The following is a 57,671-nucleotide window of genomic DNA, read 5'->3' as shown; positions in this document are numbered from 1 at the left end:
ATCCTCAGGCCAACCTGGCATTTTGTTTCTGCCGACGATATCTATTGGATGCTGAATGTTTCAGGACCACAAGTCAAACGCATGATTCTTGCCGAAACCAAAAAGCATGGTTATGATGAAAAGGAGTTCGACAAGATTAATTCGGCTATCGAAAAACTTTTGGCCAGAAACAATCCTTTAACACGGGAAGAAATCATGCAGGGACTTAATCTCAAAAAGGTTTCCGGTGCCTATTTTTTAAGTCCCGTACTTATTATGATGTATGCAGAATTAGAAGGTTTGGTCTGCAACGGAAAAATGAAAGAAAAACAAATGACTTATGCTTTACTCGAAGAAAAGGTCTCAAAACCTAGAACTAAACTGACTAAGGAAGAAGGTCTGGCGAAATTAGCCAAACGTTATTTTGAAAGTCACGGTCCTGCAACGCTGCTTGATTTTTCATGGTGGTCTGGTTTTTCGCAGACAACCTGTAAGTTGATACTTAATTCTATTGCATCAGAATTGAACTCGGTTGAAATTGATCATCAGAAGTATTGGTTCGGTGCTAATCTTTCCCTTAAAAGCAACTTCAGCGAAAGTGTACACTTTCTACCCGCTTTTGATGAAATCCTGATTTCCTATAAAACCCGTGAAGCCTCCATTTTACCAGAACATCAGTCGAAAGCTTTTACTAATAATGGAATTTTCAAACCGGTTATCCTTGAAAACAGTAAAGCTATAGGAACCTGGAAAAGAACGCTTAAAAAAGACCATGCAAAAATAGAAACACAGTTTTTTAACGAAACCAAAAATCATAAAAAAGCCATTTTATTTGAAGGCCTTAAATCTTTCGAAAAATATCTGGAAACCAAAATTGTTATTGAATAAATCGAATTTTTATTAAAAGATTATAGTTTCTAAGAAATACTTCGCGTTTCAGCACTAAAATCTTTGTACATATTATGGCTAAATAATTACATTTACAAAAAAATATAATTATGGTATTAAGTAGATTTTGGTTAGCTATATTTATTTCGTCGATTGCCTTTATTGTAATCAGTTTGTTTACCGCCAATACGTATACTATTGATTATGTTTTGAATGGTAAAAAAGACGATCCCATTCTGATTTCAGAGAAATACGCTGAACAGCTTCCTGCTTTTATCAAAGACAGCATTAAAAAAGCGAAGGATCAAACCATAATCATCAACCGTGATACCCTCAATAGCGACACCACTTATGTTTATAAAAACAAAACGGTGAAAATCTACAGTGGTGTTCAAAAATCGGATGGTTTATTACCCACCTGTAAAAGTACTTTACTCGATTTAATTCTGCCGCTTATTGCCTATCTGGCCTTTTTCTGCGGGTTAATGGAACTTTTAATCATTTCGGGAGCGTCCGGAAAACTGGCTAAAGCTTTGAGTCCGGTGTTTGTAAAAGTATTCCCGAGCATCCCTAAAAATCACCCGTCTATCTCATATATGACTTTAAACTTTGCCGCTAATTTCTTAGGATTAGATTCAGCTGCCACGCCATTTGGTTTGAAAGCAATGGAAAGTTTACAGGAAATAAATCCAGACAAAGACCGAGCCAGTGACGCGCAGATTATGTTTATGTGTCTACACGCTTCAGGTCTTACTTTAATTGCGACTTCAATTATCGGTTATCGTGCTGCCGCCAACGCTAGCAATCCCGCAGATGTAATGCTTCCGTGTATTATTACTTCGTTTATCGGCACCATTGCAGCTTTCTTAATTGTTGGAATCAAGCAGAAAATCAATTTCAAAAGTGCTTCCCTGGTTATTGCCTTAATGGTCTTAATTGCTGCTATTGTGGGCTTATTGATGTACGTGAATCATTTGGATTTAATTGGAAAAAACTATTTTACTTCTAATCTTTCCGGTCTGATCTTATTCGGAATCATCGCTTTTACACTGATTTTTTCATGGCGTCATGAAAAGAAATTTACCGAGGCCGGCACTACTGTTTTTGATGCTTTTGTGGTAGGTGCCAATAACGGAGTAAAAACCGGAGTTACTATTTTCCCTTATGTATTGGGAATGCTGGTTGCCATTTCATTGTTCAGAAACAGCGGTTTATTTGAAATTATCAGTGATGGAATTGCCTTTGTATTCTCGAATATGGGAGTCAACAAACAAATTACGGATGCCTTGCCGGTAGCCATGCTTCGTCCTTTTAGTTCTGCAGGATCCAGAGGATTTTTAATTGACTCTATGAATACATTTGGAGCCGATTCCCTAACGGGAAGATTAAGCAGTATTTTTCAATGTAGCGCCGAAAGTACTTTTTATGTGATCGCCGTTTACTTTGGTTCCGTAAATATCAAAAATACCCGTTACGCGCTGGGCACGATGCTTCTGGTAGATGTAATTTGTGTGATTACTGCCATTTTTGTCGCCAGCTGGTTTTTCTAAACATTATATTCTGATATAGTACAACCCTTTAAAACAATATAATCCAAAATGAAATATTCTTTATTTGCTCTAATTCTTACCCTTTTTGTTTCGTGTGTCAGTCATGAAATTGACAATGAAAACTTTGTTCCGGTTGATTACACCGAAAAAAATGAAGCCGAAATTTTAAAGTATCTGGCCGACAATAATCTGACTGCTCAAAAAACAGCTACCGGTTTGTATTATATCATTACGGAACCCGGAACGGGCAAGCAACCAAAAGCAACTTCAAGCGTGACCGTTGCTTACAAAGGCTATTATACAACAAAAATAGGTTTTGATCAGAGTCCTGATGCCGGAACTACATTTGGCCTGCAACAAGTAATACAAGGATGGACAGAAGGAATTCCTTTATTTAAGGAAGGCGGAAGCGGTGTTCTTATTGTACCGGCCCGTTTAGGATACGGCAGTTTTGCTTACAGAGGCATTCCAGGTGGCTCCGTACTTGTTTTTGACATTAAGTTGATTTCTGTTAATTAGTCATGAAAGTTAAATATTTATTTGTTTTAGCTTTACTGGCAGGTTGCCAAAAAGAAAAAACAGTAACCGCAGCAGCTGCTGTTCCGGAAAAGAAAACAGAAATTACTCTGGTTGCAGAAGAGAAATTCTTAAAAACAGATACTATTCCAATTTCAGAAGGAGAAGAAGTATCAAAGAACAATTACATTCTTGCACATCTTGCAGATCAAAAAGCAGATAAAGACAGTATTGTAACACAACATTATCAACTTGATTTTTACCAGGACAAAACCAAAACAGTTTCTTCTAAAATTACTATTGAGGGATATCAAAAAGGATCAGAGTGGGGAGCGTCATACGGACTGTCTTCAAGTGCACCCAAAAAATCTTCTTTTATTCAGGTTAGTTTCGGATATCCTGCCTGTGGTTATACACAGAACAATTACTTATATTACCTAAAAAACCAGACGTTACAACTTGTGTATGAATGGGATACAATGTCTGATAGTGGCTGGGGAAGCTGGGTTGAATTTACCAATCCAACCGGGAAACCGGAGACTGAATCTTTCTATTGCAAAAGAGTTGCATTTGAGCCGGACGACAATAATGAGGATATGGGAACCGCTGCACACTCTGATTCTATTGTTTTTCAATTAAAAAACAAACACTGGATTAAGCAATTTTTATCTGCAGAAGGCAAAACGTACTTTGAGAAAAAAATGTCTTTTAATGACTTTCACAAAATAAAATAACGGGTAGAGAGTCTTATTCAAATCCTTTCTAAAATAAATAATTTTTAACTTTGTAGAAAAACATAGCAATGATTGATTTTATATATCAGGATCCTTATCCAATTTTAAAGGATGACACCCAATACCGCAAAATCACTTCCGATTTTGTAAAAGTAGAACAATTTGGAGAACGCGAAATTCTCACTGTCGATCCAAAAGGTTTAGAGTTATTAGCCGAAGAAGCGTTAACTGACGTTTCGTTTATGCTGAGAACAACACATTTACAAAAACTGCGTAAAATTTTAGACGATCCCGAAGCAACCGACAACGATCGTTTTGTGGCTTACAACTTACTGCAAAATGCTTCTGTTGCTGCCGAAGGTCAGCTGCCAAGCTGCCAGGATACCGGAACTGCAATCGTAATGGCCAAAAAAGGCGAAAGTATCTTTACCGGTGTTGACGATGCGGAATGGCTGAGTAAAGGAATTTTTAATACGTACCAAAAACGTAATTTACGCTATTCTCAGATTGTTCCGATTTCGATGTTTGAAGAAAAGAATTCCGGATCGAATCTTCCCGCGCAAATTGATATTTATGCTAAAAAAGGAACTTCCTATGAGTTCTTATTTATGGCAAAAGGTGGCGGATCTGCGAACAAAACCTTTTTATACCAAAAAACAAAATCGCTTTTAAACTATAAAGCAATGGATGAGTTCATCCGTGAAAAAATAAAGGATTTAGGCACTTCTGCCTGTCCTCCTTACCATTTGGCTTTGGTCATTGGCGGAACTTCGGCAGAAGCCAATCTGGGAGCCGTTAAAAAAGCCTCTGCGGGTTACTATGATCACTTACCAACTTCTGGAAACATGTCAGGCCAGGCCTTCCGTGATTTAGAGTGGGAAGAGCGTGTTCAGAAAATCTGTCAGGAAAGCGCTATTGGTGCTCAGTTTGGAGGAAAATATTTTACGCATGATGTTCGCGTCATTCGTCTTCCGCGTCACGCCGCATCCTGTCCGGTTGGATTGGGGGTTTCCTGTTCTGCTGACCGAAATATAAAAGGAAAGATCACAAAGGACGGCATTTTCGTAGAGCAGTTAGAAGTAAATCCAAAACAGTTTTTACCGGAAACCGCACCACATTTAGAAGCGCCGGTTGAAATCGACCTGAATATGCCAATGGCAGATATTTTAGCCAAACTAACGCAGTATCCAATCAAAACCCGTTTAAAATTGAACGGAACTGTAATTGTAGCGCGTGATATTGCCCATGCCAAAATCATGGAATTGTTAGAATCCGGTCAGCCAATGCCCGAATATTTCAAAAATCACCCGGTTTACTATGCAGGTCCTGCCAAAACTCCGGAAGGAATGGCTTCAGGAAGTTTTGGCCCAACTACAGCGGGCCGTATGGACGTTTATGTGGATGAATTTCAAAAACATGGCGGAAGTATGATTATGCTGGCAAAAGGAAACCGATCCAAACAGGTTACGACTGCCTGCAATACCTATGGTGGATTCTATCTGGGTTCTATCGGAGGTCCGGCTGCTATTTTAGCGCAGGATAACATCCTGAAAGTAGAAGTGGTTGATTTTGAAGAATTAGGAATGGAAGCCGTTCGTAAAATCACGGTAAAAGATTTCCCTGCTTTTATCATTACGGATGATAAGGGGAATGATTTCTTTGAGAATTTATAGCGGGTTTTTAACCGCAAGGCTCGCGAAGTTTTACGCAAGGTTCGCAAAGTTTTTATATAATAAAACCGCCCAAAAAGGCGGTTTTATTGTTTTAATCTTTCAAAAATATTGGTTTTCCCTTCACGTTTTACTCATAACTTAAAACTCATAACTTTTCTCCTCACGCGCTTAAAACTTCTTTTTCGAAAGCTATAAAATGGGTTAGTTTACCTTTTAAGTTGAAGACTGGAGAACCGTAAATTCTGCAGGTATACATCTTTCCATTCTTCTTGTAATTTGTGATTGTTTTTTCAAATGGAATTAGCAGTTCTATTGCTTTTCTTATTTGTTTTAAATCCGTTTTGGAAGTTGCCAGGCCCTGAAACATTTTTGGCGTTTTTCCCAGTACTTCACTTTCAGCATATCCTGTCATTTTTTTTATTCCGTTTGAGGCGAAAACAATTTTCATGTCAACGTCAGTAACCAGAACGACTTCTTCTTTGATGCGTTCACTTATATTCAGGTTCTCTTCATCCCACGCAAAATGGGTGGAGATTTCTTTTACCTTTTTTAAATCGGTAAAAGCAACTTTCAATTCATTCAGGTATTCATAATGAAAATCCCACGCCATGATGGGAACTGAATTATGATTGGAGATCTCTTCTAATTTGGCCTTTTTCATCTTCATTAATTTAATAGCAAACTACACTTTTTTAAAGGTAGAAAGAAAATTCATCATAAAACATAAAATTAAAACATTTAACGGTCTTCAAAAGTATTAAAATTCAAATTTTAACTGCACAACAACGGCCTTTTTTTCTTCAGTATTCAGGTTGTTCATTGATATTCCGAGCAATCGGACGGAATCCTTCATTCGTTCCTGATACAATAGTTCCTCCACTATTTCCATAATCAGACTTTTGTCTGCAATAAAATAAGGCAGAGTTTTACTGCGTGTTTGTTGTGTAAAATCGCTGTATTTGATTTTAAGGGTTACTGTTTTCCCGGAAATCTTATGTTTTTTTAAACGTTTCTCTAACGAAACAGCGATCCGTTCGAGTTGTTCTAGCATAAAAATTTCCGATGATAGATTCACATCAAAAGTATGCTCGGCTGCTACCGATTTGGTTATCCGGGACGGTTTTACTTCGCTGTTATGAATACCGCGAACCACTTTATAATAAAAGGTTCCGGATTTCCCGAAGTGTTTTTCTAAAAACTCCTGCGATTTACTTTTGAGATCGGTACCGGTAAAAATACCCAATTGATACATTTTTTCGGTCGTTACTTTTCCAACTCCATAAAACTTCCGAATCGGTAATTCTTCCAAAAAAGCCGGAATCTCATCCGGATTTACTGTTTTCTGTCCGTTTGGTTTGTTAATATCGCTGGCAATTTTAGCTACAAATTTATTGACCGAAATTCCCGCCGAAGCGGTAAGCCCCACTTCATTCAAAATTCGTAATCTGATTTCCTGAGCCAGTAAACTCGCGCTGGGATTTCCTTTTTTGTTTTGGGTGACATCCAGATAGGCCTCGTCAAGCGAAAGCGGCTCGACCAAATCGGTATATTCATAAAAAATCTTATGAATTTTACCGGAAATCTCCTTGTATCGGTCAAAACGGGGCCGGACAAAGATTATTTCGGGACAATATCTTTTGGCGAGAACGCCGCTTATGGCACTGCGAACTCCAAACTTCCGGGCTTCATAACTTGCTGCCGAGACTACTCCTCTGTTCTCTGATCCGCCAACCGCAACAGGTTTCCCCCGTAAAGCAGGATTATCCATTTGCTCTACCGAAGCATAAAAAGCATCCATATCAATATGGATAATTTTTCTATATACAGGCGTTTCAGACATGGTACAAATTTACGCAGTTTTATAAACTTTAGGCACAAAAAAAGCCTCGCAATTGCGAGGCCCTTAGTATTTTAAAAAGCTGTACTTATTTTTTTATAAACTTCTTAGTAACTCTTTTTTGAGCACCATTGAATTCAATAAAATAAATTCCGGTATTTAATTTGCTTACGTCAATTGGGCTCTCAGATAAATGACCTGAACTCACTCGCTGACCTAAAGCATTTATGATTGTAAAGTCTGATCCGGTTTTATCTGATATTGAAATATTCAATTCATTTTCAACAGGATTTGGATACAAAGTAATTTCAGAACTTAATTTATCGGTTACTGCGATTTCATTCACTTCCACAACTCCCGATGCTGTTATGTTTACGGAATAATCTTCCACCTGTCCATAAGAAAAACTCTCACAAGCTGTTGGAATACCGTTGTATTTCATGGAAACTCTCAACCTTGTTGTTCCAAGAGTTGCCGATGCAGGGATTGTAACAGATCCTGAAACCGGTGTTGTTGTGGAAGCACTTTTTGTCCAAACCGTTTCTCCGCTGTCAGAGAAATCTCCATCCTGGTTGTAATCAATAAATACAGCATAACCTTCACTGTACACAGAAGAAGTCCATGATGGTGTAATGGTAATGGTATAAGCAGTTCCTCTGCCCACATTTGTAGAAATTGCGGTCAAATTCTCGTAACCTGTTGTTCCCGTAGAAGTATTGTTAATTGTACCAAATACTACTTTACCAATTCTTTCATCGGAAGCACTGTTTCCTTTTGATGCACAATAGGTCACCGAACCGGCAAGTGTTGTAACATTTACAGTATTACTGGCTGCCGAAACATTTCCTGCGGCATCTTTTGCTTTTACAGAAAAAGTATAAGCTGTTGAGGCTGTAAGTCCTGTTACGGTATAACTAGTTGTTGTAACAGTTCCTTTTAGCGTACTTCCCTGATAAACATCATATCCTGTAACAGCAACATTATCTGTAGACGCTGTCCATGCTAAATTGGTCGTAATTCCTGTAGTTCCTGAAGCCGCTAAAGAAGAAGGTGCTGATGGCGGAGTTGTATCTCCTGATCCTCCGGAATAGGCTGCTCCAACACCAACTGCGTAAAATGCATTGGTTGTGGCGATAACCTCAGCTGAACCTGCTCCGTATAAATCAATCGCAGACTGAATTCCGTAAGTTCTGGCAGTAGCATAAGTGGAGTTGGCAGATAAATAGTTACTTTCTAGACGATATGCAATTTTTGCTGCTTTATCGATTGTGATTCCTGTAACGTTATATGCATTTCCAATATCATTTGTTCCTGATTTACCTACTGAAAGAATATAAAACCAGTGATTTAATACTCCTGAATTGGTATGCACACCACATTGGTCATTATTGTTTGTTGGCGTACAATTTACATTTACCCAATACGTTCCTCCGTAAGTGTCCGGCTGACCTTCAGAATTTGGATCACTCATAGAGCGCAAAGCCAAATGTCCTGATCTTCTTTCTATATCTTCACCAACCAGCCAAGTTGATTTTGTAGGGGCAGCACGGTATTCGATACAAGCTCCCCAAATATCAGAGAAACCTTCATTCATTGCACCCGATTCTTTTTGATAGGCCAGATTAGCTGTATACGTACAAACTGCATGACCTATTTCGTGACCCGCAACGTCCATAGCCGTTAAGATATCAAATCCGCCTGTTCCTGTTCCGTCACCATACGTCATAACGCTTCCGTTCCAGAATGCATTATTGTTATTCGGATAACCTGCAGCCACTAAGTTGTAATGCACATAACTTTTAATTTTTGCACCGTTACCATCATAACTGTTTCTTCCATGAACAGCTGACCAGTAATCGTAAGTCATTTCGGCTCCCCAATGCGCATCAAGTGCACCATTGTCTTTATTGGTGTTATTATATTCGATCCAGTTATTATCCGCATCGGTAAAATTGGTTGTCGGATACGTTGCTGTTCTCGCAGAGTTGTACGTCTGGATTCCATTTCCGCGGGTTCCGTCCAATAAAATATAAGAAGATCCGCTTAGTGTTGTCTCGATAGTTTGTGTTCCGCTGTAACGTGTTGCCGCATTGGCAGCCACAATCGCCATTTTTGAATTTAAACTATTTTCTTTTGCAGCAGATGATTTTGATTTTCCATGAACGTTTTCACCAAGGTGTTTGATCGTTGCATTATAAAACAGGGCTTGTCCCGTTACAGCATCGATATACAAATCCCCACGACTTAATGGATTGGTGGCATAAATGTCAAATTTATACGCTAAACGAACTTTATCACTAGTTCGTTCTTTCCCCTGATTTTCCATATCCGGTAAGAAAACCAATTCTCCTTTCGGCTTTTCATAATTCATTGCGGCAGCGTCCTGTGGTGAATCCCATAGGTAACGTTTAGCTCCGGTAAGGGCCACTGCCCTGTTGAAAGCTTCCTGTGCAGAAAGTGCCGGTTTTACTTTTGCGTTTACAATTTTGTAAAACTCGCCATTCATCGACTGCAGTTTTCCGTTTTTTGAATGCAAAGTATAATTGGCAAATTCTACTTTAATTCCCTGTTCGTACAGCTGAAATTTTTCGTGGGTAAAACCCTCGCGATCTGATTCGCTTTTAATCTTTGAGAAAGACTGGTTGTCTTTCAGAGCCAATTGTTCTTTAAATACTTTTTCGGAATCAGAGCCTTTATAGGTTGATTTGTCACTGAAAGTAATTAAACTGGGCTCACCATTTTCAGATAAACTTTTCTGACTAATTCTTTTATCTGTCTCCTGAGCTAGTGCAGATAATGAAAATGCAAATGCAGCAACCGTTGTTGTTACAATTCTGGGTAATGTACTTTTCATAAGCAATTTTGAATTTTGGTTAGTTAAAAAGGGGTTAAAAATCAACAAATAAAATATGTAAGTAAATACCTTATTTGTTTGATAAAAATATATAAATTTTGTTAATTAAACGGATAAATTTACCTTTTATCGATAAAATACAACATTTAGACAGGTAAAAACACTTAAAAATAACAAGAAATCTCAGGTTTCACAATGCCTTACAGAACAAACAACTACAACACTGAAAACTAACATTTTATAAAAAAAAACAACTTTTTTGACCTTTTTTTAGTGTACGAAAAGGAAAATTGACCCATTTTAAATCGAAATTTTAAACAAAAAAAGCGGGAATTATCTTCAAGGCTGTATTTTTTGTAAAGCAAAACTTAGAATAAACTTCGAAAAAGGATTTTTTCTGACATTTATAAAGATTCTTAACTTAATAGGTACAAACAAATCATTTTCTTTATTTTTGCCTAACGAAATAATACAAAATGCGAACATTTGTTATAGGTGACATACATGGAGGATTACTGGCGCTTGAACAAGTGTTGGAGAAAGCCAATGTTACCGAAAAAGATACTCTTATATTTTTAGGCGATTATGTTGACGGCTGGAGTCATTCGACGCAGGTAATCGATTTTTTAATTGACCTTAAAAGCAAACAAAACTGCATTTGCATCAGAGGAAATCATGATCAGCTGGCCCTGGACTGGCTGGAAAACAGACATGAGGATTTTGATGAGGAAATGTGGTATAAGCATGGCGGAAAAGCGACTGTTGAAGGATATTCCATACTTTCCGAAGAAAAAAAGAAAGAGCATATCGCTTTTTTGGAATCGCTTCAGGATTTCTATCTTGACAATCAAAATCGTTTATTTGTTCATGCCGGATTTACAAATCTTAGTGGGGTAACCTACGAATTTTTTTCGAAATTATTCTACTGGGACAGAACACTTTGGGAATCTGCACTTGCATTGGATCCGAATTTAAAACCGGACGATTTGTATTATCCGAAGCGTTTCACGGTTTACAAAGAAGTTTATATTGGCCACACACCCGTAACCCGAATTGGAAAAACTGTACCGGTACAAAAAGCCTGTGTCTGGAATGTTGATACCGGGGCAGCCTTCAAAGGCCCGTTGACCATTATGAATGTTGATACGAAGGAATTCTGGCAAAGTGAACCTTTAAATGAATTGTATTCTAACGAAAGAGGTAGGAATTGATATCTAAAAACCTATTTTTGCACTTTAGAAATAATTAAAAATTTAAAAATTTTATGAAAAAGGTAATTACACTTTTGTTTTTAGTAACATTTGGAATCACACAAGCGCAAAAGGCTTTTACAGGGAAAGGTGATGTCAAAGTTAATGTTGGTGCTAATCTGCAAGATGGTGGTTCTGGAATTCAGGGTTCTGTAGATTTTGGATTAGGCGAAAATTTCTCATTCGGTTTTGTTGCTAATTACTTATTGGGAGTAGACAACTTTTCCGGTTTTTACCGTGGTAATACAGCTGTATACAATGATACTAAACCTGAATTTAAAGATCGTTTTGATGCGAAAGCAAGAATTAATGCCAATTTATCGAGTGTTATTGGCGTTGAGCAATTAGATGTATACCCTGGATTAAGTTTAGGTTTACACAATTTCGGAGGTCATGTTGGAGGCCGTTACTTCTTTACTGACGGATTCGGAGTTTTCACAGAGGTTGGATTTCCAATTGCAAAATACGGAAACAATGACGATCCTTTTTACAACTTAAATAATCAGGCTACTTTTAGTTTAGGAGCTTCTTTTAATTTGTAAAATTAAACCAGAAGGTTTGCGAAGATTTGTTTCCGGCAAAAATGGGAAGTCACAAAGCTTTATAAATAACAAAAAAACCGCCTATATGAGGCGGTTTTTCTATTTATTCTAAAAAAATTATTTTTCAACTTCCGCTTTTAATCGGATATTTAATTAATCATCATTTCCGGAATTTCTCCTTCAATTATTAAATTCGCTTCGGTTGAAGCAATGATATGCTCTACAGAAACTCCTGGCGCTCGTTCTAAGAGCTTAAAACCCTTTTCGGTCACTTCTAGAACCGCCAGCTCGGTTACCACCTTTTTAACGCATCCTACGCCCGTTAATGGCAAAGTACATTTTTTCAGGATTTTTGATTCTCCGGCTTTGTTTACATGCATCATAGCCACAATGATATTTTCGGCGGAAGCCACCAAATCCATAGCGCCACCCATTCCTTTTACCATTTTACCCGGAATTTTCCAGTTGGCGATATCCCCGTTTTCGGAAACTTCCATGGCTCCTAAAATAGTTAAATCTACTTTCTGGCTTCGAATCATCCCGAAACTAAAAGCAGAATCAAAGAAACTCGCTCCCGGAAGGGTTGTTATGGTTTGTTTTCCTGCATTGATGACATCCGCATCTTCTTCTCCTTCAAAAGGAAAAGGGCCCATACCCAGAACACCATTTTCACTTTGAAATTCAACTGCAATATCATTTCTCACATAATTGGCAACCAGAGTTGGAATCCCAATACCAAGATTGACAAAATACCTGTCTTTTACTTCTTTAGCAATTCGTTTTGCTATATCTTCTTTTGTTAACATATGTATAATTTGTTAATTAGAAAATTTGACAATTAGATAATGCTTATCATTATCTAATTCCCTCATTATCTTTATTATCTAATTTTTATTTATAAAGTAACCCCAGGTTGCTCTTGTTATATCGGCAATTATTTTTTCAGTATCTTCCTGCGTTTCTGTAATGTTCTTTAAATAAACAGCAAGTATAAAATGTTTCCCGTTAGGAAGTTTCACAATTCCTATATCATTCATCGCAACTCGCAGATTATTGTCGTTTGTTCCGGACATTCCGGTTCTGTGCGCCAATTCTGTGTTTTCAGGAAGTCCGGCTTTCATCCAGGTAATTCCTCTTGACGTTTCTGTCATTATTTGATATAAATATTTTGTGGTGTTTTCTTTCAGAATTTCTCCTTTAAAAAACTTTTCAAGCAGTTCGGTTGTTGCCAATGGAGTTGTCGTGTTTATATAAAGATTTTTCCAGGTTTTCATTTGTTCCTCGTTCACTTTAATCACGAAGTCCTTAATTCCCTGTTTATTAATAAACCGCTGCACCTCTTTCGTGCCACCCACTAAATCAATAAGAATATCACAACCATTATTATCACTGTGCGAAATGGTGTATCGCAATAGTTTGTCTAATGTAAGATACAGATCTCCATTCGGGTACTCTTCCCTCATCGGACTCCAGGTATCTTCATGCAGATCCTTCTTTTTAATAAAAATCTCCTGTGTTAATGAAAGTTTGCCTTCATCGACTTTATTCAGCACAGCCAAAGCAATATGAAATTTAAAAACACTCATTAAAGGCGCTTTTAAGTTTCCGTTGATGCTCAAAGTATCTTTATCTTCTATACTCTTAATAGAAATTCCAACTGTGGCATTTTTACCGGCAATGAGCTGCTGCAATTGTTGTCGAAGCTCATTTGTTGTTTGCGCAAATGAATGAAACGAAAAAACAGAAAATAAAGTGATGTAAAAAAGTCTTGCCATATTTTTAAGGTGCCAATTAGGGAATTTGATAATTAGATAATTTTAAAAACATTATCTAATTGACTCATTATCTACATTATCTAATTTCTGGTTCTAACCGTTCTTTGCTCGATACGTTTCTCAAATTTTTCGCCCTGAAAGATACGTTGTACCATAATTCCGGGAATATGAATCTGATTTGGATCTAATGTTCCCACAGGAACCAATTCTTCAACCTCAGCAATGGTTATTTTTCCGGCTCCGGCCATACAGGCATTAAAGTTTCTGGCAGTTCCTTTAAAAATCAGATTTCCGGCTTCATCGCCTTTCCATGCTTTTACAATGGCAAAATCGGCTTTGAAAGCTTCTTCCATAATGTGCATTTTCCCGTTGAATTCACGTGCTTCTTTTCCCTCAGCTACTTCAGTGCCGTAACCTGCAGGTGTAAAGAAAGCCGGAATTCCGGCCTGAGCTGCGCGACAACGCTCCGCTAAAGTTCCTTGTGGGGTAAGTTCTACATCCAATTCACCGGAAAGCATCTGACGTTCAAACTCAGCGTTCTCGCCTACGTAAGAGGAAATCATTTTTTTGACCTGCTTCTTTTGCAAAAGCAGTCCTAGTCCAAAATCATCTACTCCTGCGTTATTGGAGATGCAGGTTAAATCTGAAATTGTTGTATTTACTAAGGCGGCTATTGTATTCTCCGGAATCCCACAAAGTCCAAAACCACCAAACATGATAGTCATTCCGCTTTCGATTCCTTCGATAGCATCCTTAACATTATTTACTTTTTTTGTAATCATAACAAATGGTCTTTATTGTTGTATATTTTTGATAAAAATAAGATTTTTAGATTAAAATATAACGATTTCGTAAAAAATAAAACAGGCTAATATATTCATTAGAAAGTAAATTTTGAAAGGCTGATTTAAGCACATAAAAAACTCTCGCAGATTTAGCAGATTCGGCAGATTTTTTTGGTTCACGCAAAGGCGCAGAGTCGAAAAGTTATATTGCTTTGCGGCTCTGCGCCTTTGTGTGACTATATTTTTCGTACAGATTTCGTATGATCATATTAAAGTACTTACCGAACATTTTATAATATACTACAAAAAAAAATCCTTTTGTGCTCTTCCGGATTCAGAAGTTACAAAAGGATTTTTTATTGGAGAAACGAAATTAAACTAGAGTTCGAATTCGTCTGTATTTTGTTCTGTTTGTGTCGTATCTTTTACAACTGCCGGTCTTGAGTAACAATCGACTTTTATGGAAAGATTAGCCGGACGCTCAAATTCAGCTTTAGAGACCTGAAGTCCCGGATCGGCATAACAAAGTTTCATAAAATAAGCCCAAACCGGCAATGCAGCCGTTGCTCCCTGACCATAAGTCAAACTTTTGAAACGTGCTGAACGGTCTTCACAACCTACCCAGACTCCGGTTACCAAATTTGGAACCATTCCCATAAACCAACCATCTGACTGGTTTTGTGTTGTTCCTGTTTTACCGGCAATCGGGTTCGTGAACATGTACGGATATCCTGTCCAGCGATTATCTCCACTTCCACCGCCCTGCGTACGCAAACGTGCACCGGAACCTGTTTCCGTTACACCCTGAAGCAATTTGATTACTGCGAAAGCAATGTCTTTATTCAGAACGTCATGCGATTCCGGAATCGGCTCGTAAATAACCTCTCCGCTTTTGTTTTCGATACGGCTTAAAAATTGTGGTTTTACATAAACTCCCTGGTTGGCAAATGTGCTGTAAGCAGCAACCATGTCTTCAACCGTAATATCAACAGCACCTAATGCAATTGACGGTTGTACCGGGATTTCTGTTTTTACTCCTAATTTCTTTGTTAATTCAACAACAGCCTCAGGACCCGTTCTGTCAATTAATTTTGCAGAAACCGTATTGATAGAATTCGCTAAACCTTGTTTTAAAGTAACCATTCCGCGGTATCTGTTGTCTGAGTTTCTTGGTTCCCAGTCTTCCGTTACGTGGTGACGGCCTTTATGGATCATAAATGGTCCGTCAAGTATAGAATCGCAAGGTGACATATTTAATTGTTCGATTGCCGTTGCATAAACAAATGGTTTAAAAGTAGAACCTACCTGTCTTGCTCCCTGTCCTACGTGATCGTACTGGAAATATTTATAATTGATTCCGCCTACCCAGGCTTTTATATTTCCGGTTTGAGGCTCCATCGCCATTAAACCTGATTGTAAAAAATGCTTGTAATAACGAATAGAATCCAGTGGAGTCATAGTAGTATCACGCTCTCCTTTCCAGGTAAATATGCGCATTTTTGTTTTTACTTTGAATGAATTTATGATATCATCCTCACTTTTGTCCATATCTTTCATGATAGACCAACGCGTGGAATTCTTCATGGCCTGCATCATAATACGATCCGTTTCAGCTTTGGTAATATTGACAAAAGGAGCATTTTTATTGTTCTTCATTTCAATAAAAAACTGCTGTTGCAGGTTTTTCATGTGTGCCGAAACTGCTTCTTCAGCATATTGCTGCATTCTGGAATCGATAGTGGTGTAAATTTTCAAACCATCTTTGTAGATGTCATAATCAGAACCATCCGGTTTTTTATTTTCGGAAACCCATTTCTTCATGTAATCACGAAGATATTCCCTGAAATAGGTAGCCGTTCCTTCACGATGGCTTTCCAGTTTAAATTTTAAGGCAATTGGCAAAGCCTGTAATCTTAATTTTTCAGCAGAAGAAATCATTTTTGCTTTTTCCATTTGAGAAAGCACGACATTACGTCTGTTTTTTACTCCTTCCGGATTTCTAACAGGATTGTATAATCCTGAGTTTTTGAACATTCCGACCAAAATAGCCGATTCGTCCATCGTTAAATCTTTCGGGTCTTTCGAAAAGTAGGTTTGTGCGGCAGAACTAACTCCAACTGAATAATTTCCAAAATCATAAACGTTGCAGTACATCGCCAAAATTTCATTCTTGGTATATTGTCTTTCCAGACGAATGGCAATAATCCATTCTTTTATTTTTTGTACGATTCTGAAAGGCAGAAATTTAGATCCTTCTCCATGAAACAATTGTTTTGCTAATTGTTGTGTTAAGGTACTTGCTCCTCCATTTGTTCCTAACGTAAAAACGGCTCTTAAAGTTCCGCGTCCGTCAATTCCTGAATGCTCATAAAAACGGGCATCTTCGGTTGCAACCAAAGCTTCCACCAGGCTTTTTGGTAAATCTGAATATTTAAGTTGTGATCTGTTGGTTTTGAAATATTTACCGATAACTACTCCATCAGAAGAAATAATCTCGGTAGCTAAATTAGAATCCGGATTTTCCAGATCTTCAAAAGAAGGCATGGAGCCGAATAATCCCCATGAAGCAAATAAAAAGAAAGCTAAAACACCTAATAACGTATAGGCAAAAATTCTCCAGAATTTATTTTTATAGTAGTTAATGTCTTTAATACTATTGGTTTGATTGTTTTTTTTAGTAGCCATAAATATATTCGTCTAATCTTTTTGTTCTATTCTAAAACCTACGTCCGTAATACCTTCCAAAGCCTGAACACCCGGAATTTTTCCTGATTCCCTAACGGCTTGTTTGATGTATACTTTATATTTTCCTCTAAACTTTACGTCTTCTTTGTAATACAATTTACTTTCTTTTATATCTGTAAAACCATTTCCTAACAGCGTTCCATCCGGATTTGCCATTTGGTATTCTAAGGTATCTACTTTGGTAAATCCGCTTGGTGTTTCAATAGCAACAATTAAAAACAAATTATTGAATGGATAATTGTCATTGTCTCTCAAATTTACAAACAAATTGTATTTCTTCGTAGAATCCAAAACAGGCAGGTCGAAGGTAACAACACTGTCTTTGTGCCAGGCACTGCCAACAGATTTGTATTCATCAAACACTCTTTTTTTATCACAGGAAAAAAGAAGTATCGCTGCCAAAATAAGAATCCCGCTAATTTTTATTCTCATTTTTAGTAATAATTATAGGTTTTCTAGGTTCTGCCGGTTTGTTGTCATTCGAATTGTTGGGTTTATTCGAATTATTGGGTTTGTTGTTCGGCTTGTTTTGTTTGTTCGGATTTCCTCCTGCAGGTTTATTGTTGTTGTTATTTCCCTGCGGTTTTGCCGGAGCCACATTGGCAACAACTGCATTTTCAGCATTTGGTTTGCGTTTGCGGTTTGTTTTTTTCTTTCTTTTTGGCTGATCAAAACGGGTAAGACTTTCCTGGCCCATTGCGTTATTAAAATCTTTTTCAGGTTCTAAAGTTACCTCAATAGCAAAATCTTCCAGCGAAGAAACTTTATTTTTCTGCTTGTTTTCAGCGATAATTTCTTTTACCTGATCAATTTTTAAAACATGCCAGTTTGCAAAATTATTCGTGTAGGCGAACCACATCAGACCTTTAAAAATATCCTGTTTCTGGCAGATTGCATCTCCTTTTTCGGTTACCAATTTAGTATCGTAATCCGGAAAATCTTTCAGGGCATCCATGTAGGTATCAAGCTCATAATTCAGACAACACTTTAGTTTTCCGCATTGTCCGGCTAATTTCTGAGGATTAAGTGAAAGTTGCTGGTAACGTGCTGCTGATGTATTGACACTTCTAAAATCTGTTAACCAGGTCGAACAGCAAAGTTCTCTTCCGCAAGAACCAATTCCGCCAAGACGTGCCGCTTCCTGACGGAAACCAACTTGTTTCATCTCGACTCTCGTACTGAATTCTTTTGCAAAATCTTTAATCAAAAGCCTGAAATCGACTCTGTCGTTTGCCGTGTAGTAAAAGGTTGCTTTTGATCCGTCTCCCTGAAATTCAATATCGGAAATTTTCATTTCCAGTTTATGCTGAATTGCCAATTCACGGGCACGAACCTTCATTGGCTCTTCACGTTCACGCGCAACAGACCAGATATCAATATCTTTTTGGGAGGCTTTTCTATAGATTTTCGGCACTTCATTACTTTCGTGATTAACGCCTTTTTTCTTCATTTGAATTTTTACCAATTCTCCTGTCAGAGTAACGATTCCAATATCATGTCCCGGTGATGCAACAGTTGCTACAATATCACCAATACTTAACGTTAATTTCTCTGTATTTCTGAAAAATTCTTTTCGTCCGTTCTTGAAACGTACCTCAACACAATCAAAAATTGCCTCTCCATTAGACGGACTCATGTTCGCAAGCCAGTCAAAAACAGTCAATTTATTGCAGCTATCGGTGCCGCAAGTCCCATTATTTTTACAACCTTTTGGTGAGCCACCATCTGAAGTTGAACAACTTGTACATGCCATAATTCTATATGTAGTGTCGCAAAAACGCGACTTAAGTTCATAAACGTTTGATCGGTAAAGATAGTATTTTTTTTAGTTTGCTTTTTATGGATTAAAACTAAAGGGGTGTTAAAAAGAAAAACCTATTCGGTTTCACGCAAAATAGGTTTTCGAAAATGTTTTTAAAGCTGTTATTTTAGTTTTTTTCATTGAATTTTGTTTCAATATTTTCAACACTTCCGCAACAACAATTCCTCTTATCTGAGAGACACGATCAATTTACGACAACCGCATATAACAGCAATATTCTGTTTATTAATTGATGTATACCAATTATTACAAACACAATAGAATAATCCTTTTCTTTTTCAAAATTTGCCTCGAAAATCTTGAAAGATTTTCAATACTACTGCAATCGGGCTACGATTTTTTCAATCAACACCTTTGATAGTGCGAACCTCGTATGACAAGAATCACAAACAACATAAAATTATTATACAATTAAAATTCAGGAACCCATGACAGCAAAAGATCTAATTAATGAAGCAGTAAGTATCCAAAAGATTGACTATAAAAATCCTAGTGTGATACCGATCTACGAAAAAGCCATTGAACTCTCCACAACAAAAGACGATGAATATGATAAACTTTATTCCTATTATTCGATTATGTTTGTCTGCAGCCATTTACTAAACGACTATCTTCCAAAAGGCATTGAGGCGGCAAATACCTGTTTAGAGCTGTTAAAGCCCTATATTGCTGCAGGTAACATTTGGCATTATACAGAATGGGGGAAATTTCAGAAAGAAGTAATACGTTATGCCAACAACTTCATAGCATGGCAAAGGTATGAAAACACTGATGATGAAAAACTACTCCATGAAGCATTAAAAATGACAGAAACAGCATGTCACTATATTGAAGATGGCAACAAGGATCAATTATATCTTTATGATACACGTGCGCGCCTTTTGCTAAAATTAAACCGTAAAGAAGAAGCGTATGAAATAATACGAACCACCTTAATAAAAGATAAAAATAACCCTTATTTTGAAGAGCTTCTCAATGATCCAGATTACAAAATATGGTTAAAAAACAGAAATGAAGAAATATTACAAACCTTATCTGATGACGATTATAATTTTTTAGAAAGAGCAAACGCTATCACAAAAAAAATAAAGGCAAGAATTACCGAAGACGAAAAAAAACCTGCAGTACTTATCGAAAACAACCTTAAAGTAGAGATTATTGACGGCTATGAAGCAATGGATAAATATGGTTTCCTTGACTCTGACATTCCTGACGTTGGCGAAATATTAATGATTACCGGCGATGTCTTTCTTAATCATAGATTAGATTCTGAGTGGCTGCTGGCGCAAACAGAATCATTAGATGTTGACGAAATCGAAATGGCCTTCCTCATCGTTGGCAATGTAACCTTAGAAGGTGCTGATTTGTGGGATGACGATTATATGACTTTACTTATAACGGGAGATGTAAAATGCGATATTCTTTATTCTGAAAACGCCTGGATTGTTATATCCGGAGATGTCGATGCCAAATATGGAATAATAGGCGAATATAATGATGGAGTCCTCCAAATTGACGGAAAAACAAAAGCCCCTTATATTTTCAATGATGATGAACACGATATGCGTCTAGATATGAAAGGGAAACATATGGAAATCCTCGGGTATTCAGACCATTTTCTCATAGATGGCTATGGTGATCGCCACCGCCGTGAGCACTTACTACGTCCTGAAGTTTGGGATGAAGAAGATGGTGATGAATTTGTTAGAAACTTTTTTGAAATAGTGAAAAAAGGAGAAAGCCCATTCATAACCATTAAAAAAGAATAGCAACACCAGACGAATCGTTGTGTTTTTAACTTCAAAAAGTACTACGGGGCAAGTTCTTCACTTGCCTAAGTTTATTTTAGATCTTTTGTTGCTTTATCAAAATCAGAAATTTTTTGGGTTTTATTGAACACTTCATAAACTGCAACTGCTTTTTTATCAGCTTGCAGTTTTTGCTGTTATGGCAAAATGAAATTTATTTTGCAGTTTGGCATCACGCAGTATGTTCCAAAATGGAACTTACTGAATTTTACCATATCTGTCTGCGTTAACCGGGAAACACATCCAATCCTAATTTAAAAAACCTGTTCTGTTGCTTTTACCACTTAAACTGTCATTTTTAATTTTTATCCTGAAATATATTTACGAATTTTATGTTTTGTCTTACAGCATCGTTTGTGAAGTCAATAATTACAAAGCAAACTATTATCATCATTTTTAAATATCAAATGCAAATGCAAACACAAAACCAGATTGAAAATTTCCTTTTTCAGGGAAAATTTGACGAGGCCAGAGAATCCCTGAATAACGGCGAAAATTTTAACGGACAATATCTTCAAAATAATTTTTCTCAAATCACAGCCAAAATTATTGAAGCCAAAGAAATGGATTTCATTGACAGATTGATAAAAGCGGGTTTTATCGAGACTGATATTTACGAACTGGACAGTTTTGACAAATCAATATTCAACTCTCTTTCGCGAAATATAAAAAATGATGCAGAATCTATTTCCTTTTTCAAAGAAATAATGTCGAAAGTTGACAATAGTAACGATGAAATCAGCGATCAGACTTTACTGGGATATTGTATCGAAAAAGAAGCCGTTCCGGAAGTAATTAAAAGCTTAATAGAAGATTTTGGCTGCAATGCCCAATATAAAAACAACGCACAGGAGAATTTCATTCATAAAATCGTAAACAACTATTCCCTAAATGCCGAAAAAGGACAGGAATATATTAAAATACTGCTGGAAAACGGTGTTGACATTAATGAAAAAAATGTAGTAGGCACGACACCACTGATGTATGCCGTTAAAAGAAACAAAAAGGAATATATTCCATTGCTGTTAGAAAATGGAGCTGACCCTAACGAAACAGATAATCAGCAAAACAGTTCCTTTTATTATGCGGTTGGCGAACAGTTTTCTATTCCCATGTATGAACTTTTGGCAGCATCTTCATCAGCCAATTTCAATACTATCAATAAAGACGGAAGAACCTTGCTGACCGAATTTATCCGAATGATGTCTGATTCAGAGCATGATCTGAATTCACTTCAGAGATTATTTTCAGATGGTGCCGACTTAAATCACTGTGCGCAATATTACGGAAATCCAAAATCAGGCCTGGATTATATTGCGGAGAAAAAATCAGGTATTCTAAAATCGGTATTGGACAGCGGATTTATTAACGTTAACGAACAGGACAATCAGGGAAATACCATTTTGCATAAAGTCTGCGCGTACAATGTAAATTACGATGCCGAAGCCGCAAAAGAAATCTACAGAAAGGTAAAATTACTTCTGGAAATTGGGGCAGATAAAGATATCACCAATGATAAAGATGAAAATGCTCTTACACTCGCTTCTACAGATAATTTGAAAATTAAGACTGTCGAACTTTTAATGAAAGCCTAAACTTATATAAAATCAAGATTCTATGTCAATGTCATTTATAATTGCCTGCGAAAACGGCAACCGAAAAATAGCCGAACTACTACTTCAAAATAAAGAAGTCGATGTAAAATATACAGATGAAAAAGGGAGAACTGCATTGCATTATGCCGCCCATAGAGGATACCTGGATATTGTAAAGATATTAACTGACGACGGTGCCGATATTAACTACGAAGACCATCAGGGAGAAACCCCTTTGTACTTTGCCTGTCTGCAAAAACAAAAACAAACTGCATTGCACTTATTGGAAAATGGTGCAGAAATTACCAAAAATGATAAATACGGAAATAGTCTTTTACATTTGGTTGTTCAAACTGCTCAAATTGAAATTGCAACAAAGTTGCTTCAAGCGGATATTGATGTTAATCTTTTGAATAACAATGGAGAAACTCCGCTATTATTGGCTTCAGCGAAATTAAACCGGGAAATTATTCAATTGCTTTTAGATAAAGGAGCAGATATTAATGTAACCGATAAACAAGGAAACACACCTTTGCTTTACGCCTGCTACACAAAATCGATCCCAATGGTGACCCTGCTTTTGGATAATGGTGCCGACATCAACCATGCAAATCACGCTGGCGAAAATGCTCTTTTGATTGCCTGCTACGAAACCAATCGAATGCTGGCCAAACTTTTGGTTGAAAGAGGTGCAGCTGTGTTTACATCCAACAACAATGGCTATTCTCCAATTTGGTACGCCTGCGCGAATAATCAAAAGGAAATTGTGGCTTTGTTTTTAGAAAACGGCGTCGATGTAAATTACAGTAAGCCAGTGGCCGGCGATACCTCATCTATGAATGATTATCTGGATTGGGTGTTAAGTGCCTCCAACATTTCTAACGAATCCAGTTTTACACTGAATAGCAGTTATACTTATGGTGGCGAAAGCCTTTTGCATGTGGCTACTAAAAAAGGTAATTTAAGCATGGTAAAACTGCTTATCGAATCTGGTGCCAATATCAACATACAAGACGAATCCGGGAATACGCCTTTGCATTACAGCGCGGCAAACGGAAAAAAAGATGTTGTTAAATATTTACTCGAAAATAAAGCAGACGCTTCCATTGTAAACGTAAAAGAGCAAAAAGCAATTGATTATTCGAATGTAAAAGGTTTTAATGAGATTACAGAGCTGATTCTGAAATTTGCGCCTTCAGGAACAGTTGTGAGTCCAATACATACAACCTCACAAACAGACGCACCAAAAGCCGATACTTCAAATTCAATGGAGGCAAAGAAAAAAGCCTTACTGGATCTTAAAGAGTTATTAGATGCCGGAATTTTGACAACAGAAGAATTTGATGCTGAGAAAAGTAAAATCTTAAAAGGATAAATAAATAACAAACTTAAAAATGAAAAAAATCTTAAATACCATTACGCTGTTTTTAATAGTAATCGCCACAAGTATAGTTTCTAGTTCTTGTACAACCCATACGCCAGAAAAAACTTTTGATATAGCTGCTTTAAATTCTAATTTATTATCGCGCTTTGGCAGTAAGGACATCAATTTTAAGCTGGATTCTGAACCTCAGATATATGATGAGAGCAAAAAAAATATGGTTGCTTCTTCTTATTATGATTACTTTAAATTTGATATCACCAATTTAGAAACTCAATTGAACAAAATTAAAGAAATAGAGGAAAATGATGACAATAGAGCGCTTCTTCAGGCATCGAAGGATCTATTCAATTATGCAATTGCCAAAGAAAAAGAAGGTTATTTGCCAATTGCCAAAATGAAAGACGAAAAGGCCTCACCTGAACAAATACAAAAAGAGATAGCAGATTTTGATGCCTCAACTCAAAACGATATTGATGCCAAGTTTACAAAATTGATGAATGTTGCAAAAGCTTATGCCGAAAAGCATAGCATTGATGCCAAATTTGGTATTTAATAATTAAACAAAGTTTTAGGAAAAAAGAAAAACCCTGTTTTGTAATGATACGAAATAGGGTTTCTTTTTTTATTGCTAAGTTTCTTTGACCCTAATAATCTTCACCGGACATGGCTTTGCGGCCAATTCAAAACTTTAGACACTAATATGATTGGGAGATTTTAATGTATAAAAACCTTTTGCATTTTGCGAATGAATCAAAACCGATTTTCCATCTTTTCTGGACATTTGAAAATGCACCCGATCCATTTTGACACAATAATTATAGCCGACACTTGTCCTCCTGCGGTTTAAACCGCAGGCAATGCTTTCTCTAGCAATGTTAAAATATAGCCCGTGGTTTCAACCACGGGAAACGTGTTAAATGAGCAATCATTTATTTCCCAAACCATGCAATTTTACAAAATCATCAAATTCATCTTGACCGTTTTTCTTTAGATGATGTTGTTTTTGATTTTTAATATAATAGTAAACAGCATCTACCTGAGACTCGCTAACAGAAAAAGCCGCATAGCCAGTTTGCCAGGCAAATTTTTCAAGGATAAGGTCTTCTCTATTTATAAAATGAGAAGAACTTCCTTTTATTTGCTTCACAATATCTGAGATAGTTTTTTGTGGATTTTGTAAAAACAAAACATGCACATGATCTGGCATTCCATTTATGATTCTAACTGGACATCCGAGTTCGGTTAACTCCTGCCAAATAAAATCATACATCCTCTTCTCAATTGAAAAATCAATTAATTCTTGACGATGTTTCGTTGCCCAAATTGCATGAATCCATAATTTGGTAAAGGACTGTGACATAAATAAATTAGCAAAATTTCTGCTAATTTACAATTTTATACAACTTATCTGACAAACGAATACGAAAAGGAACTTCAAAAGTTACTTTGTCACCAATATTTGCTGTGGTAGTTTCAACACCATTCACGATCATTTTGTCTAAAACCAATTCCTGCTCACCTGTTGTTGGTCCGGAAATTAAGATTTTATCGCCAATTTGCAACGTCTGGTTTTCAACTGTAAATTGCCCAACTTTTGCTTTTACATAATAATGTTCCGCTTTTCCAAGCAATGCTTTCTTTACTTTTATTTTCTGACGGATATCAGCTGGTTTAGCTTCGCTCTTTTCGGCTGCAGCCAAAACTGTATCCGCTAATTCCCCGGAATGTTTGAATTTTAGATTTTCAGATTTTCCTTTTCTGAATACCTTGTTCCCTACTTGTTTTCCGGTTCTCAGACGAACCTGATCCACCAAAGGCAGGTGAATAATATCCAAACATTCTGTAGAGCAGCAGTTTTCCATTGTTGCTTTACATTCATCACATTGAATAAACAACAAATGGCATCCGTCATTTTCGCAATTGGTATGGTTGTCACAAGGTTTTCCGCATTGGTGACATTGTGAAATGATATCTTCGGTAATTCTTTCGCCAAGACGATTATCAAATACAAAGTTTTTCCCGATGAATTTGCTTTCCAGACCTTCTTCTTTTAGTTGTTTGGCGTAATTAATAATTCCGCCTTCTAACTGATAAACATTCTTAAAACCCTGATGTTTGAAATAAGCACTTGCTTTCTCGCAACGAATTCCACCCGTGCAATACATCACCAGGTTTTTGTCTTCTTTATGATTTTGAAGCTGTTCGTTGATAATGGGCAAACTCTCTCTGAATGTTTCTACATCCGGAGTGATAGCGTTTTTAAAGTGTCCAACTTCACTTTCGTAATGATTTCTAAAATCAACAACAATGGTGTTTGGATCGTCAAGTATTTGGTTGAATTCCTTGGCTTTCAGGTGAACGCCTATGTCGGTTACATCAAAAGTTTCGTCGTTTAAACCGTCAGCAACGATTTTATCACGAACTTTAATAGTGAGTTTTAAAAACGAATGATCATCATGTTCTACCGCTTCATTCAGTCGTATGCCTTTCATGAAATCATAAACTTCAAGAGTTTCCCTAAAAGCCTCCAAATTTTCTTCCGGAATACTCATCTGGGCATTTATTCCTTCATTGGCAACGTAAATTCGGCCTAAAGCATCGAGCTTATTCCAGGCTACAAATAAATCATCACGAAATTTTTTGGGATCTTGAATTTTGGCATACGCATAGAAAGACAACGTTAGTCGTTGTTTACCGGCATCATCGATCATGATGGCTCTTTCTTCTGCGCTTAAAGTGTTGTACAGTTGCATGCTATAAACAGTTTTTAAGTTTAGAAATTATTTTTTTTGCAAAAGTAAGGAAAAAGGTTCTAAGTTGCAAAGGCTCATAGTTACAAAGGTTCCGAGGCACAGAGAAGCAAAGGTTCAAAGATTTTAAACATGAATATTAAAAAACAAAAAAGCACTAAATTAATAGTGCTTTTAAAATCTTTGTTCCTCTGTAACTTTGCCTCTTTGAACCTAAAAAATAAAAATCTTAGAACCTCAAAAATTAACAATACTCATTAAAAGCATCCTGCAAGTTCTCAGCGATCAATTCAGCAGGGCGACCTTCGATGTGGTGACGCTCTAACATGTGAACTAATTCTCCGTTTTTGAACAAAGCCATAGATGGCGATGATGGAGGAAAAGGGAACATATGTTGTCTTGCAGCATCAACCGCTTCTTTGTCAACACCAGCAAAAACTGTAATTAAGTGATCTGGTTTTTTAGCACCTTCTAAACTCATTTTTGCTCCCGGACGTGCATTTCTTGCAGCACAACCACAAACAGAGTTTACAACAACCAAAGTGGTACCTTCAGCTTTGATAGCGTTATCTACCGCGTCAGCACTATGTAAATCTTGAAAACCTGCAGCAGTCAATTCAGCTTGCATTGGTTTTACCATTTCTTCTGGATACATATTTCTTTATTTTTAAATTTTACTTTTGAACTGCAAAGTTACAAAGTTTACTCGCAACTACTTAATTTGAAGTATAAAGTTTTGTTATAGTATGATTGATAATACAATTGTCGAAAATTTCGGACTCAAATTTGATAGATTGCGCCGTTTTTTTGACTCAGATTCTGATAAATTATAATTCGCTTAATCCTGCAAATCTGCGCGAAATAAATTTTTTATTGGAATAATACCCGAAACAATGCCTTAACAAAAGGTATCTTGGGACATTTTAAAATCACCTCAAAATCTTCCAATATATTCGTTTCTTCATCCAAAAATTTAAAAATCAAAGCCGGGTTGCCTTTTTTGAATAAAGATGAAAAAATGCGGCTACCTATTTCATTATGACCGTACAGAATATCCAAAAGCAACAAATCATAAAACCAAAACCTGCTTTTTTTATGAAATGAAGCCATTTTTGGAGCAGGATTGTGTTGTAGGAACTCTACTAATTCAGATGATTTTCTATCTGAATTTTTAAACGTATAACCCGTACTTGCTTTGGTCCAGCCACCAGCCGTGCCAATATTTAAAACGCGTTTGGTGTTTTTTTTCCAGAAAGGATAACAGGTCATGGGAATACTGCCCTGCTCCTTTTCGGTAATTTCGTACTGATCAGCTCCGAGGTTTCTCAAATAGATCTGAATCTCATTTTCGTATTCTGCTGTAGGAAGCAGATTTCCAGAAAACAGTGTGTACTCCACTAAAGCTTCGGTTTTAGAAGTGGGCAAAACGTACATGAAACGTGTATTCCCTCTTTGTTCTACCGAAAAGTCCATAAAAGTGGCTTGTTCCGGATGGAAGATTTCAGATTCACTTTTTACAAACCAACCCACAAAATGCTGCTGCAAAACAGGGTATTTCGTCTGGCTCAAAGCAAAAGATCTGGTATAAATACTATTGAATAGATAATCACAAGTATATCGGTTGGCTTCTGTTCCCACAAAAACATGGGTTTCGAGTTCATTGATATCCGTTACTTTTTCCGTTAAAAAAGTAATATTGGATTGCTTTGAAACAGTTTGAAAAACAAAATTATAAAAGTCTAATCCACGAATTTGATTGTATTGGTAGGGCTTCAGATCTAAATCTCGTTTGAAATCTTCGTTGGCAAACAAAGCCGAGTCCCATTTTTTGGAAATTATCGAATCCCAAAGAGATTCTTCTTTATCCCAAAAACACCAGGTTCTGTCGTTGGTCTTTTTCGCGTCTTCATCCAGTAATAAAATTGATTTATCAGAAAATTTTCCGGACAACACCATTTTATAAACCGTCATCAATGCCGATAAACCTGTTCCGGTAAAAATATAATTGAAATGTTTGATTTGTGAAGATTGCATTCTCAAAAATAAGGAATTTTATTCTTTCAATTTTTCTAAAAGAAGATTAAAATCTTTAGGCCCGAGATAATTATTGTACTGTAAAATGATCTCGTTTTTCTCATTCAAAACGCATAACACCGGATACACGATCTGACTGTTCACCGTTCCCAATTGCAAAGCCAATTCGTGAACGCCAACGTTATTACCTGATGGCTGATATTTAAAAACCTGATTATTAAATGTGATAGCTCGTTTTTCACCGGCATTAAAATCCACATAGTAAAAATCTGAATTCAGTTTTTGAATTATTTCCTGATTTTTGAAAGTGGTCCTTTTCATTCTATGGCAAAACTGACACCAATCGGTATGGATAAAAACGATTATTTTTCGCTTTTGAATGTGCTGTAAGCTATCGACTTCCTCAAAAGAGCTGCTTTTAAGCTGGCAGAATCCTGTTGAAGTAGTTCCAAAAAAGAAAATAATTAACGTTAGCTTTTTCATTTTTTTTGTTTTTTTTCGCCACTAATTGCACAGATAAACGGATTTTTTTTCTTGTTTTTTGATAATCCTTGTTAGGCTGAGCGAAGTCGAAGCCTTCTGCTTAAAAGTATTAGACTTAGCTAAGGATGACAATAAGTTTTAGAATCATTTTAATCTGTGTGAATCTGTGGCAAAAAGCATTTATCGCAAAGTATACCGCAGTCCGAAAAACCCGCGAATCGTTTGATTTTGCCCGTAGACATAAGTCGTGTCAAAAGTTAAACCGTAGGGATTATCGGGAGTATCTACTATTTGGCCTTTTGGAACTACGTTACCTCTCATGCCAATAGCCGTACCATCAGAAGTTTGCACGTTTTTGTCAAACGGGTCATTGGTTCTCGAAATCAAAAATGGATTGTTTTGCTTAGGTGTAAAGTTCAGTAAGTTCTTGATTCCGCCGTAAAGTTCAAAATTCTTCCATCCAAAGTACGTAAACTGAATATTCTGAATACTGTACCAGGGCGACTTCGGGCTTCTTGGATCTAAATCACTCAACAAGGGCAACTTCATCGGACTGTAGACATTTCCGGTATAATCCAATAGTAAATTCATCGAATCTATTTTGTACGAAACACTCCAGGTTGCCGTAAATTTCTCGGTTAAAAAAGGCGTCTGGGAAACTCCGTTTTCCACATTTTTGTTATCCAGAACAGTCGCTCCGACAATAAACTTTAATCCTGACGGAAAATTTAGATCTACATTCGTGCTGATTCCCTGACTCAACGCATAGCCATTAATGTTGTCATAAATGATTTTATTCGGATCCGTTTCATAATCGGATATGATTTTATTACTGAATCGCGTATAAAAAGCTGTAGTTTCAATTCCGATAAAAGTTCCGTTGGTAAAGTTTATTTTCTGAATATAATTCAGATTTACATTCACCGATTGTTCGGGTTTTAAATCACTTTTAATGACCACATCCCTGGAACCCGTAAGTGCTGCGTGATCTTCGGTAAATAAATTCACTACACGAAATCCGGTTCCGGCGTTCAGACGGAAAATCGTATTTTCATTCTTTTTCCACCGGTATGCCACTCGTGGTGTATAAATAGAACCGTGAATCGAGTTGTAATCGTAACGCATTCCCAGCAACACCTGACTTTTGGGAGAAAGCGTAATTTCATCCTGAACAAAAATTCCGGGCAGCCAGGTACTTTCGGCTTCTTTTGTCGCTGTAGTATTATCATCATAATAGGAATATCGATTGGCAATTCCGGCAAGAAAATCATTTCGGCCAATTTTCTTATCCCAGGTCAGTTGCAGAAAACCAATTTTTTGATTGGCAATATAAGATGTAGTTCCATAACGGCTGTCCTGATAATGTACGTTACCGGAGAACGAAAGCATCAATTTTTCTTCAAAAGGCAATTGATAACTTCCAATCAATTCCCCTCTTTTGGTATAAATACTTTCGCCGTAAATTTCATCTCCACCGCGGTACTTTTTCTCCCAACGAACGTCTCCGCCCCAGCGATCTTCGTACATTCCGCGTGCTGCGATGGTAAACAAACGATTATCATCGCGTAAAAAACTCCATTTATTAAAAACCGAAATCCTTTCAGAAAGCGTTACATCCGTAAAATTGTCTTTATCCTTATCAATAACCTGATTGTAATTGAAGTAATTGATTCCCAAAAGTGTCGTTGCTTTTTTGGTTGGATTGAATTTCATTCCCAAATCAACATTGGTTTCTAAGTAAGTGGTCGAAAAAACATCCGCAGAAAACAGCGGCGCGTTGGTTGGGTTTTTGGTAATAATGTTAATCAAACCGCCCACCGCTTCACTTCCGTATAAAGAAGAGGCCGGGCCTTTTACGATTTCAATTCTTTCTACCAGAGAATTCGGAATTCCGGACAAACCATAAACCGTTGAAAGACTGCTCACAATTGGCATTCCGTCAATTAAAACCAACGTATAGGGGCCTTCGAGTCCGTTAATGTGAATATCTCCCGTATTACACACGCCACAATTGAGCTGTGGCCTGACACCATTGATGTTTTGAAGAGCTTCATAAATACTTGGCGTTGGGTTTTTCTTAAAGAAAACCGGTGAATAAACCTCAACCGGAACAGCGCTTTCTAATCTTCTTACTGCTTTCAAAGTTCCGGAAACGACCACTTCATTCAGCTGATTCTCATTATCGGTCAATTCGAAATCGTACGATTGAATGGAATCCTTGACTACTTCTATTTTCTTTTTCAAAGTCTGAAATCCCATTTGAGAGACCTGAATGGTGTAATTTCCAGCAGCAACGTTTTCTAATTTATAATACCCTAAACTGTCGGTAACCGTTTTATGTTTTGTTCCTGCTAAATGAATGTTTACCAACTGCAATTTATGGCCTTCCGCTGAGACAAATCCACAGATAACAGAAGTTCCTTGTGCATAAGAATAGTTTAAACCAAACAAAAGCAATATCAAAAATAGTTTTTTCATTCTTGTAAAATTAAATTTAGGCAAAACTAAAAATTAAATTTGACAAATACAGTTTTAAATATAAAAATATTTAAATGTTTTCTAATTCAATGGATTGTGGTTATTATTGCCACAGATTTCACGGATTAAAAAGATTAATCATTTCAATCCGTGAAATCTGTGGCAAAAAAAAGATGGCTATACAAACGATTCGTCAATAAGCTCTTTATTGATCATGGCTCCGGCTAAAGAACCTGAAGAAACCGCCATAGCCACAGATCTTGCCTGAATATGGCAATCACCGCTGGCAAAAACTCCTGGAATCGTAGTTTTCTGAAAAGGATCTACCCGCAACAAGCCTTGTTCGGTTAATTCGCAACCTAAAGATTCCGGTAAAGGACAATGCTGTTCAAAAGGAGCCTTAAAGTAAATAGCTTTTACGCCTATTTTTGATTGGTTTTTAAAGATGATTTGGTGAACATTCCTATTTTCATGGTCTATGGCGACGATTTCTTCTTCAATAATTTCAACTTTATGTTTCTTCAGGATTTGAGTTTGTTCTAAACTTAAAGTTGATTTTCCATTTGTGATCAGTCGCAGGTCTTTGGACCAGTTCGAAATCATTTTGGCATATTCAAAACCCATATCACCATTTGCAATAATTGCTGTTTTCTCTTTTTTTACTTCATAGCCATGGCAATATGGGCAATGTATAATGGAAATACCCCAGCATTCCGCAAAACCGGCAATTTCCGGTAACAAATCTTTTACACCGGTTGCGAACAACACTTTTTTGGAAAGGAACACTTTTCCGGATTCCGTTGTGATTTCAAATCCGTTTTTCGTCTTAATGGCACTTATTGCTAATCCGTTGTAAAACTGAACGGTGTCGTAAAAATCGACCTGCACTTTGGCTTTCGCCGAAATAACGGCAGGTTTCTCGCCATCTTGTGTAATAAAATTATGCGAATGTGGTGTTTGTCGGTTACAAGGCAAACCGCTGTCAATCACCAAAACGTTTCGTAAAGAACGTCCTAAACTCATTGCGGCTGAGAGTCCGCTGTAACTTCCGCCGATAATAATAACTTCAAAGTTTGTGTCTTGTATCATGATTTTATTTTTTATGAGATTTATAATTTAGAAAATGTCCAATGATCATTCCGATGCCGCCAATAAAGATCAGATTCAGATGAATGTCCAGAAAAAATTCGCTCCAAACACTAATCCAGATCAAAGACATTGAAATAATAAGAATACTTGCTACCAATAAGCTGGATTTTTTAATAATTTTGAGAATTGCAAATAATCCTACGGTGGCAAAAGTCAAATCGACAAAAGGATTATGACTCAACCCCAAAGGCAGAATTGTAAGCAGCGGAAAAACCAAACAATGCACCAGACAAATGGTCGCACTTGAAATTCCTAAAATATCGTAAAAGTATGTTGAAACTTTCTTCATTTCTTGTATATTTGCTTAATGCAATTTTGTTGCAAATATACACTAAATTTTAAATAGCAACATAGTTGCGTTAATATATTTTAATTCTTAACGAATGAAAACAACACGTAATACCACAGCAAAGACGGCCGTTTTAGAGATTTTTGGTAAATCTAAAACGGCACTGTCCCATACCGAAATTTATAAATTAACCGCTGATTTATGCGATCGCGTTACGGTTTACAGAATATTGGATCGCTTGGTCAATGATGATATTGTGCATAAAATTGTAGGTCTTGACGGTACGGTTAAGTATGCGAAATGCCATCATGCGCATCCGGTTACGATACACAATCATGCTCATTTCAGCTGTGAAAACTGTCTTGAGATCACTTGTCTTGAAAGTGTAAAACCGAGTTATATCATTCCGCATAATTACAAAGTCAATGACATCAATTTTACCTTATCGGGATTGTGTCCGAATTGTTTAAATTCTAACATTTAGATTTTAGACTTGCCTAAAAATATTGTTGCGCAAATGTAATTTATACCTATATTTGTTCAAACAACATTTCTACAATGACCAAATCTTTAGAAGAAGTACACCAATCGGTTGCAACAGAGCATAAAAAAACAGGATTCAGAAAAATATTAGCCTTTTTAGGTCCGGCCTATTTAGTAAGCGTAGGCTATATGGATCCCGGAAACTGGGCAACAGACATTGCCGGAGGAAGCCAATTTGGTTACTCTTTACTTTGGGTTTTATTAATGAGTAACTTAATGGCTTTGTTGCTTCAAAGTTTAAGTGCCCGTCTTGGAATTGTAACACAACGGGATTTAGCACAGGCTTCCCGGGAAACGTACTCGAAGTTTATCAATTACATTTTATACTTTCTGTCCGAAATTGCGATTGCGGCCTGTGATTTGGCAGAAGTTTTAGGAATGGCGATCGGAATAAACCTTCTTTTTGATATTCCATTGATCGAAGGTGTTTTGATTACGGTTTTAGATACTTTTTTATTACTCTTCCTAATCAATAAAGGAATCCGTAAAATGGAAGCGTTTATAATTGTTCTGGTCGCGATTATCGGATTTTCATTCATTTTCGAAATGATATTTGCCGAACCGGAGCTGGACAAAGTACTGTACGGACTTATTCCGTCAATGCCAAATTCTGCTGCTTTGTATATCGCCATCGGAATTATTGGTGCTACTGTAATGCCCCACAATTTATACTTACACTCTTCTTTGGTACAAACCCGAAAATTTGACAGAACTCCGGCGGGAATCAAACAGGCTTTGAAATACAACTTTATAGATTCCACCATTGCTTTAAACCTTGCCTTTTTCGTCAATGCTGCTATTTTGATTTTGGCCGCGGCTACATTCTACAGAAACGGAATGTTTGAAGTTGCGGAAATTCAGGATGCACATCAGTTTTTACAGCCTTTACTGGGAACGAAATGGGCTCCGATTTTATTTGCGGTTGCTTTAATTGCTGCCGGACAGAGTTCGACTGTAACAGGAACTTTAGCCGGACAAATTGTAATGGAAGGTTATCTGAATTTACGCATACAGCCCTGGGTGCGAAGAATCATAACCCGTTTAATCGCCATTGTACCTGCTGTTATCGTGATTTTGATTTATGGCGAAAGCGTAACCGGAAAATTATTGATTCTGAGTCAGGTTATTTTGAGTTTACAATTAGGCTTTGCTATTATTCCTCTCATTCATTTTGTGAGCGATAAAACCAAAATGAAAGGGTTTCATATTTCGCGAACAACGCAGGTCGCTGCCTGGATTATTGCCCTGATCATCGTTTCATTAAATGCTAAATTGGTTTACGATGAAATTACTTCCTGGCTCGAAAACTCAAATCATCCAATCATTTTATGGGTTACAGTTGTTCCGCTTGCTTTTAGTTTTCTTGCCTTATTGTTATACATCATTGCGAAACCTTTTATCGCCAGAGCAAAATCAAATATTGAGAATCATTCCCCGCATCATTTAAAATTGCAATATTCTCCAAGGGAAACTTACAGCAAGAAAAACATCGCGATTTCCGTAGACTTTTCTAAAGCCGATGAAGCTGCGCTCAACAATGCCTTTGAATTGGGCGGAATTGATGCGCAATATACCTTAATTCATATTGTAGAAACTGTCGGCGCGTTAATGTACGGAGGTCATGTTGACGATCACGAAACCACTATCGATGAAAAATTATTATTAGAATACAAAGAGATGCTTTCCCAAAAGGGCTTCAGGATCGAAACAGAACTCGGTTTTGGAAAACCTAACACCGTGATTCCGAAGATTATCAATCAGGGTAATTTTGACATTTTGGTCATGGGAACCCACGGTCACACTGGCCTAAAAGATATTTTATTTGGAACAACCGTAGACAAATTGAGACATAAAATTTCGATACCTTTGTTGATTGTTAAAAAATAGGTGCAAAGTTCCAGAGTGACAAAGGTACAAAGGCTTAGAAACTATGAGCCTTTGTACCTTTGCAACTTTGAACCTCAAAAAATAAAAAAATGACTTTTTCAGAAGAAAATTATCTTAAATCAATATATCACCTTACGACTTCCAACGATTCGGAAGTGAGTACGAACGCTATTGCCGAAATGATGGAAACGAAAGCTTCCTCGGTTACGGATATGCTTAAAAAGCTGGCGGATAAAGATTTGGTAAATTATAAAAAGTACCAAGGGGTCTCTTTGACCGAAAATGGTAAACTGGCCGCAAAAATGATTGTTAGAAAGCACCGTTTGTGGGAAGTATTTTTGGTTGAAAAACTAAATTTCTCCTGGGATGAGGTTCACGATATTGCGGAACAGCTTGAACACATTAAATCGGAACAACTGATTAACCGACTGGATGATTTTCTGGGAAATCCGACGGAAGACCCTCATGGTGACCCGATTCCGGATGCTAACGGACGCATTGTTAAAATCGAAAAATACCTGCTTTCTGAATTAAACGAAGGGCAAACCGGAGTTTGTGTGGGCGTAAAAGATACTTCTTCAGAATTCCTGAAATATCTGGACAAACAGGAAATTGCTTTGGGATCAAAAATCGAATTTATTTCTAAGGAGTCTTTCGATTTATCGTTACGAATAAAAGTGGACAGCAGAGAATTGTCTATTTCTAATAAAATCGCTTCGAATTTGTTTGTGAAGCTGGTTTAGGATTTTTTCACGGAGATTCACGAAGAGCTGCACAGAGGTTCGAAGGTCTTATTCTTTTGTCAGACGGAGCGAAATCCAAGTCCGGCAAAGTAATTCAGCAGACGGGAGCTTCGACCTCGCTCAGCCTGATAAACCAAGTGCATTCTAGCCCCGATAGCAGTGGAAATCCTTTTATGGCGGGGTTCGCCATAAAAGATTGTAACGGATAGCGGGATTAGCTCCTCCAATCAATCCTTGGTATTAAACAATACCCTTCTCTATCATTTCGAGCATTACGGGTGACGCATTTTTAAAAGTTGGCTCTTGTTCGATAATACTTCCGGCGTTCTTTTTGTTTACTTTAAAAGTCACATCATTGTCTGTTGTAAACAATAAAGCGGTCAAAAACGGATTTTTAATATAGGTTCCCAAGACCAATAAAGCTTCATCTAAAGTGTGAGTGCTTTCTATTTCTTCGGTTTTATAGCGAGTCGTGAGTGAAATTGAATAGGTATCGTCTTCGTTTAATACTAAACGAAAATAGATGTTCTTGATCTCTGTATCGCCAATCGTTTTGGCTAAGGTCAGTTTGGCAAAAGTGCCATTTTGAATGCTTTCTTTGACGCGTTCGCAAAAAAGAGCGAATATAGGTTCGTACATTTTTTTAAGGTTCTAAGGTTCTGAGATGCTAAGGTTCTAAGTTTTTAATTACTTTGAGTCGCTTTGTGTTGGTTTACCGCAAATTTCGATACATTTTTTAATTTCCTTGTGTGCTTTGCGTAATTCTTTGCAAACTTTGCGGTTAGAAAAAATTACTTTCCTGTAAATTCAGCTTTGCGTTTTTCTAAGAATGCTGTTGTTCCTTCTTTAAAATCCTGAGTTCCGAAACATTTTCCGAAAGATTTTATTTCGGTTTCAAAACCATCTTTTCCATCTTTGTAATTCGCATTAATGGCTTTTATCGCTCTGCTGATCGCAAATGGAGCATTTTTAATAATTTTTTCGGCAATTCCTTTCGTAAACTCTAAAAGTTCTGCCTGAGGCACGACGTGATTCACCAGACCATTTTGTTTTGCTTCTTCTGCCGAAATCATGGCTGCGGTCATAATCATTTCCATCGCACGGCCTTTACCAACTAACTGAGGCAAACGCTGCGTTCCTCCATAACCCGGAATCAATCCTAAAGTTACTTCCGGCAATCCCATTTTAGCGTTGTCTGAAGCTACTCTGAAATGACAGGCCATTGCGAGTTCTAATCCACCGCCTAATGCAAAACCATTAACGGCCGCAATTACGGGTTTCTTTAAATTTTCAATATAATCAAATAACGTTTCTTGTCCTTCAGCTGCTAACTGAGCACCTTCAACAATTGTATAATTGGCAAATTCTGAAATATCAGCTCCGGCCACAAATGCTTTTTCGCCGCTTCCGGTAATGATAATCACACGAACGTCATCATTTTTTGCTAACAATTTTACGGCTTTACTTAAATCACTAATGGTCGCTTTGTTTAACGCATTTAGTTTTGTAGGCCTGTTTATTGTTACGGTTGCAATTTTTTCTTCGATTGCGATTAAAAGATTTTCGTAGTTCATGACGCTGAATTTATGAGTTTGTGATCGGTAAGGAAACTCTGAATGTGGTTCCTTTTCCGTATGTTGATTCAAAGGTAATTGTTCCTTTGTAATTTTCGATGATGTTTTTTATAATTCCGAGTCCAAGACCCATTCCACTGGTTTTGGTTGTGAATTTTGGTTCGAAAATCCTGCCGGTATCCTGTTTCTGGATCCCGATTCCGTTGTCTTTTACGGCTATTTCGACATTATCATTACGGCGCTTCACCGAAACTACAATAGATTTATGAAACTGACTTTCCGGAATGGCCTGCGTTGCATTTTTAACCAGATTGGTAATTACACGGATTAACTGTGTACGATCCATTTTAGAAATGATTTCCTGCTCCTGGCTTTCAAAAACAATATATTCTTCATTAAAAATATCCACTGAAAGCTCTACAACCTCAACCACGTTTAAGGTTTCGTTTTGTTGTGCCGGCATAGAAGCGAAATTTGAAAATGCAGACGCAACAGCGGTCATGGTATCAATCTGCTGAATTAAAGTTTCGGAATAATCGTTTAATTTTTGCTTTACATCCGGAGCCGTGGGATCAAATTTTCGTTGAAAACTCTGTACCGTCAAACGCATTGGCGTAAGCGGATTTTTAATTTCGTGGGCCACCTGTTTCGCCATTTCGCGCCAGGCTTCTTCACGTTCGCTTTGCGCCAGTTTGACCGCACTGGTTTCCAGCTTATCGACCATTCCGTTGTAGGCTTTAATCAGAAAGTTGACTTCTTTACTATTCGCTTCCAGAACAATCTTCTCGTTTTTCTGATCCAGATTGGTTTCTTCGAGGCGGTCTGAAATTGTTTTTAACGATTTTGTGATGTAGGTCGACAGAAAATAAGCCAGGGCAAAGGCCACCAAAAGCATGAAGGAATACACCTGACTTAAACGAATTAAGAATGTATTCAACTCGTTGTCATAATAACCGTCATCTTCTAAATAAGGGAGATTGAGGATTCCAAGCGGTTTGAACTTTTCATCTTTAATTAAGCTGTAAGACGATCTGTTTTTAACGCCATCTATGGTTTTAATATCTACAAAACGCTTTTCGATGGAAGACCGGACCAGTTTCAGGATATACTCCGGAATTGGCGGCGGCGCTTTGTCTACAGCAAAAGATTCTTTGGAAGATTTAAGCAATTTCCCGTCGAGGCTGTAAATATTAATTTCAATTTTATGAATCTGGGCTAACTCATGGATTTTATCTTTAAAAATTAAATCCAGATTTCCCGTTTTCAAAGGATATGTTGTCGTCGAAAGCACATAGTTAATGTGTTCTTTAACCGCATTTTCCTTACGTTCCAGACGTTCCTGGTGATATTCCTTGGCTTCATTTTTAAATTGAATAATCGAAATGGAAGCCAGTAAAAAAGATGCCACAACAATCAATACAATCATCGACAGGAAAATCCTGGTACGCAATGAAAGCATCGACATTTTGAAGTTGTTCAACATATTTTTAAGTTATGAATTATAAGTTATGAGTTATGCGTCATAAACTTACAACTCATAATTCATAACTCATAACTATTTTTTTTCTCTTATTCTCTTGTAAAATCTAAAACCCAGCATAATGATAATGGAGAACAAAAAGATTCCGATTACGCCGAAAATCCAGTTGATAGCGCTTTTTAAAACTACCAGAAAAACAACTGCGAATAATATAATAGTAGCGCCTTCATTCCATAAACGCATAAAATTGTTGGAATATTTCACCTCATCGTTTTGCAATTGCCTGAAAATCTGATGACATTTTGCATGGTACAAATAAAGCAGAAAAACGAAACACAATTTTACGTGCATCCACGGCATTTTAAGCCAGGCATTTCCTAAGTCGGTAAAAAGCAGCATCCAAAAAGCAAAAATACTCGCCAAAATTGCCGAGGGCCAGGTAATAATGTACCACAAACGGTACGTCATTATTTTATATTGCGCTTGTAGAATCTCTTTTTCCGGAGATGGTTTTTGGCTGGCTTCAATTTGATACACAAACAAACGCACAATATAAAATAAACCGGCAAACCAGGTTATTACAAAAATAAGATGTAACGATTTTAAGTAGTTATAATATTCCATTGTTATTTGTTTCAAGTTTCAAGTTTAAGGTTTTTTCTAAAGTTGATTATGACTTGAAACCTTAAACCTGAAACAACTATTTTTTAGCCCAGTCATTAATCCAGTTACTCACGGTCTGACACCATTCGTCGCCGTCATTCAGACACGGAACAGCCAGAAACTGCTCACCTCCGTTTGCCTCAAAGTCTTCTTTGGCACGCATGGCGATTTCTTCCAGTGTTTCTAAACAATCCGAAACGAAAGCCGGTGTTACAACTGCCAGATTTTTGATTCCTTTTGCCGGCATTTTATCAATTTCAATATCCGTGTAAGGCTCCAGCCATTTATCCCCTGCTAATCTGGATTGAAAAGTCAGACTGTATTTATCGGCCGGAAGTCCTAATAACTTCACCACTTGTCTTGTCGTTTCATAACATTGGTGACGGTAACAAAAATCATGCGCCGGAGATGGCGTGTTACAACAAGAACCGTCAATTTTACAATGTGATTTGGTTATATCTGTTTTACGAATATGGCGTTCCGGAATTCCGTGGTAGGAGAACAATAAATGATCGTATTCAAATCCTGCCAGATGTTTTTGAATTGAATCGGCCAGGTTTTTAATATAATCGGGTTTGTTGTAAAAAGCAGGAACATCAGTAAAAGTCATTTGTGGAAATTTCTTCTTTCTGATTTCTTCGGCCTTAACTAAAATGGTCAAAGTCGAAGCCATGGCATATTGCGGATATAAAGGAAAAAGCATTACCTCAGTAACTCCTTTATCATGCAATTCCTGAAGTCCCTTTTCGATTGTCATGCTTCCGTAACGCATTGCTAATGCAACCGGTACGTTTACCAAGGGCTGCACTTTCTTCTGCATTCTTTCGGAAAGAACAACTAACGGAGAACCTTCGTCCCACCATATTTTTGCGTAAGCATGTGCTGATTCTTCCGGTCTTTTTCTCAGAATGATCCCTCGAACTAATAAAGCCCGCAATAAATACGGAACGTCGATCACGTATTTATCCATTAAAAATTCGTCTAAATACGGCTTTACGTCTTTTGGGGTTGGACTTTCGGGAGATCCTAAATTTACTAATAATACGCCTTTCATTATGTTATTTTGCTTTAGGCTTTAAGCTTTAGGCTTTAAGCATTGTTGGTTTAAATTTTCGTCAAAAATATGGTGTGAACCTTTTCGGAAATATGATATTTATTACTTTTTATTTATTGTTGAATATCAAAAATTGATTTCATATACTTAAATCTGTTACTAGCGAATGAATAATTTGTCTAAAAATTAGCCCGCAGATTTGCTGATAAAGCAGATTTTAAAAAATCAAGCCGGCAGCTAATCACATTTTATTTATAATAAAATCTGCTTTATCAGCAAAATCTGCATGAAACAAAACATTATTTAACCCTAAACATTCGTATTAATCGACATCAGGTATTTTTTGGGAGTTGTGGCAAATTTTTTCTTGAATGCCGCAATGAAGTGACTTCCGGTGCTGTAACCAATTTTCAATCCTACTTCATTTACATTGTAAGATCCGCTGTCCAGCAGTTTTCTGGCGAAATCCATTTTGTAATCAAACAGAAAACCGTAGACTGTGTCGCCGTAAATTTGTTTGAAACCCATTTTCAGTTTCTTCAAAGTCAATCCAATTTCATCGGCCAGTTCCTGTAGTCCCGGAGGTTCAGCCATATTGGCGATAATAATTTCTTTGGCTTTTCGGATTTTCAAAACATTGTCCTCATCAATTAAAAACGGACATTGTTCTGCGTTCGGATCTTCGGTTCTGTTAAAATACAAACTCAGCAATTCGTATCCTTTACCTTTATAATAGAGGTTCTTTATGGAGGGATGAAGATTGTAATGAAACAACTGACTCAATACAATCGACATTGACGGACTGATATTCCCTTCATTATAATATTTTTTATCTTTATTGTCCGGGCTTAAAAATGTAATATAGTTGGCTTCTGCAGAAAACAACGCGTGAAATTTCTTAATTGAAACAATAACAGAAATCACCCACGAATTTGGAGCAAGCTCTAAATGAAGCGGTAACTCTTTTTGTGGATTGTACAAAAGCAGCGATTTTTCCTCCTTTAGTTCCAAAGCATAATTACCCTGATTGAACAAAAATTTGGCATTGCCTTTTAGTCCGAAATGAAACTGTATCAAACCACTACCCACTTCACGCTGAGCAAAAAAAGGTTCTGAACTGTCGTTTTGAAAACGGATCAGCGTAAAGTCGTCTTCAATTTTTATTTCTTCCTCCATTTTTGATTTACTTTATTCCGGTTACTATTGTCGTTTTTAATAAAACGAATAATTGACCTTTCAAAATTAAATCTTTTTGATGGTTTATTGTTTACTTGCTCCTAAATTTATAAAATCTTTATTGTTTTGATCCGTTATTTCAAAACCGCATCAATCTGAATGTTTATTTTATTAGAAATTTTGCTTTTAACGAGGGATGGTATTGCAATATTAAAATCACTGGCATTCACACTAAAAGCAGACCCGATACTAATTCCTGATGCCGACTTGCTTATTCTTGCTGTGGTGGTGATATCCTTAGATTTTCCGTGAAGTTCCAATTTTCCTTTTATACTAAAATCCTTAGGATTTGCGGTCAAGCTGTTTGGATCAAATTCTTCTATTTTTCCTTTGAATGTTGCTTTTGGATATTGGTCACTTTCAACATAATTTTCATTAAAATGTTCTTCCATCAAAGCGACTTTGAATCGAAATCCTTTCATTAAAGCCAGGCTTGCAATTTCTCTTGTTGCAGGATTCAGCACAAAAGTAACACTGGAATTGGTTGCCTTAACTTCTTCAAAAGAAGCAACTGAGGCTTCAAAAGTAATCTTTCCCGATTTACTGATCATTTTTTGTTGCGAAAAGCCAACCGCAGAAACAGATAACATTCCTATGAGTATGATTTTTTTCATGTTTTTGATTTTAAGTTAATTTTGCGGCATTTTACTCCTTTCAACGGTGTAATTGTTTTAGCTCTGTTTTAAAACAGCAATCATCTGAACTTTGACTTTATCATCAAGTTTGTACTTAATCAGTGATGGAATTGGGATGCTAAAATCACTCGCATTTACTCCGAAATCTGAAATAATGGTAATTCGGGAACTCGTCTTGGTAATTTTTGCAGTAGCCTTTATATCTTTCGATTTACCGTGAAGTTCTAATTTTCCTTTTATTATATAATCTTTATAGTCTTGAGTCAAATTATTTGTGTCAAATCCTTCTATTTGTCCTCTAAAAATAGCTTTGGGATATTTATCCGTTTCCATGTAATTTTCATTAAAATGTTCTTCCATCAAAGCCATTTCAAACTGGAATCCTTTCATTAATGCTAAGCTTGCAATTTCACCTGTTACCGGATTTAAAACAAAGGTTACACTACTGTTGGTTCCCATGACTGGCTGAAAAGAAGGAACTGAAGCTTCAAAAGTTATTGTCCCTGATTTAGTTAACATTTTTTCCTGCGAAAAAACAACGAATGAAGCCAATAGGATTGGTAGTAGTACGGTTTTTTTTATCATTCTACTGTAAATCATTGCTCTAATAATCCATCTTGTTCCCACTTTTTAATCACATCGATTGTAGCTTGTGGCAATCTTGGTCCGCCTTGTGGCATTAAGGAACTATTCCCGTTTTCTAAAGAAATCCGGGTAAGCAATCCACGATTTAAAACCGCATTTTTCACCTGGTCATAGTTAACTAAGGACATAGGAGCTCCGTTTTTAGGAACTGCTGCATGACACACCACACAGTTATTATCAATAATAGATTTCACATTCATATTGTATGTCGCTAAACCTGTAATTGGTGCGGTGTCCATTAAAGTACTGGGGTTATCATCGGTACAACTCACAAGAACTGAAGCAAATGATAAACCGACGAAGAGTGTTTTTAAATTCATAACGATTGGTTTTTAGTTTATAAAGCATAAATGATTTTACGAACTGCAAAATCATTTTGAAGACATATACGTTGAAATGAATGATACAGATTTGGCAAAACGCATATTTGACAGTTTAAATCCAATAGGTATTTTTTAACGTAGATAATTCCAAACACTAAAAACCAGCCATGAGAAAAAAAATACTTATAACAATTTCCCTTTTCCTGATAATCGGAATTTCCGTTTACCTCTACAGCTATAAAGGGCATAGGGATATCGAATCGGAAACTGCAGATTATGTAGTGACGGTTCACGGGCTCGAAAAAGAATTTACTTCTAATGATAGTCTGGCTTACCTCAAATACCAGGACAAAACGATTGAATTGACCGCACAAGTAACCACTATTGATACCGCCAGTAATGGAATTGTTATGGGCGAAAAAATATTTGCAACATTCAAAGACCCTTTACCAAAAGATATTACATCTGGTAAAATGCTAAAAATCAAAGGACGGTTTTTGGGATATGATGAACTGTTACAGGAATTTAAAATAGACCAATCTTCAGTTGTACACTAAAAACAAATAACAATTTAAAACTAACCACATGAAAAAGCTCATTCTATTCTTATTTTTATTTCCATTATTAACCTATTCCCAGGACGACTTATTGTCCGGAGTAGAGACGCCCGTTACAAAAGAAAAGGTCACATCTGCCTTTAAAGCCCTGAAGATTGTTAACCTGGAATCTACAAAACTGGCGGCAAAAGGAGACTTGTATTTTGTTGTTGCGCACCGGTTTGGCTCTGTAAAAGATGGTTTCGAAGGCTTCTACGGACTGGATAATGCCAATACGCAAATAAAATTCATTTATGGATTAACCAATGGCCTCAACATAAGTGCAGCCCGAAGTGAATTTGCGTATGACTTTGCAACAAAATATACTTTATTACCTCAGATAAAAGACGGGTTTCCTGTTGCTATTGCCGGTTTTAACAGTTTGTCTATAAACAATACACTTAAAGAAAGTCTGTATCCGAAACTTCAATTTCAAAACAGGCTGACTTATGTAGCGCAACTGTTAATTTCGAGAAAATTTTCTGAAAGACTTTCTTTAGAAGTCGTTCCCACATTTTTTCATGAAAATTTTGTTGAAGATACAGAACAAAGTAATTCCCAGTATGCCGTAGGATTCGGAGGCAGATATAAATTTGCGAAACGCTGGTCACTAAATGTTGATTATGCCGCGCATTTAAACAGGGCATCCAATTCTCTTTATAAAAATCCATTATCTATAGGTTTTGATTTAGAAACCGGCGGACACGTTTTCCAAATGCATTTTACCAGTTCTCAGGCAATTGATGAAGCTGGATATCTAGGAAGAACCACTGGTGACTGGACAAAAGGCGATGTATTTTTTGGGTTCAATCTGGCGAGAGTTTTCTAAGATGAATTCGATCTACAACGTTTTAGCTATTTAAAATTATTCTAAACTAACCTTTTCCTTCTTTTAAATAAAACCAAGCCAAAAAAGTGCCCGTATATAGCTATTAAAATCCAATCATTTTAAAAATCAGCTTTATGAAAATTAACAAAATAATAAAAAAAGGACTTTGGATGGGATTGATAATTACAGTCTTATTTTTTGCCATTCTTCTTTTCCACATTATTACGGCTAAGCCTGCTGTTTACGAAACTCCAAATCTGCAAGTAAGCCGGATCGACTTTAAAACCAATATAGATTCTGTTCAGGCGAAACAAATCTGTTCAGATTTAAGATCTATTAAAGGATTGACCTCAGATTCTATCATCGTTAAAAGAAATGTGGTTGTTTACTTCCACAACAATAAAATCACTAGTTCTAAAAAAGTATATGACGAGCTAATGGCGAAAAGACATTACGACGCTCAGCGTTATATTTTACCCGCCGATTTGGCGAATAAAGAAGTTTGTCCTATGGACCAAAATAGTTTGAGCTACAAATTATCTCAGAAAATAAATCAATTTTTTAATTAACCCTTTAATATTATTATTATGAAAATTTATTCTAAAATTACACTTAGTGTATTACTCGTTGCATCAGCGACTCTGACTTCCTGCAGTAGCAATGATGATGACGCTCCGGCACCACCGGTTGTAAAAGCATCAATTTATGAGCGCCTGGGCGGAACTAAAATGGTTGCCGATCCGGATAATTCAGGTCAAATGATCGAACAGGGACGTTTAAGCTTCCGTAAAGTGGTGAATTCAACTATAGGATTAATTGTTGCAGACGTTCAGTCGAATGCTTCAGGAAATTTACAAGCGCATTTTGCTCCTTTATTAGCAGAAACAGGAACTACCCAGGCAACTAATATTGCTAAATTATCAGATAATTTAACTGATTTCTTTTCGTTCAACACGGGAGGTACCAATGCTGTAAACACCTATTCTGGTTTGAGTATGACAGCGGCACATAACCCTGCAACAAATCCGCGTATGGGAACAAAATCCAGTAGTGCGGATTATACAAAATTTGAAGGGTATGTAGGCGCTGCAGCCAATGCAAATGGTGTTGCTTCAAATACAGAACTTTATACTGATATCGTTGCTGTTTTAGAATCATTGAGAACTCCTATTGTTCAAAAATAATTTTCTTCTCAAAAACGCTACCTTTTCAGGTAGCGTTTTTATTTAAATTACTATATTTTATTATAAATACGCACATTAATAAGATGAAAGCGAATCATTTATAAATAGTAATTACATATACCGAACCCATAGCGATATTTTTTCGCACATCGTTTAAGACAAAAACAAGGTTGTTATTTAGAATAAGTATATATAACACATTATTGAATGCTTGATATCATTATAAATGGCGAAAAATACTATTTAGAATGCCATTTTGAATCAATTTATTCCATAGCGATATAAAAAGTACCTCTAGCGTTGTTTTTATAAAATAGTTAGTAATAATTTTGTTGAACTTTTTAAGGAAAGCATAATATGGAAAATTTTAACATGTCCAAAACCACCACTTTTTACGCATTAGGTTTAAGTTATAAAAAAGCAGATGCCACTATTAGAGGAAAATTTAGTTTAGATACTAAAGCACAATCTGATTTGTTGGTACAAGCCAAATCGGAAGGTATAGAATCATTAATTGTCACTTCTACTTGTAACAGAACTGAAATATATGGTTTTGCTAATCATCCATATGAATTAATCAAATTGCTTTGCGAAAACAGCAATGGTTCAGTAGAAGAATTTAGAGAGGTTGCTTACATCTATAAAAATCAGGAAGCTGTTAACCACATGTTTCGCGTAGGAACAGGTTTAGACAGTCAGATTTTGGGTGATTTTGAAATCATCAGCCAGATTAAAAACGCTTTTAACCATAGTAAATTAGAAGGTTTAGTAAATACATTTCTGGATCGCTTAGTAAACTCCGTTATTCAGGCGAGTAAAAAAATCAAAACAGATACTGAAATTTCTTCTGGTGCAACATCCGTTTCGTTTGCATCAGTTCAATATATTATCCGAAATGTAGAAGACATCGGAAACAAAAACATTTTATTATTCGGAACAGGAAAAATAGGAAGAAATACCTGTGAAAATTTAGTAAAACACACCAAAAACGGCCACATCACCCTTATAAACAGAACAAAAAACAAGGCTGAAATATTGGCCGGAAAACTAAATGTTATTGTAAAAGATTACGCCAATTTACAAGAAGAAATACAACAGGCAGATGTACTGGTCGTAGCTACAGGAGCACAAAATCCAACTATCGACAAAACATTGCTGAATTTAAAGAAACCTTTATTGATTTTGGACTTATCCATTCCAAGAAATGTAAATCCGGATGTAGAACAAATACCGGGAGTAACTTTAATACATTTGGATTATTTGTCTCAAATTACAGATGATACACTGGAAAGAAGAAAACAACATATTCCTGCTGCCGAAGCTATCATTGAAGACATGAAATTAGAATTGAATACCTGGGTAAATGGTAGAAAATATGCCCCGACAATTCATGCATTAAAAGCAAAACTAAGTGATATTGTAGCCGGTGAACTGGCTTTTCAAAAAAAGAAAACAAGCAATTTTGATGAAGCTCAGGCGGATTTAATCAGCTCCAGAATTATTCAAAAAATAACAAATCAATTTGCAACTCACTTAAAAAATGAAAATACTTCATTGGACGAAAGTATTGAGTTTATTGAAAAAGTATTTCAAATAGGACAGCTTGCACCAAAAAACACTCCTTCACCAGTCGAAGAAAAATACAAAATCAATCTGTCATAAACAGTTTAAAATAAGGTTCCTTAATTTCCGGGATTTCAAAACAATATGGTTCAAAAAGTTATTAGAATAGGAACTCGCGATAGCGAATTAGCACTTTGGCAGGCTCATACTGTCGAAAAAAAACTGAACGATTTAGGATATAAAACAGCTATTATTGCTGTAAAATCCACAGGTGATATTATTCTGGACAAACCACTCTACGAACTTGGAATTACAGGAATTTTTACCAAAACGTTAGACATTGCAATGATTAATGGCGACATTGACATTGCCGTTCACTCCATGAAAGACGTACCAACCGCTTTACCAAAGGGCATCGTTCAGGCAGCAGTTCTGGAAAGAGCCAATGTTCTGGATATTTTGGTTCACAAAGGAAATCCCGATTTTACAAAAACAAGCACCGTTGCAACCGGAAGTTTAAGACGTCAGGCCATGTGGCTCCATAAATACCCCAATCATACTGTAGTTGATTTACGCGGTAATGTAAACACCCGTATGCAAAAGCTACAAGATAATAATTGGGACGGAGCTGTTTTTGCCGCTGCAGGTTTGGAGCGCATTAATTTAACCCCTGAAAATCACATCAATTTAGACTGGATGATTCCGGCGCCCGCACAAGGAGCCATGCTTGTTGTGGCGATGGAAAACGACAATTATACGCTGGATGCATTATCACAGCTCAATCATATTGAAACGGAGATCTGTACCTATATCGAACGTCAGTTTTTAAGGACTTTAGAAGGTGGCTGTACAGCACCAATCGGGGCTTTGGTTCGTTATAACGAAGACGAAGATACACTTCATTTTCAAGGAGTTTTACTTTCTGTTGACGGAAAACAAAAGCTGGAAATTGACAAAACAGTTGCCATTGAAGAATGGAAAAAACTGGGATTCTTCGCTGCTCAGGAAATTCTGAACAATGGCGGAGCCGAATTGATGCAAACTATTAAAGAATCACTAAAAAAATAATGGCAAAACCAATTCAAATAGTCGCTACAAAAAAGCTGTCGGGCGAACAAAAAGAAGCATTGACAAAAGCCAATATTGAAGTAATCGAAGCTGATTTTATTCAAACGCAAAACAAACCTTTCGAACTAAAAGATCTCAACGAAAATCTGATTTTTACCAGTCAGAATGCCGTTCACAGCGTTTTATCGAATCCGGAATCAGAAAAACTGAAAAGTAAAAATGTTTTTTGCGTGGGTTTAAAAACGAAAATCCTTTTATCGGAGAGCGGTTTTAATGTTGTCGCCTACACCGGTTATGCATCAGATTTAGCCGAAATTATCACTTTGATTTACCGTAATGAAAGCTTTACTTTTTTCAGCGGAAACCTTCGCAGAGAAACGTTACCGAAAGCCTTAAAAGACGGTGAAGTAAAATTCAATGAAATTCAGGTTTATGATACTTCATTAACCCCCCAGAAAATAAAAACAGCTCCGGATGGAATTCTGTTTTTCAGTCCTTCCGGCGTTGAAAGTTATCTGAAAGAAAATACCATTAAAAAAGAAAAATGCTTCTGCATTGGAGATACCACCGCAGACGCTTTAGATAAAATCACCAAAAACATCATCATTGCAGATCAGCCAACGGTTGAGGATGTTATTGAAGATGTTATTGAAGAATATAAATAATAATAAACAAACCCGACAGGTTTTAAAAACCTGTCGGGTTTAAATATAAAAACAATGTTAAAAAACGACCTATTTTTAAAAGCACTAAAAGGAGAAACTGTTCAACGTCCGCCAGTATGGATGATGCGTCAGGCAGGAAGATATTTACCTGAATTTATCGCTTTGCGTGACAAATATGATTTTTTCACCCGTTGTCAGACTCCGGAATTGGCTGCTGAAATTACAGTACAGCCTATTCGCAGAATTGCTCCGGACGCTGCTATCCTTTTCTCGGATATTCTGGTTGTCCCTCAGGCAATGGGAATTGAAGTTTTAATGAAAGAAAATTTCGGTCCGTTTCTTCCAAATCCTATCCGCACTACTGCTGATGTTGAAGGCGTTTATGTACCGGACATTCAGGAAACCTTAGGATATGTAATGGATGCCATTAAACTGACTAAAGAAATGCTGAACGACGAAGTACCGTTAATTGGTTTCGCCGGTTCACCGTGGACGATTTTCTGTTATGCCGTTGAAGGAAAAGGTTCTAAAAGTTTTGATACTGCCAAAGGATTCTGTTTTTCGAATCCGATTGCAGCACACAGCTTATTACAAAAAATCACAGACACCACGATTTTATACTTAAAGGAAAAAGTAAAAGCGGGTGTTGATGCCGTTCAGATTTTTGATTCCTGGGGAGGAATGCTTTCTCCTGTTGATTATCAGGAATTCTCCTGGAAATATATCAACCAGATTGTTGAAGCTTTGGCTGATCACGCTCCGGTTATTGTTTTCGGAAAAGGGTGTTGGTTTGCTTTAGGTGAAATGGGTAAAAGTAAAGCTTCTGCACTTGGTGTAGACTGGACTTGTTCTGCCAGAAATGCCCGTTATTTATCAGGTGGAAACATTACGCTTCAGGGAAATTTTGACCCTTCAAGATTGCTTTCTCCAATTCCAACCATCAAAAAAATGGTTCATGAAATGATCGACGAATTCGGAAAAGATAAATATATCGTAAATTTAGGTCACGGAATTTTACCAAATATCCCTGTAGACCACGCTAAAGCATTTATTGATGCGGTGAAAGAATACGGGCAATAGTTTAAATAGTGTTCAGTCTCAGTTTTCAGTCGCATTGAGACTGAAAACTGAGACTGAACATCAACTTTTAAAACACCAAAATCCATATGAAACAAAAGAATGTTTCTGAAATTGAAGAAGTTAGTATTAATTTCATTGGATTTAATACAATGGTGTTGTTCATTTTTATAATTTGGTGGTATAATGTAATCAGTGCAACCATTTTTGGCAATTATTCACTTTCGGGTGAAAAGCAAATGTTTGAAATATTTATTTATACCATTGGTTCATTTGCTATACCATTGCTATATACTTTTTATATTTTGGCGCACGTTCAATACTCCAAAATAAAAAAGCAGTCCTTATATTTTAAGCTTATTGGATTAGCATGGCTTCCAGCCTTAATTCTTTTAATAACCATCTGCTATAATTTAGCGACTGTTGACAACAGAGTATATTTCGAATAAAACAATTAGAATGTTAAACAAAGGCCTACGAGACGAAGAAAGCATCAGAATTGACAATGTCCTTAAAACATTGCGTGCTCTTGATTTTGTACCTCAGCCTTTAACCGATGATAAAAAATTTGAGGTTGAAAATCAGTTAAAAGAATTCGGTTTACATATTGAAAGTTTAGTAGAATATCAAAATGAAGAATTGATTAGACTATTAGTTCGATGTCATTTAGATTTCAATCAATTAGAGCAATTTGCCGATTTTTTAATGGAATTTTCAAAAGTGGAAACTTATAATTTTAAAAATAAAGCTTTGGCACTTTACCAGTATATTCAAAACGAAAGCAATGTTTTTTCTTTTGGAATAAATACTAAAATCGCTTCCGCTAAAAACCAATAAAAATGAGTTTTACAGATTGGAAAACAGACCGGATTGAAGATATTCTTCCTGAAGAATTCTACCAGTTAATTGATAAAAATAAAAATCATATTGCAAAAACTTTCCCGGTAACGCTGGCCAATGCTGATACTTCGAAGAAAGCCGAAAACTTTCTGACTGTTAGTCTTGACAAAGAGAAAAACAAAGAAGGTTTTTATTTTTATGCCCGAGATTTGGCAACCAATAACTTAATTGGTTATTTATGTGTAAAAACGATAGATTACCGTATTTCCAAATGTGAATTTGGGTATTTTATTGACGAAGAATATCAGGGAAAAGGAATTACCTCAAAGATGGTTTCGGATACACTTGCTTTTTGTTTCAATGAATTAGGGTTAAATAAGGTTTTCATTTGTACTTCGGAAATTAATGTGGCCAGCCAGCGAATTGCATTAAAGCACAATTTTAAACAAGAAGGAATTTTACGTGACGAATTTAGAAATGGTGACGGAGAATTGCAAAACACCGTTTATTTCGGATTGCTTAAATCAGAATACAATACCCATGAAAGATAAATTTTACACATACATACAAAAACTGCAAGACCAGATTTGCGCCGGACTAGAAGCTGTGGAAGGAACTGCAAAATTCCGCGAAGATCTCTGGAAACGCCCTGAAGGCGGAGGCGGAAGAACACGCGTTATCGAAAACGGAACGGTTATCGAAAAAGGCGGTGTCAACATTTCTGCCGTTCACGGAAAATTACCGGAAGCCATGCAAAAAATGTTTAGTGTTGGCGAGGCTGATTTTTTTGCCTGCGGACTAAGTCTGGTGATACATCCTAAAAACCCGATGGTCCCGACGGTTCATGCAAACTGGCGCTATTTTGAAATGTATGACGAAAAAGGAAATGTAATCGAACAATGGTTCGGCGGCGGACAGGATTTAACGCCTTATTATTTGTTTGAAGAAGATGCAAAACACTTTCATCAAACCTGTAAAACAGCTTGCGACAAACACAATCCTGAGTTTTATCCAAAATATAAAAAACAATGTGACGCTTATTTCTGGAACGCGCACCGAAACGAAGCCCGTGGTCTTGGCGGTTTGTTCTTTGATTATTGCAAAGCCAATGAGCAAATGTCTATGGAAAACTGGTTCAATTTTGTAAGTGAAGTTGGGAATAGTTTTCTGGAAGCCTATGTTCCGATTGTCGAAAGAAGAAAAGAGCTGCCTTATACACCCGAACAAAGAAACTGGCAGGAAATCCGTCGTGGCCGTTATGTAGAATTTAATCTGGTTCATGACAAAGGCACTTTATTCGGTTTAAAAACCAACGGAAGAATAGAAAGTATCCTGATGAGCTTACCTCCGCATGTGCAGTGGGTTTATGATCATCATCCGGAAACAGGAAGTGAAGAAGAAAAATTATTGAAAGTCCTTGAAACTCCAATAGACTGGATTTAGAATAAAAACAAAACAACAACACGATTGAAGAAAGCAGATCAGCGACTTATGATTTCAGAAGTCAACATCTAAAATCTAAAATTAAAAATCTAAAATGATATGTTCCCATTACACAGAGGCAGAAGATTAAGAGTAAATGAATCCATTCGTTCTTTAGTTCGTGAGACAACTTTAAGTCCATCAGACTTTATGTTTCCCATGTTTGTTGCTGAAGGCGAAAATGTAAAAGTTGAAATTCCTTCAATGCCGGGAATTTTCCGCAGATCAATTGATCTAACAGTAGAAGAAGTAAAAGAAATTTACGCTTTGGGTATTCGTGCCGTTAACATTTACGTAAAAGTTAGCGAAAACCTAAAAGACAATACCGGAAAAGAAGCCTGGAATAAAGACGGATTAATGCAACAGGCGATTCGTGCTATCAAAGCCGCCTGCCCCGAAATGATTGTGATGCCGGATGTCGCTTTAGACCCCTATTCTGTTTACGGCCATGACGGAATTATAGCAAATGGTGATGTTGAAAACGACAGTACTGTTGCCGCGTTAGTAAAAATGGCAGTTTCCCACGCTCAGGCAGGGGCAGATTTTGTAGCACCAAGTGATATGATGGACGGACGTGTTCTGCGTCTAAGAGAAGGTCTGGATGCGGCTGGTTTTCATAATGTCGGAATCATGAGCTATTCGGCTAAATATGCCTCTGCTTTTTACGGTCCTTTCCGCGATGCTTTAGACTCAGCTCCGGTAGATACGACTGACATTCCGAAAGATAAAAAAACATATCAAATGGATTATGCCAACCGTATTGAAGCCATAAAAGAAGCTTTGTCTGATGTAAAAGAAGGCGCAGATATGGTTATGGTAAAACCGGGAATTGCTTATCTGGATATTGTCCGTGAGGTAAAAAACGCTGTTCATGTTCCTGTTACGGTTTATCATGTTTCCGGAGAATATGCGATGATAAAAGCGGCTGCAGAAAGAGGCTGGTTAGATAATGATAAAATCATGATGGAACAATTGATGTGCATTAAACGTGCCGGTGCCAGTCTGATTTCTACTTATTTTGCCAAAGAAGCAGCCATACTTTTAAATAAATAAACCATGAAAAAAATACTATTCTTATCTGCCCTTTTAGCTTTGGCTTCCTGTAAAAAAGAAGCAACTGAAAATCCTGTTCCAACCTCAACAGAAGCCTACTCAGAAGGAGAATCGGCGAAAGCTGCCACTCCGGAAGCTTTAGGAAAAGAAATTTTTGAGGGAAGAGGAAACTGTATGTCCTGCCATCAGGTGGATCAAAAAGTGATTGGCCCGAGTATTCAGGAAATTGCCAAAATTTATAAAGATAAAAAGGGCGACATTGTTACTTTTCTAAAAGGGAATGCGGATCCTATTGTAGATCCCGATCAGTTTTCGGTAATGAAAACTAATTTTCCCGTAACGCAGGCCATGTCTGATGAAGAATTGAAAGCGATAGAAACCTATATCTACAGTAATTTGAAGTAATTCAAAAACATATAAAAAACAAAAACGGCGCTGAATCAGCGCCGTTTTTTTATGATTTGATATTACCAGATTTTAACTCTCTTCTCTGGTTCTACATACATCTTATCTCCTTTTTTGATTCCAAAAGCATCATAAAAAGCATCTACATTCTGAATTGGCACATACGCTCTGTACATTCCAGGAGAGTGCGGATCTGTTTTTACCTGACTTTTGATCGCCTCGTCTCTTGATTTTGTTCTCCAAACTGTAGCCCATGAAATAAAGAAACGTTGTTCCGGTGTAAAACCATCAATTAAACCAGGATTTCCATTGGCTTTCAAATACAATTGCAATCCATCGTAAGCTGCATTTATTCCACCTAAATCACCAATATTTTCACCTAAAGTAAATTTACCGTCTACATGTATTCCCGGCAAAGGCTCTAAGGCACTATACTGAGCTGCTAATGCAGTTCCAAGTTCCGTAAATTGTTTTAAATCATCAGCCGTCCACCAGTCAACAAGGTTTCCGTCTGCATTGTAACGTGCTCCTGAATCATCAAAACCATGTGAGATTTCGTGACCGATAACCGCTCCGATTCCACCGTAATTTACCGCTTCGTCTGCCTGATAATTATAAAATGGAGGTTGTAAAATGGCTGCAGGGAAAACAATTTCGTTGTAAGACGGATTGTAATAGGCATTTACCGTTTGTGGAGACATTCCCCATTCTGTTTTGTCAACCGGTTTACCCAGTTTAGCCAAATCTTCTTTATAATCCCATTTCGATAAACTCGCCATATTGGTAAAGTACGTTCCGCCTTCTGAAACATTTTTAATTTCCAAAGCAGAATAATCTTTCCATTTATCCGGATACCCGATTTTGATTGTAATTTTCTTTAATTTCTCAATCGCTTTCACTTTAGTCGGCGCAGACATCCAGGGTAATGCATTGATTCTGTTTTCATACGCCAGAATAACGTTCTGAATCATTTTCTGTGCTTTATCTTTTGCTTCAGCAGGAAATAATTTTTCAACATATAATTTTCCTAAAGCTTCTCCTGTTGCATTATTGATTACCTGCAAAGCCATTTCCTCACGTGGGCGTTGTTTTAATGCACCAGTTAATGTTTTTCCGTAGAAATCAAAATTGGCATTTTCAATATCCGTACTTAACAAAGAAGCTGATCTGTTTAAAGCAGACCATTTCAGATATTCTTTCCAGTCTGCGACTTTCTTTTCAGTAAATATTTTTTCTAATTCAGCCATATAACGAGGCTGTGTCACAATTACAGTATCCACTTTTGTCATTCCGATTCCTGTAAAAAACTTATCCCATTGAATAGAAGGAATCGTCTTTTTTAAATCAGCAATTGCCGTTGGGTTGTATTGTTTTCTGCGGTCTCTTCTCTCAACGCGATCCAATCTCGGAGCAGACATAGCCGTTTCTAATGCCAGAATCTGAGTGGCGCTTTGTTTTGCTTTTGCCGGGCTTTCTCCGATAAACTGCATCATTCTCGCCACATGCAGCTCGTATTTCGCACGTTTTTCTTTAGAATCTTTATCATCGGCATTGTAGTAATCTTTATCCGAAAGTCCTAAACGTCCCGGTCCGATACTCACTGAATTTACATTACTGTTTTTCGCATCAGCACCAATTCCGACACCAAAGAAACCAATACCGCCCTGAGGCTCCATTTCGATAAGGAAATTTTGTAAATCTGCTACATTTTTTATTGCATCAATTTTCTTTAAAATAGGCTCAAGCGGTTTTACACCCAGCTTATTTCTTCCAACTGTATCCAAAATGGTATTGAATAAAGCAATGGCTTTACCCTGATCGGTGTTTGATTTATATTTAGGATCTTTTGAAGCTTCTTTCAAAATAGCCAACGAATTCTCATCTGTTTTTTGTCTTAATTCGTTGAAACTTCCCCATGAAGTCCTGTCGCTTGGAATCTCTGTTTTATCCAGCCAGGTTCCGTTTACATAACGAAAAAAATCTTCTGTCGGACTGATTTTAGTATTCATATAGGAAACATTGATTCCCGGTTCTTTTGGTTTTGCATTTTGAGCGTTGACTGCTGTTAGTGAAAACATTACAGAAACAACACAAAACACAGGTTTGTTAAACTGTTTTATCATTATAATTATGAATTAAGGGTTTAATACAAACATATTGTTATTATTTTAAACTTTATGTTAAAATTATATAATAATCAATAAGGGTTTTTAATGCAAATATTTCATCAGAAGCAGCTAAAAGTTTCATGAATAAAAATTCGCTTTTCAACTTCTATTTGAAATAGTTTTTGGAATATTTGACAAACCAATCTAAACAAAAGTGAGAGCACGAATACAAGCCGCATTTTCAGGAAAAGTGGAAGCAATAGGATTACCAGTTCTGGCTTTATGCTGGGTAAGTTTCTTTTGGGGCACAACCTGGCTTGCTTCCAAAGAAGGCGTAAAACATATGCCGGCATTACAATTGGCGACGATACGTCAGTTTTTGGGAGGCATTCTGTACGTTGGTTATTTTTTATTGAAAAAAGAACCGTGGCCAAAAGGTAAACAATGGAAGACCATCTTAATTTTGGCCGTTCTGAACTTTGTCTGCAGTAACGGACTGAGTACCTGGGGCGTGAAATACATAAGCAGTGGACTCGGTGCCATTATTGGCGCTATCTTCCCAATTTGGATTGTTGTGATCTGTTTTTTTAAAGGCGTACGAATTGCGAAGCTGGCCGTGACTGGACTTTTAATCTGCTTTGGCGGAATCTGTATTATTTTTATGGATCATCTGGGCGATTTCTTAAGACCGGATTTTCAATTTGGAATCTTCTTGTCTGTGGCATCAACCATCACGTGGGCTTTTGGAATTTTACATACGAAGAAAAAAGCGGCAAGTTTTAATCCGTATTTTAGTTTAGGATTGCAAATGGTGATTTCGAGTTTTATTCTTTTTGGAGTAACAGAAGTTTCCGGAATCAATATTCCTTACAGTGAGATTCCGTTAACATCCTGGTGGGCAATTGCTTATCTGGTCGTAATTGGTTCTATCCTGACTTTTATTGCTTTTATATATTCGTTAGCACCTTCCAACAGAAGTCAGCAGTATTTATGCGTATATCAATCCGGTTGTGGCTATTGTACTCAGTTTTTTTATTTTTGGAGAACCGCTTACCCAGGCCATTTCGATTGGTGTTATGGTGACCTTAATCGGATTGT

56 protein-coding genes and 1 pseudogene (2 of these 57 only partly in view) are annotated in these 57,671 nt (G+C 36.8%); 30 read left to right on the top strand and 27 right to left on the bottom strand.

Annotation, left to right across the window (positions count from 1 at the left end):
• From EV142_RS04300 to EV142_RS04280, 5 genes are all read left to right on the top strand, one after another.
• A protein-coding gene (locus tag EV142_RS04300) for a winged helix DNA-binding domain-containing protein (protein WP_132033029.1) crosses the window boundary here: on the top strand, positions 1-867 show its 3' portion. 210 nt of this gene lie to the left of the window's left edge; 867 of the gene's 1,077 nt are visible here — the last part of the coding sequence; its start codon lies beyond the left edge, outside the window; the stop codon is at positions 865-867.
• 110 nt (positions 868-977) lie between these two features.
• Positions 978-2,417 (top strand): nucleoside recognition domain-containing protein, encoded by a 1,440-nt coding sequence (locus EV142_RS04295; protein WP_132033027.1) that lies wholly within the window; start codon positions 978-980, stop codon positions 2,415-2,417.
• Between the two features lie 48 nt (positions 2,418-2,465).
• Positions 2,466-2,936, top strand: coding sequence for an FKBP-type peptidyl-prolyl cis-trans isomerase (locus tag EV142_RS04290; protein ID WP_132033025.1), 471 nt, complete (start codon positions 2,466-2,468; stop codon positions 2,934-2,936).
• 2 nt (positions 2,937-2,938) lie between these two features.
• On the top strand, positions 2,939-3,667 hold the full coding sequence (locus EV142_RS04285) for a hypothetical protein (protein ID WP_132033023.1): 729 nt from the start codon (positions 2,939-2,941) through the stop codon (positions 3,665-3,667).
• 68 nt (positions 3,668-3,735) lie between these two features.
• Positions 3,736-5,340 carry a fumarate hydratase gene (locus tag EV142_RS04280; RefSeq protein WP_132033021.1) on the top strand — a complete coding sequence of 535 codons (1,605 nt, stop codon included), beginning with the start codon at positions 3,736-3,738 and terminating at the stop codon, positions 5,338-5,340.
• Positions 5,341-5,500: 160 nt separating this feature from the next.
• Here the strand turns inward: EV142_RS04280 and EV142_RS04275 are convergent, their stop codons facing one another.
• The 3 genes from EV142_RS04275 to EV142_RS04265 all read right to left on the bottom strand — a co-directional run bounded on the left by EV142_RS04275 (position 5,501) and on the right by EV142_RS04265 (position 10,031).
• A complete protein-coding gene (locus tag EV142_RS04275) occupies positions 5,501-6,001 on the bottom strand; it encodes a PAS domain-containing protein (RefSeq protein WP_132033019.1) in 501 nt (166 codons plus the stop codon).
• A 96-nt stretch (positions 6,002-6,097) separates the two neighbouring features.
• Complete coding sequence (dinB, locus tag EV142_RS04270; RefSeq protein ID WP_132033017.1) at positions 6,098-7,180, bottom strand: DNA polymerase IV; 1,083 nt, start codon at positions 7,178-7,180, stop codon at positions 6,098-6,100.
• Between the two features lie 85 nt (positions 7,181-7,265).
• Positions 7,266-10,031, bottom strand: coding sequence for a M4 family metallopeptidase (locus tag EV142_RS04265; protein ID WP_132033015.1), 2,766 nt, complete (start codon positions 10,029-10,031; stop codon positions 7,266-7,268).
• Positions 10,032-10,507: 476 nt separating this feature from the next.
• Between EV142_RS04265 and EV142_RS04260 the strand changes: the two genes are divergently transcribed.
• On the top strand, positions 10,508-11,242 hold the full coding sequence (locus EV142_RS04260) for a metallophosphoesterase family protein (protein WP_132033013.1): 735 nt from the start codon (positions 10,508-10,510) through the stop codon (positions 11,240-11,242).
• A 53-nt stretch (positions 11,243-11,295) separates the two neighbouring features.
• Positions 11,296-11,823 carry a DUF6646 family protein gene (locus tag EV142_RS04255; RefSeq protein WP_132033011.1) on the top strand — a complete coding sequence of 176 codons (528 nt, stop codon included), beginning with the start codon at positions 11,296-11,298 and terminating at the stop codon, positions 11,821-11,823.
• A 149-nt stretch (positions 11,824-11,972) separates the two neighbouring features.
• Here EV142_RS04255 and EV142_RS04250 read toward each other — a convergent pair whose 3' ends face one another.
• The 6 genes from EV142_RS04250 to EV142_RS04225 all read right to left on the bottom strand — a co-directional run bounded on the left by EV142_RS04250 (position 11,973) and on the right by EV142_RS04225 (position 18,881).
• Positions 11,973-12,629 (bottom strand): 3-oxoacid CoA-transferase subunit B, encoded by a 657-nt coding sequence (locus EV142_RS04250; protein WP_132033009.1) that lies wholly within the window; start codon positions 12,627-12,629, stop codon positions 11,973-11,975.
• A gap of 78 nt (positions 12,630-12,707) precedes the next feature.
• Positions 12,708-13,598 carry a class A beta-lactamase, subclass A2 gene (gene bla, locus EV142_RS04245; protein WP_132033007.1) on the bottom strand — a complete coding sequence of 297 codons (891 nt, stop codon included), beginning with the start codon at positions 13,596-13,598 and terminating at the stop codon, positions 12,708-12,710.
• 80 nt (positions 13,599-13,678) lie between these two features.
• Positions 13,679-14,380: a CoA transferase subunit A gene (locus tag EV142_RS04240; RefSeq protein WP_132033005.1), complete on the bottom strand. Its 702-nt coding sequence runs from the start codon at positions 14,378-14,380 to the stop codon at positions 13,679-13,681.
• Positions 14,381-14,761: 381 nt separating this feature from the next.
• Positions 14,762-17,068: a penicillin-binding protein 1A gene (locus tag EV142_RS04235; protein WP_132033003.1), complete on the bottom strand. Its 2,307-nt coding sequence runs from the start codon at positions 17,066-17,068 to the stop codon at positions 14,762-14,764.
• A 12-nt stretch (positions 17,069-17,080) separates the two neighbouring features.
• Positions 17,081-17,560, bottom strand: a complete 480-nt coding sequence (locus EV142_RS04230) for a gliding motility lipoprotein GldH (RefSeq protein ID WP_132033001.1) — start codon at positions 17,558-17,560, stop codon at positions 17,081-17,083.
• Positions 17,544-18,881: a PSP1 domain-containing protein gene (locus tag EV142_RS04225; RefSeq protein WP_132032999.1), complete on the bottom strand. Its 1,338-nt coding sequence runs from the start codon at positions 18,879-18,881 to the stop codon at positions 17,544-17,546. Before EV142_RS04225 ends, EV142_RS04230 begins: the two co-directional genes overlap by 17 nt.
• 497 nt (positions 18,882-19,378) lie before the next feature.
• On the opposite strand from EV142_RS04225, the gene EV142_RS04220 reads away from it, so the two are divergent.
• The 4 genes from EV142_RS04220 (at position 19,379) to EV142_RS04205 (ending at position 24,290) form a co-directional block, all read left to right on the top strand.
• Positions 19,379-20,719: a hypothetical protein gene (locus tag EV142_RS04220; protein WP_132032997.1), complete on the top strand. Its 1,341-nt coding sequence runs from the start codon at positions 19,379-19,381 to the stop codon at positions 20,717-20,719.
• 452 nt (positions 20,720-21,171) lie between these two features.
• Positions 21,172-22,353, top strand: coding sequence for an ankyrin repeat domain-containing protein (locus EV142_RS04215; RefSeq protein ID WP_132032995.1), 1,182 nt, complete (start codon positions 21,172-21,174; stop codon positions 22,351-22,353).
• A 28-nt stretch (positions 22,354-22,381) separates the two neighbouring features.
• Positions 22,382-23,728 (top strand): ankyrin repeat domain-containing protein, encoded by a 1,347-nt coding sequence (locus EV142_RS04210; RefSeq protein WP_238698779.1) that lies wholly within the window; start codon positions 22,382-22,384, stop codon positions 23,726-23,728.
• A 19-nt stretch (positions 23,729-23,747) separates the two neighbouring features.
• Positions 23,748-24,290, top strand: coding sequence for a hypothetical protein (locus tag EV142_RS04205; RefSeq protein WP_132032991.1), 543 nt, complete (start codon positions 23,748-23,750; stop codon positions 24,288-24,290).
• Between the two features lie 372 nt (positions 24,291-24,662).
• On the opposite strand, the gene tnpA is transcribed toward EV142_RS04205, so the two are convergent.
• The 8 genes from tnpA to EV142_RS04165 all read right to left on the bottom strand — a co-directional run bounded on the left by tnpA (position 24,663) and on the right by EV142_RS04165 (position 32,920).
• Positions 24,663-25,097: an IS200/IS605 family transposase gene (tnpA, locus tag EV142_RS04200; protein ID WP_132032989.1), complete on the bottom strand. Its 435-nt coding sequence runs from the start codon at positions 25,095-25,097 to the stop codon at positions 24,663-24,665.
• 22 nt (positions 25,098-25,119) lie between these two features.
• Positions 25,120-26,490: an oxygen-dependent tRNA uridine(34) hydroxylase TrhO gene (gene trhO / locus EV142_RS04195; protein ID WP_132032987.1), complete on the bottom strand. Its 1,371-nt coding sequence runs from the start codon at positions 26,488-26,490 to the stop codon at positions 25,120-25,122.
• Positions 26,491-26,731: 241 nt separating this feature from the next.
• Positions 26,732-27,142, bottom strand: a complete 411-nt coding sequence (locus EV142_RS04190; protein ID WP_029271207.1) for a BrxA/BrxB family bacilliredoxin — start codon at positions 27,140-27,142, stop codon at positions 26,732-26,734.
• A 215-nt stretch (positions 27,143-27,357) separates the two neighbouring features.
• Positions 27,358-28,521: a lycopene cyclase family protein gene (locus tag EV142_RS04185; protein WP_132032985.1), complete on the bottom strand. Its 1,164-nt coding sequence runs from the start codon at positions 28,519-28,521 to the stop codon at positions 27,358-27,360.
• An 18-nt stretch (positions 28,522-28,539) separates the two neighbouring features.
• Positions 28,540-29,004 (bottom strand): thioredoxin family protein, encoded by a 465-nt coding sequence (locus EV142_RS04180; RefSeq protein WP_132032983.1) that lies wholly within the window; start codon positions 29,002-29,004, stop codon positions 28,540-28,542.
• 180 nt (positions 29,005-29,184) lie between these two features.
• Entirely contained in the window at positions 29,185-31,482 is a 2,298-nt protein-coding gene (locus EV142_RS04175; protein WP_132032981.1) for a TonB-dependent receptor, read from the bottom strand.
• 177 nt (positions 31,483-31,659) lie between these two features.
• A complete protein-coding gene (locus EV142_RS04170; protein WP_132032979.1) occupies positions 31,660-32,571 on the bottom strand; it encodes an NAD(P)/FAD-dependent oxidoreductase in 912 nt (303 codons plus the stop codon).
• 4 nt (positions 32,572-32,575) lie between these two features.
• Positions 32,576-32,920, bottom strand: a complete 345-nt coding sequence (locus tag EV142_RS04165) for a MerC family mercury resistance protein (protein WP_132032977.1) — start codon at positions 32,918-32,920, stop codon at positions 32,576-32,578.
• Between the two features lie 94 nt (positions 32,921-33,014).
• On the opposite strand from EV142_RS04165, the gene EV142_RS04160 reads away from it, so the two are divergent.
• The 3 genes from EV142_RS04160 to EV142_RS04150 all read left to right on the top strand — a co-directional run bounded on the left by EV142_RS04160 (position 33,015) and on the right by EV142_RS04150 (position 36,093).
• On the top strand, positions 33,015-33,404 hold the full coding sequence (locus tag EV142_RS04160) for a Fur family transcriptional regulator (protein WP_132032975.1): 390 nt from the start codon (positions 33,015-33,017) through the stop codon (positions 33,402-33,404).
• 74 nt (positions 33,405-33,478) lie between these two features.
• The gene (locus tag EV142_RS04155) at positions 33,479-35,350 is read left to right on the top strand and encodes an Nramp family divalent metal transporter (RefSeq protein ID WP_132032973.1); all 1,872 of its coding nucleotides are present in this window, start codon (positions 33,479-33,481) and stop codon (positions 35,348-35,350) included.
• Between the two features lie 89 nt (positions 35,351-35,439).
• On the top strand, positions 35,440-36,093 hold the full coding sequence (locus tag EV142_RS04150; RefSeq protein ID WP_132032971.1) for a metal-dependent transcriptional regulator: 654 nt from the start codon (positions 35,440-35,442) through the stop codon (positions 36,091-36,093).
• Between the two features lie 240 nt (positions 36,094-36,333).
• Here the strand turns inward: EV142_RS04150 and EV142_RS04145 are convergent, their stop codons facing one another.
• From EV142_RS04145 to EV142_RS04105, 9 genes are all read right to left on the bottom strand, one after another.
• Entirely contained in the window at positions 36,334-36,732 is a 399-nt protein-coding gene (locus EV142_RS04145) for a hypothetical protein (RefSeq protein ID WP_132032969.1), read from the bottom strand.
• 152 nt (positions 36,733-36,884) lie between these two features.
• Positions 36,885-37,667: an enoyl-CoA hydratase/isomerase family protein gene (locus EV142_RS04140; RefSeq protein WP_132032967.1), complete on the bottom strand. Its 783-nt coding sequence runs from the start codon at positions 37,665-37,667 to the stop codon at positions 36,885-36,887.
• A gap of 10 nt (positions 37,668-37,677) precedes the next feature.
• Positions 37,678-39,093 (bottom strand): ATP-binding protein, encoded by a 1,416-nt coding sequence (locus tag EV142_RS04135; protein ID WP_132033201.1) that lies wholly within the window; start codon positions 39,091-39,093, stop codon positions 37,678-37,680.
• A 129-nt stretch (positions 39,094-39,222) separates the two neighbouring features.
• Positions 39,223-39,771, bottom strand: coding sequence for a CopD family protein (locus EV142_RS04130; protein ID WP_132032965.1), 549 nt, complete (start codon positions 39,769-39,771; stop codon positions 39,223-39,225).
• Positions 39,772-39,847: 76 nt separating this feature from the next.
• On the bottom strand, positions 39,848-40,864 hold the full coding sequence (gene hemH / locus EV142_RS04125) for a ferrochelatase (RefSeq protein WP_132032963.1): 1,017 nt from the start codon (positions 40,862-40,864) through the stop codon (positions 39,848-39,850).
• Between the two features lie 309 nt (positions 40,865-41,173).
• Positions 41,174-42,040, bottom strand: coding sequence for an AraC family transcriptional regulator (locus EV142_RS04120; protein WP_132032961.1), 867 nt, complete (start codon positions 42,038-42,040; stop codon positions 41,174-41,176).
• A 134-nt stretch (positions 42,041-42,174) separates the two neighbouring features.
• Entirely contained in the window at positions 42,175-42,714 is a 540-nt protein-coding gene (locus EV142_RS04115; RefSeq protein WP_132032960.1) for a YceI family protein, read from the bottom strand.
• Between the two features lie 57 nt (positions 42,715-42,771).
• On the bottom strand, positions 42,772-43,320 hold the full coding sequence (locus tag EV142_RS04110) for a YceI family protein (protein ID WP_132032958.1): 549 nt from the start codon (positions 43,318-43,320) through the stop codon (positions 42,772-42,774).
• 11 nt (positions 43,321-43,331) lie between these two features.
• A complete protein-coding gene (locus tag EV142_RS04105; protein WP_244606807.1) occupies positions 43,332-43,619 on the bottom strand; it encodes a hypothetical protein in 288 nt (95 codons plus the stop codon).
• A gap of 251 nt (positions 43,620-43,870) precedes the next feature.
• Between EV142_RS04105 and EV142_RS04100 the strand changes: the two genes are divergently transcribed.
• The 14 genes from EV142_RS04100 (at position 43,871) to EV142_RS04035 (ending at position 54,465) form a co-directional block, all read left to right on the top strand.
• Positions 43,871-44,260 carry a hypothetical protein gene (locus EV142_RS04100; protein WP_132032954.1) on the top strand — a complete coding sequence of 130 codons (390 nt, stop codon included), beginning with the start codon at positions 43,871-43,873 and terminating at the stop codon, positions 44,258-44,260.
• A 28-nt stretch (positions 44,261-44,288) separates the two neighbouring features.
• On the top strand, positions 44,289-45,128 hold the full coding sequence (locus EV142_RS04095; protein WP_132032952.1) for a DUF5777 family beta-barrel protein: 840 nt from the start codon (positions 44,289-44,291) through the stop codon (positions 45,126-45,128).
• A 134-nt stretch (positions 45,129-45,262) separates the two neighbouring features.
• Positions 45,263-45,697, top strand: a complete 435-nt coding sequence (locus tag EV142_RS04090) for a hypothetical protein (protein WP_132032950.1) — start codon at positions 45,263-45,265, stop codon at positions 45,695-45,697.
• A gap of 18 nt (positions 45,698-45,715) precedes the next feature.
• Positions 45,716-46,312 carry a globin family protein gene (locus tag EV142_RS04085; RefSeq protein WP_132032948.1) on the top strand — a complete coding sequence of 199 codons (597 nt, stop codon included), beginning with the start codon at positions 45,716-45,718 and terminating at the stop codon, positions 46,310-46,312.
• A gap of 357 nt (positions 46,313-46,669) precedes the next feature.
• Positions 46,670-47,974 (top strand): glutamyl-tRNA reductase, encoded by a 1,305-nt coding sequence (hemA, locus tag EV142_RS04080; protein ID WP_132032946.1) that lies wholly within the window; start codon positions 46,670-46,672, stop codon positions 47,972-47,974.
• Between the two features lie 45 nt (positions 47,975-48,019).
• Positions 48,020-48,943 carry a hydroxymethylbilane synthase gene (hemC, locus tag EV142_RS04075; RefSeq protein WP_132032944.1) on the top strand — a complete coding sequence of 308 codons (924 nt, stop codon included), beginning with the start codon at positions 48,020-48,022 and terminating at the stop codon, positions 48,941-48,943.
• The gene (locus EV142_RS04070; RefSeq protein WP_132032942.1) at positions 48,943-49,608 is read left to right on the top strand and encodes a uroporphyrinogen-III synthase; all 666 of its coding nucleotides are present in this window, start codon (positions 48,943-48,945) and stop codon (positions 49,606-49,608) included. Before hemC ends, EV142_RS04070 begins: the two co-directional genes overlap by 1 nt.
• Before the next feature lie 54 nt (positions 49,609-49,662).
• On the top strand, positions 49,663-50,688 hold the full coding sequence (hemE, locus tag EV142_RS04065; RefSeq protein ID WP_132032940.1) for a uroporphyrinogen decarboxylase: 1,026 nt from the start codon (positions 49,663-49,665) through the stop codon (positions 50,686-50,688).
• A gap of 86 nt (positions 50,689-50,774) precedes the next feature.
• Positions 50,775-51,134 (top strand): hypothetical protein, encoded by a 360-nt coding sequence (locus tag EV142_RS04060; RefSeq protein WP_132032938.1) that lies wholly within the window; start codon positions 50,775-50,777, stop codon positions 51,132-51,134.
• 10 nt (positions 51,135-51,144) lie between these two features.
• Positions 51,145-51,522 (top strand): hypothetical protein, encoded by a 378-nt coding sequence (locus EV142_RS04055; RefSeq protein WP_132032936.1) that lies wholly within the window; start codon positions 51,145-51,147, stop codon positions 51,520-51,522.
• Positions 51,523-51,524: 2 nt separating this feature from the next.
• Positions 51,525-52,076 carry a GNAT family N-acetyltransferase gene (locus EV142_RS04050; protein WP_132032934.1) on the top strand — a complete coding sequence of 184 codons (552 nt, stop codon included), beginning with the start codon at positions 51,525-51,527 and terminating at the stop codon, positions 52,074-52,076.
• Positions 52,066-52,968 carry an oxygen-dependent coproporphyrinogen oxidase gene (hemF, locus tag EV142_RS04045; protein WP_132032932.1) on the top strand — a complete coding sequence of 301 codons (903 nt, stop codon included), beginning with the start codon at positions 52,066-52,068 and terminating at the stop codon, positions 52,966-52,968. The genes EV142_RS04050 and hemF overlap by 11 nt, the downstream gene beginning before the upstream one ends.
• 99 nt (positions 52,969-53,067) lie before the next feature.
• The gene (hemB, locus tag EV142_RS04040; protein WP_132032930.1) at positions 53,068-54,060 is read left to right on the top strand and encodes a porphobilinogen synthase; all 993 of its coding nucleotides are present in this window, start codon (positions 53,068-53,070) and stop codon (positions 54,058-54,060) included.
• A gap of 3 nt (positions 54,061-54,063) precedes the next feature.
• Positions 54,064-54,465 (top strand): c-type cytochrome, encoded by a 402-nt coding sequence (locus EV142_RS04035; RefSeq protein ID WP_132032928.1) that lies wholly within the window; start codon positions 54,064-54,066, stop codon positions 54,463-54,465.
• Positions 54,466-54,527: 62 nt separating this feature from the next.
• On the opposite strand, the gene EV142_RS04030 is transcribed toward EV142_RS04035, so the two are convergent.
• The gene (locus EV142_RS04030) at positions 54,528-56,588 is read right to left on the bottom strand and encodes a M13 family metallopeptidase (RefSeq protein WP_132032926.1); all 2,061 of its coding nucleotides are present in this window, start codon (positions 56,586-56,588) and stop codon (positions 54,528-54,530) included.
• 199 nt (positions 56,589-56,787) lie between these two features.
• On the opposite strand from EV142_RS04030, the pseudogene EV142_RS04025 reads away from it, so the two are divergent.
• Positions 56,788-57,477, top strand: a pseudogene (locus EV142_RS04025) (DMT family transporter); the annotation flags it as partial.
• Positions 57,478-57,583: 106 nt separating this feature from the next.
• Positions 57,584-57,671, top strand: the 5' portion of a protein-coding gene (locus EV142_RS24575; RefSeq protein WP_306462583.1) for a hypothetical protein. 41 nt of this gene lie beyond the right edge of the window; 88 of the gene's 129 nt are visible here — the first part of the coding sequence; its start codon is at positions 57,584-57,586; its stop codon lies beyond the right edge, outside the window.

The organism is Flavobacterium circumlabens, from assembly GCF_004345565.1.
Classification (GTDB): Bacteria; Bacteroidota; Bacteroidia; order Flavobacteriales; family Flavobacteriaceae; genus Flavobacterium; species Flavobacterium circumlabens.
The sequence above is the reverse complement of the archived record's forward strand: the minus strand, read 5'-3'. Positions and strand labels throughout refer to the sequence as shown.

Coding starts and splice junctions, on each gene's coding strand:
- hemH (WP_132032963.1), bottom strand. CDS start 40,864: ATGAAAGGCGTATTATTAGTAAATTTAGGATCTCCCGAAAGTCCAACC.
- EV142_RS04215 (WP_132032995.1), top strand. CDS start 21,172: ATGCAAACACAAAACCAGATTGAAAATTTCCTTTTTCAGGGAAAATTT.
- EV142_RS04170 (WP_132032979.1), bottom strand. CDS start 32,571: ATGATACAAGACACAAACTTTGAAGTTATTATTATCGGCGGAAGTTAC.
- EV142_RS04105 (WP_244606807.1), bottom strand. CDS start 43,619: ATGGACACCGCACCAATTACAGGTTTAGCGACATACAATATGAATGTG.
- hemA (WP_132032946.1), top strand. CDS start 46,670: ATGGAAAATTTTAACATGTCCAAAACCACCACTTTTTACGCATTAGGT.
- EV142_RS04165 (WP_132032977.1), bottom strand. CDS start 32,920: ATGAAGAAAGTTTCAACATACTTTTACGATATTTTAGGAATTTCAAGT.
- EV142_RS04235 (WP_132033003.1), bottom strand. CDS start 17,068: ATGGCTACTAAAAAAAACAATCAAACCAATAGTATTAAAGACATTAAC.
- EV142_RS04115 (WP_132032960.1), bottom strand. CDS start 42,714: ATGAAAAAAATCATACTCATAGGAATGTTATCTGTTTCTGCGGTTGGC.
- bla (WP_132033007.1), bottom strand. CDS start 13,598: ATGGCAAGACTTTTTTACATCACTTTATTTTCTGTTTTTTCGTTTCAT.
- trhO (WP_132032987.1), bottom strand. CDS start 26,490: ATGCAACTGTACAACACTTTAAGCGCAGAAGAAAGAGCCATCATGATC.
- EV142_RS04185 (WP_132032985.1), bottom strand. CDS start 28,521: ATGCAATCTTCACAAATCAAACATTTCAATTATATTTTTACCGGAACA.
- hemE (WP_132032940.1), top strand. CDS start 49,663: ATGTTAAAAAACGACCTATTTTTAAAAGCACTAAAAGGAGAAACTGTT.
- EV142_RS04250 (WP_132033009.1), bottom strand. CDS start 12,629: ATGTTAACAAAAGAAGATATAGCAAAACGAATTGCTAAAGAAGTAAAA.
- EV142_RS04150 (WP_132032971.1), top strand. CDS start 35,440: ATGACTTTTTCAGAAGAAAATTATCTTAAATCAATATATCACCTTACG.
- EV142_RS04255 (WP_132033011.1), top strand. CDS start 11,296: ATGAAAAAGGTAATTACACTTTTGTTTTTAGTAACATTTGGAATCACA.
- EV142_RS04100 (WP_132032954.1), top strand. CDS start 43,871: ATGAGAAAAAAAATACTTATAACAATTTCCCTTTTCCTGATAATCGGA.
- EV142_RS04060 (WP_132032938.1), top strand. CDS start 50,775: ATGAAACAAAAGAATGTTTCTGAAATTGAAGAAGTTAGTATTAATTTC.
- EV142_RS04285 (WP_132033023.1), top strand. CDS start 2,939: ATGAAAGTTAAATATTTATTTGTTTTAGCTTTACTGGCAGGTTGCCAA.
- EV142_RS04120 (WP_132032961.1), bottom strand. CDS start 42,040: ATGGAGGAAGAAATAAAAATTGAAGACGACTTTACGCTGATCCGTTTT.
- hemB (WP_132032930.1), top strand. CDS start 53,068: ATGTTCCCATTACACAGAGGCAGAAGATTAAGAGTAAATGAATCCATT.
- EV142_RS04230 (WP_132033001.1), bottom strand. CDS start 17,560: ATGAGAATAAAAATTAGCGGGATTCTTATTTTGGCAGCGATACTTCTT.
- hemF (WP_132032932.1), top strand. CDS start 52,066: ATGAAAGATAAATTTTACACATACATACAAAAACTGCAAGACCAGATT.
- EV142_RS04145 (WP_132032969.1), bottom strand. CDS start 36,732: ATGTACGAACCTATATTCGCTCTTTTTTGCGAACGCGTCAAAGAAAGC.
- EV142_RS04130 (WP_132032965.1), bottom strand. CDS start 39,771: ATGGAATATTATAACTACTTAAAATCGTTACATCTTATTTTTGTAATA.
- EV142_RS04050 (WP_132032934.1), top strand. CDS start 51,525: ATGAGTTTTACAGATTGGAAAACAGACCGGATTGAAGATATTCTTCCT.
- EV142_RS04070 (WP_132032942.1), top strand. CDS start 48,943: ATGGCAAAACCAATTCAAATAGTCGCTACAAAAAAGCTGTCGGGCGAA.
- EV142_RS04175 (WP_132032981.1), bottom strand. CDS start 31,482: ATGAAAAAACTATTTTTGATATTGCTTTTGTTTGGTTTAAACTATTCT.
- EV142_RS04180 (WP_132032983.1), bottom strand. CDS start 29,004: ATGAAAAAGCTAACGTTAATTATTTTCTTTTTTGGAACTACTTCAACA.
- EV142_RS04160 (WP_132032975.1), top strand. CDS start 33,015: ATGAAAACAACACGTAATACCACAGCAAAGACGGCCGTTTTAGAGATT.
- EV142_RS04275 (WP_132033019.1), bottom strand. CDS start 6,001: ATGAAAAAGGCCAAATTAGAAGAGATCTCCAATCATAATTCAGTTCCC.
- EV142_RS04035 (WP_132032928.1), top strand. CDS start 54,064: ATGAAAAAAATACTATTCTTATCTGCCCTTTTAGCTTTGGCTTCCTGT.
- EV142_RS04085 (WP_132032948.1), top strand. CDS start 45,716: ATGAAAATTTATTCTAAAATTACACTTAGTGTATTACTCGTTGCATCA.
- tnpA (WP_132032989.1), bottom strand. CDS start 25,097: ATGTCACAGTCCTTTACCAAATTATGGATTCATGCAATTTGGGCAACG.
- EV142_RS04280 (WP_132033021.1), top strand. CDS start 3,736: ATGATTGATTTTATATATCAGGATCCTTATCCAATTTTAAAGGATGAC.
- EV142_RS04055 (WP_132032936.1), top strand. CDS start 51,145: ATGTTAAACAAAGGCCTACGAGACGAAGAAAGCATCAGAATTGACAAT.
- EV142_RS04030 (WP_132032926.1), bottom strand. CDS start 56,588: ATGATAAAACAGTTTAACAAACCTGTGTTTTGTGTTGTTTCTGTAATG.
- EV142_RS04205 (WP_132032991.1), top strand. CDS start 23,748: ATGAAAAAAATCTTAAATACCATTACGCTGTTTTTAATAGTAATCGCC.
- EV142_RS04090 (WP_132032950.1), top strand. CDS start 45,263: ATGAAAATTAACAAAATAATAAAAAAAGGACTTTGGATGGGATTGATA.
- EV142_RS04095 (WP_132032952.1), top strand. CDS start 44,289: ATGAAAAAGCTCATTCTATTCTTATTTTTATTTCCATTATTAACCTAT.
- EV142_RS04135 (WP_132033201.1), bottom strand. CDS start 39,093: ATGATTGTATTGATTGTTGTGGCATCTTTTTTACTGGCTTCCATTTCG.
- EV142_RS04260 (WP_132033013.1), top strand. CDS start 10,508: ATGCGAACATTTGTTATAGGTGACATACATGGAGGATTACTGGCGCTT.
- EV142_RS04220 (WP_132032997.1), top strand. CDS start 19,379: ATGACAGCAAAAGATCTAATTAATGAAGCAGTAAGTATCCAAAAGATT.
- EV142_RS04240 (WP_132033005.1), bottom strand. CDS start 14,380: ATGATTACAAAAAAAGTAAATAATGTTAAGGATGCTATCGAAGGAATC.
- EV142_RS04225 (WP_132032999.1), bottom strand. CDS start 18,881: ATGGCATGTACAAGTTGTTCAACTTCAGATGGTGGCTCACCAAAAGGT.
- EV142_RS04190 (WP_029271207.1), bottom strand. CDS start 27,142: ATGTATCCAGAAGAAATGGTAAAACCAATGCAAGCTGAATTGACTGCT.
- dinB (WP_132033017.1), bottom strand. CDS start 7,180: ATGTCTGAAACGCCTGTATATAGAAAAATTATCCATATTGATATGGAT.
- EV142_RS04110 (WP_132032958.1), bottom strand. CDS start 43,320: ATGATAAAAAAAACCGTACTACTACCAATCCTATTGGCTTCATTCGTT.
- EV142_RS04265 (WP_132033015.1), bottom strand. CDS start 10,031: ATGAAAAGTACATTACCCAGAATTGTAACAACAACGGTTGCTGCATTT.
- EV142_RS04290 (WP_132033025.1), top strand. CDS start 2,466: ATGAAATATTCTTTATTTGCTCTAATTCTTACCCTTTTTGTTTCGTGT.
- EV142_RS04210 (WP_238698779.1), top strand. CDS start 22,382: ATGTCATTTATAATTGCCTGCGAAAACGGCAACCGAAAAATAGCCGAA.
- EV142_RS04295 (WP_132033027.1), top strand. CDS start 978: ATGGTATTAAGTAGATTTTGGTTAGCTATATTTATTTCGTCGATTGCC.
- hemC (WP_132032944.1), top strand. CDS start 48,020: ATGGTTCAAAAAGTTATTAGAATAGGAACTCGCGATAGCGAATTAGCA.
- EV142_RS04140 (WP_132032967.1), bottom strand. CDS start 37,667: ATGAACTACGAAAATCTTTTAATCGCAATCGAAGAAAAAATTGCAACC.
- EV142_RS04155 (WP_132032973.1), top strand. CDS start 33,479: ATGACCAAATCTTTAGAAGAAGTACACCAATCGGTTGCAACAGAGCAT.